Below are 42544 nucleotides of genomic sequence, written 5' to 3' on the forward strand. Positions count from 1 at the left end.
GCACATCCTCGGCTGGCAGGGTGCGCGAGCGCACTCTATCCCTCAGTTCCTTGCGCTCCCTCGGGGCCAATCCAAGCTCTCCATCAAGCATCCCTTACGATACACTAACCCGATACCAATGTCACTGTTACAGGCCACTAGGTCTCTGGGCCGACCTCGAGACCAGCGACGAATTTGCCCGCAAGATTCAGGCGCGCGAGCCGATCCGCAACATGAAAATAAGGCTTCGCGGCAAGGATGGTGAAGTGCGCTCATGCCTGGTGTCGGCCTCGGTGCTGAAGATCCATGGCAGGCTCTCGGTACTATCCAGCGCACGGGACATCACGGATCTCGAGCATTCGCAACAAAAGCTCGAAGAGAGCGAAGAAAAGTTCCGGCGCATTTTCGAATCGAGCCTCGACCTGATCGCGGTGAGCAATCTCGATCGCGAGACGATCGTCGAGGCCAATGATCAGTTCGTCGCCAGCACCGGGCGCTCGCGCGCGCAGTTGGTGGGGCATCGGTACGCGGAAATCGTGACTTGGGCGGACCCCGAGCTCAGAGATGCGTTGCAGCTCGAACTGCGGCAATGCGGCGTGCTCCACAATCGCGACGTGACGCTGCTCGGCCTCGGCAGCCAGCCGATGCGGGCGCTCTTTTCCGCCGCGACGGTGCAGATCGGCGGGCAGCGGTGCGCAATCTCGGTGATTCGCGACGTCACCGACCTCGAGAACGCGCGCCTGGCAGCGCTGGCCGCCTCCCAGGCGAAGTCGGAATTCCTCTCCAGCATGTCGCACGAGATTCGCACCCCGATGAATGTGATCCTCGGGATGGCCGACTTGCTCGGCGAGAGCGATCTCAATCCAGAGCAGCGCCGCTATCTCGATACCGTCGTCAGCAACGGCGACGCGCTGCTCGAACTGATCAACGGCATCCTCGATCTCGCGCGGGTCGAGAGCGGGCGCTTAAGCCTCGAAGCGACAGAATTCGATCTCATCGACCTGGTCGAGCGGGCCGCGGAGATGCTCGCCGTGCGAGCGCACGAGAAACAACTCGAGCTGGTGGTGCGGTTTGCTCCCAACCTTGACGCAATCGCGATCGGCGACACGCTCCGCCTGCGCCAGGTTCTCACCAACCTGATCGGCAACGCGATCAAGTTCACCGAGCACGGCGAAATTGTCGTGAGCGTCGAGCGCAACTTCGATCCATCGATTCCGGGCAACCTGCTTTTTTCGGTCCGCGATACCGGAATCGGAATTGCCCCGGACAAACTCGCAGCGGTCTTCTCGTCCTTTACCCAGGCCGATACCTCGACCACCCGCAAATACGGCGGCAGCGGACTCGGTCTCGCGATCGCCAAGCGGCTGGTTAAATTGATGGGTGGCGAGGTCTGGGTCGAAAGCAAAGTAGGGCAGGGCTCTGACTTCCACTTCACGGCGAATTTGCCAGCCCCCGAAACGCCGACCCTCGCCCTCGAACCGATGCCAGATCCAATGGCCCGCGGAATCCGCGTACTCATCGCCGACGATCATGCGTCCACGCGAAGTGTGATCGCCGAGATGCTCGATGCGGCGGGCGCGATTGTCGTCGAGGAGTCGTGCGGCGCGTCCGCGTTCGAGGCGCTTGATACCCACAGCAACGCGGGTTCGCGCCTGGACCTGATACTGATCGCGTCGCGCATGACCTCGATTGACAGCCTGAAACTGATTCGCCGCGCGCAAAGCCTCTATCCGGACGCCGCGATCGTGATGATGCTAAGTCTCCCCGGGCTCAGCGCAAGGATTGCTGAACTGCGCGCGATGAATCTGAGCCGCTTCATCGCCAAACCAATAAAATGCAGGGAACTCTATGCCGCTATCGCCGAAGCGCGTCATGTCGGCGCCCCGAATGAACCTCCGATCGAGGTGGCGACGGCGCCAGTTGCCGCGTCGAACGTGGTCGATCGGCCGCTGAGACTTCTGCTGGCTGACGACTCACAGGACAACCGGCTGCTGATAGGCGCCTACCTGAAGAAGAGTCCCTACCTGATCGATGAAGTGGAGAACGGGCAGATGGCGCTCGATCGCTTCATAAGCGAGCAATACGACGTCGTGCTGATGGACATTCAGATGCCCATCCTCGACGGCTACAGCGCGGTCCGAAAAATTCGGGCTTGGGAGCACGACCATTGGCGAGGTCGCACACCGATTATCGCGCTGACAGCGTCGGCCCTCGAAGAAGATGTCCGCCGCGCGAAGGAAGCCGGCTTCGATTTCCACGTCAGCAAGCCGGTCAAGAAATCGACTCTGCTCGATTCGATCGCGACTGCGATCAAGCTCGACGCGGGCGCCAGCACTCCCGCCAATCCCGCCGCGCCCAAGCCCGACCTGGCCGCCTAACGCACCCTGGGTTCTGGACCTATAGGAGGCTGGAGATCGAAAGGCGCAAGATTAAGGGTCGGGAGCGCCGAGTCCGGCCTCGTGCCGAATTCGGTGGGAATTTGGAGAACAAGCTCTTTGTGGAAGCCCTTTGAGCGGAGGCTTGTGCGACACGGTTTCGAGTGCAAACGTGACGGGTGGCCTGTCGAAAAACAATCGAGAGAGAAATTTGGTGCCAACTGACGTCGAGATTATTGTCGGCGACTCGCGAAAGGTATTGACTTCCTTTCCGGAGAGAACCTTTCAATGTTGCGTTACGAGCCCGCCGTACTGGGGCTTGCGTGACTACGGAATCGAGGGCCAAATCGGAGCGGAGCCGACGCTGGAACGATACTTGGGCGATTTGGTAGCGATTTTTCGCGAAGTCAGACGAGTGCTTCGCGACGACGGAACCCTCTGGCTCAACATTGGCGACTCTTACACCAGCGGGAACCGCGGCTGGCGCGATCCAGACAAGAAGAATCCCGCACGCGGGATGAATTACCGGCCGCCAAATCCGACTGGGTTAAAAGACAAAGAACTCATCGGAATCCCGTGGCGAATAGCGCTGGCTCTACAAGCCGATGGCTGGTATCTGCGGTCGGACGTCATCTGGTACAAGCCGAACTGCCAGCCGGAAAGTGTAAAGGATCGGCCGACACGATCGCACGAATATGTGTTTTTGCTTTCAAAGAACGAAGATTACTTTTACGACTCCGAGGGCAGCAAAGAACCGACGACGACGCGAGGCCAGCTAAGAAATCGGCGAACTGTTTGGTCAATCAATACCGAGGCTTCGAAGGAGGCTCATTTCGCGATGTTTCCACCGTCCCTGGTAAAACTGTGCATGGTGGCTGGGAGTGCAGAGGGAAGTAAGATCATTGATCCGTTCTTCGGTGCCGGCACGGTAGGTGTGGTGGCACGGGAACTGGGACGCGGCTGCGTCGGCATCGAACTTAAACCCGAGTACGCAGAGATTGCCAGGAAGAGAATCGCATCGGCTGCTGTCCAAACTACGTTGTTTTCTCGACGATCGTCGCTGGGATCCGCTTAATTCCCCAAGCTGCGTGCACGTGGCAATCTCGTTTGTCCAAGTGTCGAATCTGCAATTTTCTTTCGGTTCCCCCATCAAAGTACAGCTCGAATAAGCGGCGGTCATTCCCGGCGACCGTGCAGGTTCCCGGTTTGGGACGCTGAGTGCTGCTGTGCATCATCCGGAGAGTTCCTTCCTTGGCCTTGAGAAGCAAATCTTTGGGGATTTCGACGAGTTCATAGTTCTGAAGTGTCTCGGTGTCCGTGATCCGGCGGAGTTGAAGGATTCGGTCATAGCCATTCATGTGTTTAAAAAACTGATCTCGAAGGTCCAGCAAGTCCTTCTGAGCCTTATTCCATTGGCCTTTTCCCAACTCCATGAATTTCGAGATGTGCAAAAAATCCGCTTTAATGCTTCGATCGGCCTGCGTCTTCAGGCTGAACCGTTCGCCCGCAATGGTGATGTCATGCCCGGGGTTGCCCTTTGAAGCCAGTTGAGCTGGTACGCCGCAATGGTTGAGCACGCGCTCGAGCGCGTATTCGAAACGGTCCTTTGAAAGCGGCTCACGCGAAAAACAGTGGTGAATCTGCAGAACATCTCCGAACATCTCCGACACACAATCTGTTACAAGTTCTGACTTCGGATCGCGCCAAAGAGCTGGCTTCAGCTTGAACTGGTTAACAACGCCTTCGAGCCACTCGATCTGGTAAGTGCTAAGCCCACCGAGGGCGGCGGCAAGCTCCCGGATTCGCACCGCGCGATCTTTTGCATCCATCCTCCCCACTTGCCGTCGTTTAACTCGCGGCACTTGCCTACTGGCCCAATTGAGTAAGGACCCTAGATCAACAGGCGGCCGCCGTCGAGGTCAGCGTGATGCCCGTGACGAAGCCGTTCTTCATCAGGAATAGCACCGCATCCGCGATGTCTTCGGCACGCCCGATGCGCTTGACCGGCAGGCGCTCGGCTTCCTGCGCCATGAGCGCATGTACAAGCCGCGAGTTTAGAGTGATCGATGATGGGCGGGTAGGGAATTAGGCGTCACGGATCGTGCGCTGTCGCCGATCCGTGACGCCTTGCTTGTTTCGCTAGATTACGCGCTTACGCCGTGACGCAACACCTTGCCCGGATGCGCGCCTGTGAACTGATCGTTTTCCCACGTGACCGCGCCGTTCACGATTACGTATCGATAGCCTTCGGCGCGCTGGATTCGCCGCCACTCGTCGCCCGGCAAGTCGTGGACAATTTCAACCGGCTGCACCGCCAACTTCTGGAGATCGTAGATCACGATGTCGGCGGGAGCGCCTTCGCGCAGAAATCCGCGATCCTTGAAGCCCGCGCAGAACGCCGGCAGTCCCGACAGGCGCCAGTGGATATCCTCGAGCGAAATCCATTTCTGGTCGCGCGCAAAATTGATGATACCTTCGGTCGGGAAGCGGCCCGCGGTCAGGAACTTGGTGTGCGCGCCGCCGTCCGACACGCCAAACGTCAGGTAAGGATAATCGATCAATTCCTTCATGCCCGCCGAGTCGTGCGAGTTGGTGCCAGGCGCGAAAAATTCAGTCTTGAGATTCTCCGACACCGCGAGATCGAGCATCGTGTCGACCGCGTCTTTCTTCGTTTCGAGCATCGCGAGCCGCAGCGTCATGCCTTCGAACCGCTTGTTCTCGGGACGTTCGACCTGCGTGATGACGATCTCTTCGAAGAAGTTCACGATCAGGCTCTCACGCGGCATCTGCGCTTTCAGTGCGGCGCGACGGCGCGGATCGCCCAGCTTCTCCGTGCGGTCTGCAACCGAACCGGTGGTGGCTTCGCGCCATGCATCCGAATCGTCGAACAGGTTCCAGTCCTCGAAGGTAAACGTCAGGCCGGCATCGGTGGTCACGCCCTGTCCATAAACTGGCAGCCCGCGCTCACGGCATCGCTCGAGCCATCGGAGCGTGTTGCGATGCCGATGCGGGAAGCGATCGTTGGCGGCGACCGCCTCGAACATGATAGGACGTCCGCTGATTTCCGCGAGCTTCTCGAAATGCGCCGCGTCGGCCTTCGGATCCCAGCTCGCGAGCGTCAGTTCCTGGAAGCCTTCGCCGCGATCGCCGAGCACCTTGGCCATCTCGAAGCACGTCTCGTCGTGCATTACGTCGGTATTCATCGGCGCGCCATCGTAATCGCGCTGCACCGAGCTAGGACCATCGGGCTTCAACCGCTGCGCCGACCATCCGCACGCGCCGGCATCCATCGCTTCATTCAGGATCTGCCGCATCTGCTTATGTTCGTCGTCGGTCGGCATCCGGCCAGTCTTCGATTCGTCGATACCCATCACGTAGCCGAGCAGCGGATTCATCGGCACGTACGGCAGCAGGTTGATTCCCTTGGGGATGTTGTCGAGCTTGTCGAGGAACTGGGGATAGCTCTCCCAATCGAACGGCATCGCAGCCTGCATCGAGCGCAGGGGAATCGCTTCGGTGCGAACCATCGTTAGCATCGCTCGCTCAGCTTCCTTGGGATGCACCGGGGCGAAGCCGAAGCCGCAGTTTCCGATCACGACTGAAGTGATTCCGTGATAGCCGGAGATCGTGAGATAGGGATCCCAGAAAATCTGCGCATCGTAGTGAGTGTGCAGATCGATAAATCCAGGCGCGACGATCGAGCCGCTGGCATCGACGAGCCGCTTGCCTTCGTGGGGTTGGATACGTCCGATTTTGGCGACCCGGCCGTGCTTGATCCCGATATCGCCGCGAAAACGCGGGGCGCGGGTGCCGTCTATCACCATTCCATTTTTTATCACGATATCGAATTCTGCCATGCCATCCTCCGTTCCAGCTCGAGCCGTTAGATTATCACTGGACCGCGATCGGCCGTTACCATGCGCGCTGGGCTGGGGGTGCTAAATGCCCGCAGAATTGACGATGCGTCGGTAATGGCGAAAGCGCTCACCTGCGCATCTTGACGCTATTAATCGGACCTTCAAAATGTCAAGCGTAAGGCGGCTCGGCCACGTAAAATGAAAGACCAAAATCACCTAAACAGTCAGCCGGATTTCGGAGAATTGGCGCCATGAAGAATCTCTACCGCGCGGAAGTGATCGGCTCGATGCTGCGGCCGCAATATCTCAAAGATGCGCGCAAGCGATGGGAAGCCAAAAACATCAGCACGCGCGCGTTCAAGCAAATCGAGGATCGTGCGGTGGACGAAATGATCGCGCTGCAGGAGCGATGCGGCGTGGACGTCGTCACCGACGGCGAGATGCGCCGCACGCATTTCATCGCGCCGCTCACCGACGTGATCACCGGCGTCAAGGAAATCCCGGCGTTCACGCGCGTCTGGCGAAAGCCCCATGAAAAAAACGTAAAGGGCGAGGAGACCAACATCCAGGTTCAGTACGCGGTCGTCGAAAAAATCCATCGCACGCGCTCGCTCACCAACGAGGAATTTGCTTACGCGCGCGGTCGCGCCAAGAAACCGCTCAAGGTTACGCTGCCGAGTCCGCTGATGATGACGCTCCGATGGTCGCCGGATTATTCGCGCGACGCCTATCCCGATCCGTTCGGCCTGTTCATCGACGCCGCCGACATCATGCGCCAGGAAGCGCGCGAGTTGGCCGCGCTCGGATGCGAGTACATCCAGATCGACGCGCCCGAGCTTGGGATGCTCTGCGATCCCGATCGCCGCAAACAGGATTTCGCCGATCGCGGGATGGATCCCGAGCGGCTGCTAACCGAAGGCATCGACATCATAAATTCGGTCGCCGATGTTCCCGGCGTGAACTTCGCGCTGCATCTGTGCCGCGGCAACAACAAGGGCTACTACGTCGGCGAAGGCGGCTACGACTCGATCGCAAAGCAACTCTTCAAGCGTGCGCGCAATTTTTCGAGCCTGCTGCTCGAGTACGACGACTGGCGCTCGGGATCGTTCGAGCCGCTCGGCGAAGTACCGTCGGACATGGGCGTCGTGCTCGGACTAGTCTCGACGAAGCGCGCGCAACTGGAATCGGCGGACGAACTGATCGCGCGAATCAAGGAAGCGAGCCGCTACTGTCCGCTCGAGCGGATGGCGCTTTCGACGCAATGCGGTTTCGGCACGGTGTGGGAAGGCAATCCGATCGCCGAATCAGTGCAGGAATCAAAGCTGAAGCTGGTCGCGGAAGTGGCGCACCAAGTCTGGCGGTGACGAGGCTCAGGGCAGACAAATCCTCCGGAGGCCGAAACCTCCCGCAGGTGGAGTTTACCCTGAGGCTCTGTCGAAGGGGGGCTTCCCGTTGTGACGGGGATGCGCGCTCCGCGCCGTTAGAAGTAGAAAATTGTCGGTTCTGTGAACTTAGCGATGGATGGCCGGCGAGGTTGGAGGCTAGATCCAGCGAAGGTTTAAAAGCCTCGCAGTACTCTTCTTCCTGATTCCGCTTGCTTTTAGACGCCAACTCTTGTTCACTCACGGTGTCCTGGGTCCTGGCTGCTTACAGAAAAGGTTTTCCGGCACCTTCCTTTCGAACAGAGAGCTTTTGGGTGATCCAAATGAATCGTCGAATAGCAATATTTCTTGCGGCTCTAACGGCCTTGATGAATATCACGAGTTGCGCAGTCAGTAAGGAGTGGAGTTCGACTGGTGGAAGTCGCGGATGGCACAGTTGAACTTTCTTATGAGTACGGTGGGATGCAACGACCTACAGTCGACGAAGAGCAGGGGGTTAAACTCGCCAGTTCTACATGCTCTGAGTGGGGATACTCTGGATCCAAGCCGTTCGGATCTGGGCTTCAAACATGTACAGCAATAAGCGGCTATGGCTGTATGGCGTACAGAGTGACGCGCAAGTACCAGTGCTTGGGTTCCCCTACCGGAGCGCGTGCATCTTAACATCTTCGAAGGGCGCGTCTAAAAAGGCGTATCTCGCGTAAAAGTAATCTTTCGCTAGGTAAAGAACGGCTGCGCTGTGTGGTGAATTGGGGACCACTCAGCCAAGGCCGGCACAAGCTCTCTGGTCGTTCCCAGTTAGGTTGGCATTTTTTCCCGGACAAAGCGGCAGGAAAAACCATGCGGAGAACGTTCGCCAACATGGCTGGTTGCGTACTGAGCTGCACTCTCGCGATGTCATGCGCCGCACAACGTCCGCAATTTGCTCATCTCGACGAGACCCCAACCTCACCCGCGCATGATGAAGCAGTGTTACCACATGCAAAGGTTGATTTTTATCCGAACCGCACGAATCCACGGAGGATGATCATTTACACAGATTCCGGAGGGTCATCAGATCTGACCTGTATGGATTCCGATTGCCAAAATTTGACGGGACAAATCCTTGGTAGCACCGTTCTTCCGGACGGAACCTATCAGGTAATACGAACCGACGATGCTCGGCTTGCCTGGGTTCAGCAAGAAGGAATCACGCTAGGCTACATGGTCTCTCGAACCGGAACTGATTCAGCGTTTTTTAAGACTTTGCCCGAAGCGCAAGATTACGAACACAAGGGCGAAACAATCAAACTAGTTGGAAAGATTGTACTAATAACTTTGGTGGTGGGCATCATCGTATTCGCCGCGGCCGCAGGAGCTGCATCGGCAGCAAACTCAAGTTCGATAGTGACTCGGTGTACCACTTTTGGCGTTACCACCACCTGTACTTCAAGATGACAAGATAGCCTCTCGCGCAGGGCTGTCTCCGAGAGGGGAGTTTTATCGCCATTCTCCTACTAACAGCGCAGAGCGCGCATCCTATTGTCACTGCGGGAAGTCTGAAACCTCTTAGAGGTTTCAGGGGATCCTGTCTTTCTTACTTCTCTCCCCGATCACTCCGCCGCGAAGGCGGTGCGGGCGAGGCGTAGCTTGCGAGTTGCCTCTTGCGATTGCGCTAGCTCGGCGGCGCGGCGCGCGGAATCGGTCGCGTGATATAGCTCGAGATCGTCGGCGAACTCGTGATCGTTGACTGGCGTCAGCGCGAGATCGGTGTAGCTCTTCGACGCGGGATCTTTTTCGATCTTGCGGCGCAATCGTTCTAGCTGCCAGAAAAACATTAGCCCTGGTCCGTAGGTCGATAGCATCTCGCGCGTACGCCGTAGCGCAAAGCTGAAAACATTTTCACGCGGATAGCCGGGACGCCGCTGGGTGCGGCGTTTGCGCCGGATGATCCCGCCCTGCAGCGGATGCACGTGCTCGTATTTGTGACTCGCATAGAAGTAGAAAATCATCGACGCGATTCGGCTGGTGCGGATTCCGCTCGCGACGGCCCGCTTGATCAGCGTCACGATATGCTCGGGCGTATAGTAGAGATGCCACGCGCGCTGGTAGATGTCCTCCCATTCCGCCGCGGTCATCCGCGGATGGTCTGCGGTTGCGTGCTCGGCGTCGTACTTGTTGGTGTCGGTCTCCATCCGCTCGCCGCGCAGATACATATCCAGATGATCCTTCGAGCCGGGCAGCGGCGTCAGCATGAAAAATTCCATGATGTCGATCGGCAGCTCGCGCTGGATTATCTGGATGTCGCGCGCGATGCTCTCCGGCGTGTCGGACGGAAATCCCAGGATGTATCCGGCGTAGGTCAGCACCTTGGCTTTTTTCCACGCCTGCAGCATCTTGCGGTACTCGGTGATCTGATTTTGGCCCTTCGACGCGCCCTTCAGGCTCTCGGGATTGATATTTTCGAGCCCGATGAAAACTTTTTTGCATCCGGCGCGCGCGGCTTTCTCGATGAATTTCGGAATTTTGTGACACAGCGTATCCACCTGCATGATGATGTTGAGGCGCAGATGGTCGCGGCGGCGCAGCTCGATAATGCGATCGAGAATCGGCTCCCAGTTTTTGTTGCGCGCAAAATTATCGTCGGTGATGAAGAAGCTGCGAACGCCCTGCGCCGCGTGCGCGCGTATCAGATGCTCGATGTCGTCGGCGGTGCGGTAACGCGACTTGCGCCCCTGCACGTTGATGATAGTGCAGAAGCTGCAACTGAACGGGCATCCGCGGCCGGCGTCGAAGCATCCGATCGCGCCGGCATAGCGCTTGACGTATTTCAGCGGCAGGAACGGCAGCGGCGTGCCGCTGACCGCGGGCAGGTTTTTCATGAAATTGTAGAGCGGCAGCAGTCGCCGCTCGAACGCGGACTTCAGCAGATCGTCGAGGCGCTCTTCGGCTTCGCCCGCAAACAGCGTGATCCCGGCGGCCTGCGCGTCTTTCAGATCCTGCGGCAACTCGGGCAGCATCGCGAGGCATCCGCTGACGTGGAACCCGCCGATCGCGACGTCGAGGTTCGCCGCGCGAAGCTCGCGCGCAATATCCACCGCGCGCGCGAACTGATTAGTCTGCACGCCGACGATCAGCACCAGCCCGCGATTATCGTTGCGGGCGAAGCGGCGGATTATCTCGCGGACCGGGACTTTGGTGTTGGTTTCGTCGTGCGCCTGAATCTCGATATCGACGTCGTCGCCGAGCACGCGGCGATTGCGCGAATCGAGCGCAAGGCCGTAGATGCTCGACAAGGAGTTCGACGGGATGAAGCCGCGCCACCATTGGATGACGTAGCCGTCGTCGTCGTAGTGCGAGGGCTTGATCAGTTCGACCAGGAATTTTGTGCGCTTAGGCTGCTCAACCCGTTCCATGCCCGCTCCGTCGATCGCTCGATTGCGCCGCGCCTCATCGGAAATTCCAGCGCGCGTGAGGGTTCAGCCTAATAGTTATGCGCGCCCAAGGATAGGTGAAGACGCCCACCCATTGACGAGCACAGCCATTGTCGAACGATGGAATCATTGCGATAAGAAGGGCTATGTTGGTGTGGTTCAATCGAAGCGTGACTGAAAATGTCAGCCAGGGAGGAACCTGCGATGTCAACGGAATCAGGCAATGAAAGCGTCCGTGGCAAGCGCGTCGCGCCCGTAAAGTTTGCGCATGCGGTGCTGCGCACCAACAAGTTCAAGGAGATGGTCCATTTCTATACCACGGTGCTCGAGGCCGAGGTGGTGATGTCCACCGGCACGATCGCGTTCATGACCTACGACGACGAGCATCATCGGCTGGCGATTGCAGGCGTCCCGGGGCTGGTCGATCGCGATCGGCGCTCGGTGGGCCTCGATCATCTGGCGTACACGTATGCGAACCTCGGCGATCTGGTTTTCACCTACGAGCGGCTGAAAAAGGCTGGCATCACGCCGGTGGTAACGATCAATCACGGGCCTACGACCTCGATGTACTATCGCGACCCGGACGGCAATCGGGTCGAATTGCAGATCGACAATTTCGAGAGCGTCGAAAAGCTGAAGGGCTTCTTTCGCAGCGGCGATTTCAAAAAAAATCCGATCGGGGTGAATTTCGATGCGGATGAACTCGCGCGCAAGTATCACGAAGGCGTGCCCGAAGCCGAACTGATCAGGTACGACGCATCGAAGGGGCTCGACCCGGAAACGCTGCGGCGGCTGACCGGGATGACGCAGCAACCGTAGCCAGCAATTGAGGAACGATGAAACTCGCGACTTTCAAACAGGATAGATTCACGCGCATCGGCGTCGTGATCGACGATTCGATCGTGGACCTCGCAGCGGCAGCGCCCGAGTTGCCGCGCGAAATGATCGCGTTCCTGACCGCTGGCGCGCCGGCGCTCGATCGCGCGCGCAACGCTGCCAAGGATTCGGCCAAGCGGATTGCGCTCGCGAGCGTGAAGCTCGAGGCGCCCATCCAGCGGCCGCCGGAATTTCTGGCGATCGGGCTCAACTACGCGGATCACGTCGCCGAAACCAAAATGAAGAAGCCTGAGTTCCCGATGTTCTTCAACAAGCAATCGAGCTGCGTCACCGGCCCCGGCGATCCGATTCATCTGCCGCGCGTCTCGACCTGGCTCGACTACGAGGGCGAACTCGGTTTTGTGATCGGCCGGCGATGCCGCCACGTGCCGCGCGATCGCGCGCATGAAGTGATCGCGGGCTATTTCATCGTCAATGACGTCAGCGTGCGCGACTGGCAGCGCCGCGCGCAGACGATGACGCTCGGTAAATCGTTCGACACGCACGGGCCGATCGGTCCGTGGATCGTGACGCCCGACGAAATCGGCGATCCGCACAAGCTTGATCTGCGCACTTTCGTCAACGACGAAGAGCGTCAGCATTCGAATACGTCGAACCTGATTTTCGACTGCTTCGCGCAGGTCGAGACGCTTTCGACGGTGTTCACGCTGATGCCGGGGACGATCGTATCGACCGGCACGCCCGGCGGCGTCGCGGCGGTGATGAATCCGCCGAAGTGGTTGAAGGCCGGCGACGTGGTGCGAATCGAGATCGAGAAAATCGGCAAGCTCGAGAATCGCGTGATCGACGAACCGGCGAGTACCGACCTGATCTGAAGCTATTTGCGTTTCGGATTCAGTACGAAATCGAACTTGATCGAGTCAATTTTCGAGTCGCGATCATTGCTCATTCGGTCGTTGCCTTGGTCCAACTGGCTATAGCCAACGACTAGTGACTTTCTCGATCCGAAGACCGCATCCGAGTCGAGGTATTCGTCGCCGTCGATATACAGCGCAGTAGTCAATGTCTCATAGTCAGGCGCGGTAATTAGAAAATGGATATGAGCCGGGCGGAAGGGATGCCGGCCGACTGCATTCAGCATCTGGCCGACTGGACCGTCGGTCGGCACCGGGTAGCTCGCCGGCTTGATCGAGCGAAACCGGTACCTGCCCTCTGAATCGGTGCGAAAGCGCGCCCGCAGATTCATCTCCGGCTGATTCTCGTCCTGCAGATCGTACAAACCGTTTGGCGCCGCCTGCCATACGTCGAGCATCGCATCGGCCACCGGTTGTCCATAGATCGAGGTCACGCGTCCGTGCAGAACTACGCGTTTTCCCTCGACCGGACCGGCGATATCTGCGTCGAACGGCATCTCCGGCGCGCCCTCGCGGAAGAACGGACCCAGCAAACTCGATTCGGTAATCTGCTCGGGTTTGTCGCCATTTTGAAGAATATCGACCAGCGCACTGAGCCCCAACGTGTCGGACAGCAGGATAAATTCCTGGCGCTTTTCGTTTGTGATGTGTCCCGCGGCGGTGAGGAAATTGATGCCGGCCATCCATTCCTCGGGCGTGAGCCGTACCTCGCGTGCGAATTCATGCAGATGACGGATGAGGGAATCGAACAATTGATTCAGGCGCGGATCGGGGCACTCCGCGAATCGTTCCCGGACCGCATCTGAAATACTCTGTTCAGTCAGATTCCGCATAGTCACACCCTTTTTCTGGCAACGTATCAGGCGTTGCGCAAGTACATACCAATAGCTAGTGCTCCGATCCGATTAGCTTGTTCGCTGCTCCTTCGACGCGAGTGCCTTTGAAGAAATCGGGGTTTAGCGCCGTGAAGAAGTGGACCGGATTGCTGAATACGAAATCGCGGAAATCGTCGTCCGTGATCAGTTCTTTTTCCACCAATTCGTACGCCTCCGCGGCCGCATCTCTCATGTCAGGCAAGTCGAAGTGCCCGAGATCCGAGCTGTAGAGTACATTCAGGCGCGAGTGGAACGGCAGCTTCCGGCTGTCGAAGGCCAGCGACGTCAGACGATCGTCGCCTTCGCATCCGAAGTAGAATTTCGGCACGAACAAATCGCGGATGTCCTCCCGCTTCGTGATACCGCAGCGCGCCCACTCGTCACGATCCTCAGTTTTCTCTTCTGGCGATCCCCAGAGCAGGCCCGAACGCTCGGCTTCAGGATGGTTCTTCAACTCGCCATATCGCGCACCGTATTTCAGAAATAGCTCGCGCATCAGCTCGTGATCGATTTGCGCGGGGTCGAATTTGTCCAGCACGCTGGGGCTGTGCTTTTCCCAATGCGAAATCAGGTCGGCATAGAGGGTGGCGGCCCATGCGACTCCGCCCTCCTGAAATGAAAAGCGAAGTTCCGGAAAGCGGCGCGTGACGCCGCCCAGAAAAAGCGACTTGCAGATGGCGTCGGCCGATTGCGCGAAATGACCGATATGATTGAACACGAAATTCGAAATCGAGTTGCGGAATCCGATCCCGGCCGTCGGCGAATGAAAACTCGGGCAGACCTTCAGTTCGACGCACTTCGCCCACACCGGATCGTAATCGTAGTCGCTGTCCATCGCGAACGTGTCGAGCCAGTACGCATAGCGCGACATCTCGGGCGAGGTCCGCTCGACCGCCGGAATCGGGCGGCGCGCAAAGCTTGCCATCACGATCGCCTTCATTCCGAGTTTACCAACTGCATAGTCCAGTTCCTCGATTGCTTCGCGCGGACTATGCATCGGGATAATAGCTACTGGCGTCATCCGATCTGAGTATTCGCTGTATATATCGGCATTCAACTTGTTAAACGCGCGGCATAGCCCGAGGCGCAGTTCGTCGTCGCCGACATGCAGGCCGAATAGCCCCATGCTCGGGTAAATCACGGTGAAATCGAGGCCCATTTCGTCGAGGCGCTCGTGCAGCAGCCGCGGCAACGAGCTGGTCGCGCGATCGAGGGTGTTTTTCGTCGGATGCACCCACCAATGTGGCCGGGTGACGCGCTCGTCGCGGCGCTGATCCCATGACAGCCGATGCCATCGATACGAAAACGGCCCCGCCGGAAAGGTCTTGACGCGCTCCACCGCCTTGGGGCCGGCAATCTCGCGAAGATATTCGAAGACTGCGGGCTCAAACTCCGCGGTGTGACCGTCCGAATCAATGATGGGATGATTCAGCCGGCTTCGAATCTCGGCTGACCTGGTTCTCGCCGTGGCAACTGTACTCATTGCAGATAGTCACTCCCCTCGACGACGCGACATTTTCCAATACTCAGTCTCTTACGCAGTGACAGTCGGGCGGCGTCCATAATATGCGTCATCGAGCAGCCGCCGAATTCCCTCGCGCGTAACCGGGCGCGGATTGTAGTAAGGATTCTGAATAGCCAGTTCAGCCGCGCGATCGAGATCGGTTTCCTTGAGGCCGTAATCTTTGAGCGCCATCTTTGCGCCGACCGCGATCGCAAGATCGTAAAGTCCTTGCGCGGCGCTCGATGTCCCAATGGCCGTCGCGACTCTGCCAATCGCATCGGGCGCCGCGGACGCATTGTAGGCAACCGCGTGCGGCAGAATCGCGGTGTGAGTTTCAGCGTGCGGCAAATTGAAGGCGCCGCCGACGGTGTGACAAAGCTTGTGATGCAACGCCATTCCGACCGCGCCGAGCGACATGCCCGCCAGCCATGCCCCGTAAAGCGCCGCGCCGCGAGCGTCGAGATTGCGCGGCGCCTTGACCACTACCGGCAGGCTGGCCGCGAGTGCTCGAATGCCTTCCTCTGCCATCAGCGAGATGATCGGATTTGCATCTTCGGCGTAGAGCGCTTCCACGCAATGCGCGATCGCGTTCATGCCGCTGGCGCCGGAAAGCGACGGCGGCATCGTCAGCGTGAGCGTCGGATCGTAGATGACGGTGCGCGGCAGGACGCGCAGATCGCGGCCGGTCTTTTTGATTCCGCCTTGGGTGAGTCCCCAAATCGGAGTCATCTCCGAGCCGGCATAGGTCGTCGGGATCGCGATGATCGGTAGTTCCGAGACCAGCGCGATCGCCTTGGCGAGGCCGGTCGTCGAGCCGCCGCCGACTGCGACGCAGCAATCGGCGCCGAGGCGCTTCGCTTCGTCGCGCGCCGATTCGGCGGTTTCGATCGGCACGTGCATGGCGGCCTTCGCGAAAACTCCGGTTGATTTTTCTCCGAGCCGTTCCGCGATCGAGCGCGCTTCGCCGGATTGCTCCGGCGTCGAGAGCACCAGCGCGCGCCGCGCATGAATCCGCTCGACTTCCTCTGGCAGACGCTCGAGACTGCCGACGCCGAAAATCACCCTGCACGGCAGCGCCTCGTATAAAAACTTCGGCATCATCGGCGCCGCCTAGCGCGCGTAGAACGGCGGAATCTTCGCATCGACGTTGACCCACACCGATTTTGGCGTCGTGTATTCCGTCATGGCTTCGAAGCCCATGTCGCGCCCGTAGCCCGAGCCGCGCACGCCGCCGAACGGCGAACCCGGATTAAATCGCTTGTAGCAGTTGATCCAGACCATGCCGGTGATCATGTGACGCGCAATCAGATGCGCGCGCTGCAGATTGCTGGTCCACAGTCCGCCGCCGAGTCCGTAGCTGGTGCCGTTGGCGATCTCGATCACTTCGGCGTCGTCCCTGAAAGTGCTCACCGCGACGAACGGGCCGAAGACTTCCTCCTGGCAGACGCGATCGGTTGGACGCGCGCGCACCACGGTCGGCATCACATAGCATCCGGGCGCAAGTGCGGAATCAGCCGGCGCTTTTCCGCCGAGAATAATCTCGCCGCCTTGCTCTTGCGCAATTTTGCAGTAGCCGAGCACGCGATCGCGATGCTGCGTCGAAGTGAGCGGACCCATCTCGGTCGCGGGATCGAGCGGATTACCCAATTTGATCGAAGCTGCGAGTTTCAGAAATCCGTCGAGGAATTGATCGGCGATTTTTTCATGCAGCAGCAGCCGCGAGCCCGCGATACAGGCCTGACCCTGATTGTGGAAAATCGCAAACGCGCTGCCGTTAATCGCGGCATTCAGATCCGCGTCGTCGAAAACGATATTCGCGCCTTTGCCGCCGAGTTCGAGCTGCACGCGCTTCAGATTCCCCGCCGATGCCTCGACGATTTTGCGCCCCGTCATGGTCGAACCGGTGAACGCGATCTTATGCACCTGTGGATGCGCCGCGAGGTACTGTCCCGCGACGTTGCCGTAACCGGGAATGATATTCACCACGCCGGCTGGAAATCCGACCTCGCGGACCAGCTCGGCAATTTTCAGCGAGCTTAGCGGCGTCAATTCGGCGGGCTTCAGCACCACGCAATTGCCCGCGGCGAGCGCCGGTCCCATCTTCCAGCTCGTGAACATCACCGGAAAATTCCACGGCACAATCTGGCCGACCACGCCAAGCGGCTCGCGCACCACGTAGTTCAGCAAGCCCTGCTCGACCGGGATGACGCTGCCCTGGAGCTTGTCGGCCATGCCGCCGAAGTAGCGAAACACGGCGACTGTGCGCGGCAGATCGAGATTGCGCGTGTCGCGAATCGGATGGCCGGTGTCGAGCGATTCGACTTCGGCGAGCTCGTCGCGATGCGCTTCGATCGCGTCGGCCAGCTTTGCGATCAGCCGGCCGCGATCGGCCGCCGCGGTATCGCGCCACGCCGGGAATGCCTTGCTCGCGGCGGATACCGCGTCGTCAACGTCGGGCTCGGTCGCCTCTGCGACCGCGGCCAGTTTCGAGTTGTCGTGCGGGTTCAGCGTTTCGATCGTGCCGCCGCGCCGCGCCTCGACGAATTCACCGCCAATGAAAAGCCTCGTCTGTAATTTCATCGCCAAATGCTTCGCGCGTTTAAATCGATCACCGCAGGATCAGAAATCGACCGGATTCGGCTTCAGCTTTTTCTGCGCATAGAGGTCCGGCAGCGTGCTGTCGGCATTTTCCCACACCAGCAGCATCGCGCGCTTCGGCGAGAATCCCTGGTGGCGGATGTCAGCCGGCATCGCGGCGACGTCGCCCGGCTTCATGACGGCGCGGGCGCGCGGCGCACCGGTCTCGCGATCCTGGATGTCCCAGTGAATCTCGTCGCTCAACTGCACGAACCATTCGACGCGATCGTTGCCGTGGATAATCGGCAGCATGAATTCTTCGGTGGTCGGGCAGAGCAGACTGTCCTTCACCGCCGCCGTAACCGACGGATTCCACGTCACGTCCGAGCGCGACAGATATCCAAAAAAGTTGAAAGCGTGCACTTCGTTCTCGAAGCCCGGCTCGGCGTGAATTTCGGGCTCGCTTTGATCGACATCCCGGAACTGGCGATTGACTGGACAACCGTTGTCATCACTGCGGAGCGGGGTATCGTCCTTGAGACCGACCATGCGCTTTGCGACGACGCGCTGGCGTCGCACGGCCTTCATATTGTCGCCATTTTTGGCGCCGAATGGAGTGCCGGTTTCTTCAGGCGCCGCGAATGGATCGAAGCGGGCGTTGGTCCAGTCCTCGAGCATCGCCTGGAACAGCGCGCGCGTATGATCGCCCTTGAAAGTCTCGACGTGATGCTTGTTCTGTGCGCGATAGCCGGCGTTGTACAGACCCGCGTACACGTCGACGGTGCCGTAATGATTGGTGGTGCCGAAGACCTCGTCGAAGTTGACCGTGCCATAGAAAAAATTCCACGCGACATCGCGCATCAGCGCGCGCAGGAATTTATCGACCGGGACGATGTGGCCGCCGCCGGGCCAGTTGATTTGCGCGAAATATTCATCGCGCTCGAAGCGAAATCCGCCGAGCGAAAACGACTGGTAGCCGTACTGATTGGTTTTGCTTTGCACATTCGTCGTTTCAGCCATGTTGGAAATCTCCGCGGCCAGCCGGCCTCGATTCAAATGTCTCAGCGGCAATTATTTTTGGCAGATGTCGTTCCATCGCTCGACGGTGAGATCGCCCTGAATTGTTTGCAGCAGGATCACGCCGGGCTTCGCGGCGTGAAATTGGTAGGCGGCGCCCTTGGGCAACAGCGCCATATGCCCTCGACGCGCGACGATATGTCCCATCCTGCGGCCCTTGGGATTGCCTTCGAGCATCGTGGTGCCTTCGTGATCGTCGGCGACAAGCTGGGTCTCGAGTTTGACGAGACGAATCTCGACTTCGCCGTCCATCACTATCGCGGCTTCATCATGCGATGCGGCGTACCACGGCGAAGTGCCTTCGGCGCGAATCGCTTCCAGCACGTATTTCAGATTTTTCCCGACCGCGATTTTCTCGTACGGCTCGGCCTTGGCCGCGACTTCATAAACATTGGAGAAGACGTAATTCTTCGGATCGTCGTTGATTACCTGGATGCCGCCCTTCTCGAAATGCTCCAGCGATCCGAATCGCGTCTGATGCTGCGTCATCGAAACCTCCGTTCGAGTGCGATGAAACTATAGTTCCTTTAATACTGCGCGCACGCGGGCGAACGCATCGCGTAGCGCCGCATTAATGATGGCCGGCGGCGCGGACCACGGTCTTACCCCACTTCGGAATTTGCGGCGCGCGCTTACGAGCCATCGCCTTGTTGACGATGCGATCGCGGAGCGCGGCCCTTTCACTGGCGCGCTTCTGATCGCGCTCCTTAACTTCGGGCAGCACTGTTTTGCCGAAAAGTTCGATCGACGATGCAAGCATCTCGCTCGGGATGTTGCCGGCCTGCGAGAGAAAGATCACCTGGTCAACGCCGGACTCTTCGAAACTTAAGAGCGACGCGCGCACGTCGTCAGGCGTGCCGACGCAGCTCTGCGAGCGTCCCGCGTTCGCCAGCGGATCGTCCACCGTCACTTTCGCCGGCTGATTTTTGTAGTCGTTCCAGAGGTTGGTTTTGCCCGGCTCGTGATTGCCGAAAAACGCGTAATGCCCGAGCCCGTACATGAAGAAGCCGTGGTGCTCGGCGGACATTTCGCGCACGCGTCCGCCGTCGCGATCGCAGAGGAACGGGCACGTGATCGCGATCGCAGGATTTACGTCGTAGCCGATCGGATCGCATTCGTTTTCGATGGTCTGGTAGTAGTCGCGAACCCATTGGCGCGACTCCTCGGGCGAAACGAATGCGAACGTCAGCGCGCCCAATCCGAGCTTCGCCGCGAGCAGGATCGTTTCGCGGCGCGAGCACGCGAGCCAGAGCGGCGGATGAGGCCGTTGCAGCGGCTTCGGCACGATGTTGCGGACCGGCGCGGTCAGATATTTTCCCTCGAAGCCCGCGAACGGCTCCTCGACCATCATGCGCGTGACGCAGGTGAGGCCCTCGAGCCACATCGCGCGTTTCTCGCTCTGCGGGATGCGGAATCCGTCCAGCTCGACTTCCGCGGCGCCCTCGCCCGTGCCGAAATCGAGCCGCCCGTCGCTGACGAGATCGAGCGTGGCGATCCGTTCGGCGACGCGCGCCGGATGATTGATCAGCGGCGCCATCTGCACGATGCCGTGGCCGATGCGGATATTTTTGGTGCGCTGGCTCACCGCCGCGAGAAAAATTTCGGGCGCCGACGAATGCGCATACTCTTCGAGAAAATGATGCTCGGTGGCCCACACGTAGTCGTAGCCGAGCCGGTCGGCGAGTTCGATATGATCGAGCGCGTCTTTGAACAGTCGATGCTCCGAATCGCGGGTCCAGGGACGTGGCAGTTGATGCTCGTAAAATCCGCCAATCTTCATCGTGGGCTCCTCGCTCTTACGGGCCGGCTCCGTTTATAGATCGTTATCACTGGTCGAAGCCCTGCGTCTTGCGCACGTTGTCGTTTAGCTCCAGCCATGGCACCCGATCTGGCCAGAAGGCATGGCGCAGGGTTTCTGCCGGATGACCGGTGTCCGCGGTCGGCTCGATAGAGGCGCGGCTGACCGCGATCAGGTCCGGCATTGCATCGAGATTGATCGTGAGCGGCGAGCCGCAATTCTTGCATCGATTGCGATGTACCTTGTCCGAGCTGCTGAAGCTCTGAAGATCGCCGCCCTTGGTCCAACGAAACCCGGCTTTTGGAAAGATCGACAGGGTCACGAAGGCAGCGCCCTGGAGCCGCCGGCACACCGAGCAATGGCAATGATGGGTATCGACCGCCGGTTGGGCGATGGCGAACTGGTTTGCGCCGCAGAAGCATGAACCTTTGATTTCATCAAATTTAGGCATCGACGTTATCCTCACAGAGTCTCAAAAGATTTCCTTCCTAATAATCATCACGTCATCGGGTGATTGCCGAAAAATTCCGCGAGGCCTTCAGCGACCGCGGTTGGATTCTCCATCTGGAGCATATGACCAGCGCCGGGGATGTCGATCGGTTCCGACTGCACGATCGTCGCGAGCACTTTGTCGTGAATCTGCGTGAAGATAGGCGCAGTGTGGCGACCGACCATCGCGAGCACCGGTATCTTGATCATGCGGAGGTTCTCGGCCGACATGGTTTGCGCATACTCCATCAGCGCCGGCAGCTCGATCTGAAAGAAGGTGTCAGCATCGGCGACCGCCCTTTGGTATGCGCCCGGCAAAGCGAAATCCATCTTGGCGCGATAATCCGCGCCGCCAACGCCCGCCATGAAATTGTCGATCGCGCCGGCCTTGTCACCCGCGTGATAGAGCTGCATCGCAGATGCCAGTCCGGCCTGCATTTCCGGCCCTTGCGGGACCATCCAGATCAATGCGGGCTCCAGCAACGACAAAGTATGCACGACTGACGCATCCTCGAAGAAAAGTTGCGTCGCCGTGACGCCGCCATATGAATGTCCGACGACGTGCGCCCGGGCGAGGCCGAGATGGCGAATCAAGCCAAGGCAATCGCGCGCCTGATCCTGGATGCGCACCGGCGGCGGCGTATGCGAACTGCCGTCGAAGCCGCGGCGGCGATAGCGGATGAGCTGATACTCGGCGAGCGCCCGTTCGGGCATCATCGGCAGATAGGCGTCCGAGACGATGCTGCCGTGGATCAATACGACGGCTTCGCCGCGCCCCTGCGATTCGAATTCGAGCTTGATGCCGTTGACGTTCGCAGTATTCATTCGATCTCCTGTGGTTCAGCTCGCATCGCCTGCCGGAGCGGGATTCATGATCATCCAACTGACCGATATTGGCAAATCAGCGGTGAGGGGTTGCCTTCCGGATTCGATCGATCCTGCTCTCCTCCAAGCTGACGCCGTTCACGCCGGTATGGCGCCGCTCCGCGCCGGTAATACGCCATTGCCGGATATTCGCGCGGTCGAGGCGTTAGCGCAGTAGTAGAATGTCGCACACGCGGGTTGCGTCACGGGGTGCAAGCGACAATGCAAAAGCATCGGCGTCGGTCACGTTACATATCCAGCTTACTTGTTTGTGTGGTCGCCACCACCTTCTGCGCGTGCGCGGCACTGCTAGCCGGCCGCGAGGCGCAGGAAAAAAAACACGAGATGATGGTCAAGCGGATGGACACCGCCCACATCTTCATAACTCCGGGCGATATCCCGGCCGGCAAACCCTACAAGGTGCTGGGGGAATTAAGATACAGCGAGCCCTTTTCCCTCGACGTGATCGATTCGGCCAAGATCGAAGTGAGGCTGAAGGCTATGGCGCTGGAGAAATATCACGGCGACGCCGACGCGGTGATCAAGGCCAACGTCGACGTTGACGCTTCCGGTGAGACGGTAACAGTCACCGGCGTAGCCATCCAGTTCGAGTCGTCGGCAGATCGCGAGATGATGCATAAGATGTGGGAAGGAATGATCGTGTCGCCGAAGTGAGGACGCGATCCGCGTTTGTCTTTGGCCGCGTCGTGTCGCAGAATTAACCGATCGTTCAGGAACGAAATTGAACCACGAATCGAGACAGGCGATGCGAAACGATATCGATCGGATTGTTGCGGAAGTCGAACAGAACGGCATAGCCGTCGTGGCAAATTTCATCCCGGCGGATCTATTGCGGCGTATCCACGGTGAAGTGGATCGCCTGAACCGGCTCGAGCGGCAGCACGGCGTCGCGTTCCTCGAATCGGAAGGCGCCAACCAGCGCGTGTTCAACCTCGTCAATAAGGGCGAAGTCTTCGAGGAGATCGTACAGCATCCAGACGTGATGGCGGTGATGGGGAAACTGCTCGGCGGCGATTTCATCCTGTCGGGATTTTCGTCGAACACGACCGGGCCGGGCGGCGAGGAGATGATGCTGCATTCCGATTCGGGCTACGTGCCGCCGCCGCATCCCGAGTACCTGCTGTCGGCCAACGCAGTCTGGATGATCGACGATTTCACCGAAGAGAACGGCGGCACCCGGTACGTGCCCGGATCGCACAAGCTGCGGACGAATCCAGATCCGCGCGAGAATTACGAAACGGTGCCGCTGATCGGCAAAGCCGGCTCGATCGCGATCCTGCACGGATACACGTGGCATAAGACCGGGAACAATGTGTCGCGCGATAGCAGGCGGCGCGCGCTGTTCGCCTACTATGTGCGGCCGTTCCTGCGCGTGCAGGAGAATCATATCGTCTCGGTGCGCGAGGAGGTTTGGCATCGCGCGACGCCAACGCTGCGGCATCTGCTCGGCGGCGATCTGTGGGTGAACTCGATCGGTTTCTTCGATGGACCGCCGAAGGCGTACCGCGAAGCTGCGTTCCCGCGGCGATCGGGTCTAGGCACTCCGCCGAAACAGGAATCGCAAGGCAAGTAGCTTGACTTAGGCTACTTACCAAGTCTGTGTGAACAATCGTTCAAAAGGATAGCTATACCTATGAAGCTCGGACTGTTGTACGAAATCCAAATTCCGAAACCGTGGACGCCGGGGATCGAAGCGCGGGCCTACGGCGAAGTGCTCGATCAGGTTGTGCTCGCCGACAAGCTCGGATGGGGCTACGTGTGGGCCGTCGAGCATCATCTGCTGCCGCAATGGTCGCATTGCCCGGCGCCCGAGGTGCTATTCGGCGCGATCACGCAACTCACTTCGCAGATTCGGATCGGGCACGGAATCGCGTTGCTGCCGCGCAACTTCAATCACGCTATAAGAGTGGCGGAGCGAGCGGCCGTGCTCGACATCCTAAGCGGCGGGCGAGTCGAGCTCGGCACCGGCCGCGCGGTCACGCTGCAGGAACTCGACGGCTTCGAAGTCAATCCCGACGACACGCAAGCGATGTGGGCCGAGGCGATCGAGATCCTGGTGCGAGCGTGGCGCGATGAGCCGGTCGAGTACTCAGGCAAGTTCTACAACATCCCGCCGAGTTATGTAGTGCCGAAGCCGGTGCAGAAGCCGCATCCGCCGCTATGGCTCGCGGGCACCAATCCCGACACCTTCACGCTAGCGGGCCGCAAGGGTCTCGGGATGCTGGGCTTCGTAACCGGCACTCCAGAGCAGCTAGCGCCGCGGATCGCCGCTTATAAGGAAGCAGTAAAGAATGCCGAGCCGGTCGGCGCATTCGTCAACGATCAGTCCGCAGTTCTTATCCAGACTTACTGCGCCGAGAGTCACGATCAGGCAGTTCGCGACGTAACACAGCCACTCGAAATCGTCGCGCAGTTGGCCGCCGAGCTATTCCTGCCGTGGGCCGAGAAAGGCCGCGAGCGAAAAGCTGAGACCTATAAGTACCTGGCCGAGCAGCAACAGGCAGCTATTCGCGCGGGCGCTAACACGTCCGACGTCGAGCAAAGGACTCGCGATGGAGTTATAGCTGTCGGCACGCCCGACGAACTGGTGAAGCTATTTCGCACGTATCGCGACATGGGCGTCGATCAGATGCTGACGTGGGTGCAATTCGGCGGGCTGGAGCATCGCAAGATCATGCAGAGCATGGAGCTGATCGGAAAGTACGTGATTCCGGAACTGAATCGCTGATGCACTTTGGGTGGGCGTCGCTCATTTTGAGCAAGGTACCAGATGAGCATCTACCGTCAGAAAGCCTGGAAGAATTTCCTAACCGCGCGACGGTAGCTTCACAATACCGTTCGCGAGCACTGACAGTTCGCCATCCTGATTGATTGCCTTCTGACTGATCTCGGCGTAGTGCTCGCCTCCGTCGTCAAAAGTGCGAACCACTTCGCCGCTGATGTAGAGCGTATCGCCAACCGGATTGTGCCGCCGTATCTTTACTTCAAGATGACGCAGAAACCCGCTGTCGCCCATCCAGTTGGTAAGATGGTGCGACATCCACGAGCATCTTTCAGGACCGTAGTCATAGGCAGCCGGAGTACCGACCAGCGTCGCGAGATCGTCCTCCCAATGGACGCGCTCGGGCACGTCTGGTATTCCGAATTTGTTTGGAATGCCTAGCCCCGGATGCTTCTTCAATTGCTTCCAAGCCAGCTTATTCGCTCGAATGTACAATCCACCCCAGCCTTGCGCGAAAGCAATGAAGCCGGTGACGGTCATAGGTCCTTTGACGATGGTCTGCAACTTATCGCCGACCTTCACATCTTCGATGAAGCGCGGAATCGATCCCCGAATCTCCTCTGACTCGTAGTAGGAAAAAATCTTTGCGAGATCCTCGCGCTCGTAACGCACTGGAGCCTTCTTCTTTACCTCTTCGTACTTGGTGCCACGTTCTCGCGCCGTGTCGCGCTCCGTTCGAAAGCACCAGCTATCGCCTGCCGCGACTAGCTCGCTCTTCTGATTGTAAAATTCACAGCGATAGATCTGCTGGATCGACCGTCCAGCGAAACGGGTCTGATGCTCTACGAGGTCCTTGAGCCACACCTTCGTGGTGAACTGATCTCCCAGCATCATGGGCTGGTGCCACGTAACGTCGATGCCGGCAAACATCGCGTGCACGCCGGCCATTCCTCCGACGTAGCCGCTGAATGATCGGTTCAAGGCAAAGATGAACGACGGCGGCGCCAATATACGGCCATAGGAAGTATCGGCGGCGTACTGCGGATCACTCCACAAAGGATTGTCGTCGCCGATACCGTGCGCCCAATGCCGAACATTGTCGCGGCTCGCTTCATAGCACCACGGCTCGAGCGAGTCCTCGATCGGGACGCCGATCAGCTTCCGCAGATCGACAAGGCTCTTCTCTCCGATTAGCGAGAAGCGTTGCTGCGTACCAGGCATCGATGCTCGACCTCCAATCTCAGGCTATAAGTGCGGCTAGCTATCTTCGGTATCTAACCATAGGTGTCGGCGGACAATAGCTGCCCCCTAGATGCGCTCGATGATCGTCGAGATTCCCATGCCGCCGCCGATACACATCGTGATCAGCGCGGTGGTCTTGTTGATTCGCTCGAGTTCGTCGAGCGCCGTCCCGAGCAGCATCGCACCAGTCGCACCCAGCGGATGCCCCAACGCGATCGCGCCGCCATTGACGTTCACCTTGTCGTGCGGGATGCCGAGGTCCTTCATCACTTTGAGCGGCACCGCGGCGAACGCCTCGTTGATTTCGAACAGGTCGATATCATTCACCGTCATGCCGGCCTTCTTGAGGCATCGCTTGCTCGCGGGCACCGGCGCGGTGAGCATGATAACGGGATCGTCGCCGTAGGTGGCAGTCGCGATGATCCGCGCGCGCGGCTTCCATCCGCGGCTCTTCGCGTAGTCGGGCGCCGCCAGCAGCACCACGCTCGCGCCATCGACGATACCGCTCGAGTTGCCCGCAGTATGCACGTGATTCACGAACTCGATTTGCGGGTAGCGATTCTTGGCCTTCTCATCGAAGGTCAGCGGTCCGTCCTTCATTCTATAGGCGCCCATCCCGAGGAACGACGGCTCGAGCTTGCCGAGGCCTTCGAGCGTGGTCTCGGGACGCGGGTATTCGTCCTCGGCGAGCACGATCTTGCCGTCGAGGTCCTTGACTGGCTCCATGCTCTTTTTGAAGTAGCCGTTTTTGACCGCGTGATTGCATCGGCGCTGCGATTCAAGCGCAAATCGATCGCAATCCGCGCGCGAGAATCCTTCGAGCGTCGCGATCAGATCGGCGGAAACTCCCTGCGGCACCAGCGCGTGAAGCTCGCGCAGATGGCGATTGTGGCCGTCGAGGCCGGATTTGTCCGAGCCGAGCGGCACCCGCGACATGCTCTCGACGCCGCCGCCGACGACGAGATCCTGCTGGCCCGACATCACGCCCATCGCGGCGAAGTTCACCGCCTGCAATCCCGAGCCGCAGAAGCGATTGAGCGAGACGCCGGTCGCCTCGGACGGCCATCCCGCGGCCAGCACCGCCATCCGCGCGATACAACCGCCCTGGTCCTCGATCTCGCTGACGGTGCCGACCACGACGTCCTCGACGTCGCGCGGGTCGAGGCCGTCGCGCCTGATCAAGGCGTTGAGCGTTTGTGCGAACAGTTCCTGCGGATGGATGTTGTAGAGCGCGCCGGTTTCTTTCTTGCCTTTGCCGCGCGGCGTGCGAACGTGGTCGATTACCCATGCTTCCGACATGTGAGTTCCTGCCTTTTATCGACGATCGGGATTTGCTCTCGGCGATCGGAAATTTGGCGTCAGCTTGGCACAATCGAGCCGCGGTTGTCACCGCCCCGCTCGATGCCGCATTCTGCTCTGCCATATCGAACGAAACCGCCCATCCCGGTACTGAGTGCGTATTGAGTGCGCTCACTTTTAGACGTTAAATACCTGTGGCTGTGTTGACGAATGGCTGTACAACAGCACATACTGAGTGAAACGAAGCGGATGAGACCCTGAATGCACGTAGAAGGATTCGATTGGGATGAGGGTAATCGGATCAAATGCGAGGAGCATGGCGTTTCGACGGTGACGATCGAGTCTCTTTTTGCGGGGGAGATCGCAGTTCTACCTGACCCGCTGCATTCGAAATTCGAGGAACGGTTCAAAGCTATCGGCAAAACGGACAAAGGGCGTGAAATTTTTGTTGTGTTCACCTTGCGACGGCGTCGGGGCAGGACACTAATTCGGCCGATCAGCGCGCGATACATGCGCAGTAAGGAAATGGAGCACTATGAGAAAGAAACTGCCACGCTTGCGGAGCGATAAAGAAGCCGAGGAGTTCGTCGAAAAGGCCGACTTGACCGAATTCGACTTGTCGGAGATGCGACCGATCCGCTTTGAGTTTCAACCCAAGAGCGAGCGAGTCAACATGCGCCTGCCCCGGCAACTGCTCGATGCAGTGCGGGCCTCTGCGGCTAAGGCGGGAGTCCCCTACCAGCGCTTTATCCGCCAAGCCCTTGAGCTTGCGGTCAGACGTCGCGAGACGCGCTGATTACTTGTCGGAACAGATACGGCGCATTCGGTCAGCCGGAGGGAGCGCGGCGCGGAATGCTCGCGCGTCGCGATTGAGCTTGGTCGATGCCGCGCGAGAGCGTAAAGTTTCTGGCTTGGGCGCCCCCTTAGCTCAGATGGATAGAGCACAGGATTCCTAATCCTGGGGCCGTGGGTTCGAATCCCGCAGGGGGCACCAAAGTACCTTAGCGATTGGGATAGATACGAACAGATTTTGGAGCGCGATCGCGAGCGCATCAGGAAGATGAAGCGGGGGCGGCGATTATCGCCGCCCCCGCTCTGTATTCACTGACTCGCGCGACTAACGATAGTCGCGCTGATTGCTCGCAGTCGCGAGCGATCAGGCGTGGCCGTGGCGCAGCAGCTTGCCCGGCGTCGCCTCCGTGCACTTGTCGTAGGCGAACGTCTCGACGCCGTTTACGATGATCGAGCGATAGCCCTTCGCGCGCTGCACGCGGCGCCATTCGCCGCCCGGCAGATCATGCGTCACTTCGCCTATCCATTCGGGCTCGACGCCCAGGTTCTTCAGGTCGTACACGACGACGTCGGCCCACGCGCCTTCGCGCAGGATGCCCCGATCTTTGAATCCCGCCGCATGGGCCGGCAGCGCCGACAGCCGGTAGTGCGCCTCTTCGAGCGTTACTCGCTTCTCGTCGCGCACCATCCAGCGCAGGAAGTCAGTCGTGAACGAGCCGCCGGTGAAAAACTTCGTATGCGCGCCGCCGTCCGAAACGCCCGGGAAGGTGTACATCGAGTTGTTGATGATCTCGGCGTTGAACTCGGCGTTGAATTCCGGTTCAGGCTGCAGGAACTCGGCCTTGAGATCGGTCGCGAGCGACAGATCGATCATCACGTCCGCCAGATGCTTGCCTTCTTCCGACGCAATCTGCCCGAGCGACTTGCCGACGTACTTTTCGAGCTCCGGCTTGTTCTCGACCCATGACACGATCAGTTTCGCCGGCCGCCCGCCGATTCCCGCCGCGTTGGTGTCGATCGCATGCATCGCGCGGTCGCTCTTGACCGCGTTGCGCATTGCCGGGTCGTTCATCTTCGCGATTTTTTCTTCCTTGGTGCCGGTCGTCATGTCGCGCCACGCGCTCGACATGTCGTACAGGTTCCAATGCTCGAGCGTGAACGCAAAGCCGCTGCGCACGGTGCCGCCCTGGCCAAAGATCGGCAGTCCCTTGGCGCGCGCGTTATGCAGCCAGTTCAGGCTCTTCCGATGGATATCGGGATTGCGCGTGCTCGCGGTGATCGCCTGGAACAGAATCGGGCGATTCGCCTCGGCCGCGAGTTTCTCGACGAACGCGAGGTCATCCTTTATATGGCCGGTCGCCTGCGTGATTTCGATGAAGCCTTCGTCACGCTCGCGGAGCACGCGCGCGAGATTCAGGATGTCTTCATCGCACATCGTGTCGGTGACCATCGGCGAGCCGTCGAAATCCGCCTGCGCCGAATGCTTGCCGAGCCGCTGAATCGAAAAGCCGCAAAGTCCCGCGTCCATGCCTTCGTTCAGCAGGCGGCGCATCTCGGCGCGCTCCGCTTCGGTTGCGACCCGAGTCTTCGCCGCGTCGAGACCCATCACGTAGGTCATCAGCGAGGCGGTCGGCATGTACTGGATGCAATTCACGCCCTTGGGCGCGCGGTCGAGCGAATCAAGGTACTGCGGAATGGTTTCCCAATCCCACTGCATCCCGATTTTCATCGATTCGTAGGGAATCGCTTCGGTGCGCGTCATGGTGAGCATCGAGCGATCGCGAAAGTCCGGCTTCACAGGGGCAAAGCCGAAGCCGCAATTGCCGAGCACGACCGAGGTCACGCCGTGATAGCCGGAAATCGTGCACCAGGGATCCCACCTGATCTGCGCGTCGTAATGCGTGTGCAGATCGACGAATCCCGGCGCGACGATCAATCCGTCGGCGTCGATGACGTTTTTCGCGGTACCCGACGCACGCCCGCCGATCTGCGCAATCTTGCCATCCTTGATCCAGACGTCGCCGCGAAAACGCGGGACGCGCGTACCGTCGACGACGGTTCCGCCTTTGATTTGAATGTCGTATTCGGCCATTGTGAGTTCCCTCCTCGAGCGGTAAGGACTTTTCGCGATCAGTTTGCGATATGGCGACGCGATGGCGCCGCCTAATGTTCGGCTGCGACGATACTTATACAAAACGCGCCAAATGCCAACCCGATCGATGACTCCGCGCTTGACCATCGCCTTCGCGAGTGCGTTCGATGGGGCCTGAACCGACCAAAAAGTGCTCGGGCGTCTGACGCCAATGATATTTCGGCCAAAATAGGCTAGAGAGTTAGTTGTGATGGTGCGCGGGATGGCGCGCGTCATGAGAATTTGGAGTGAGCACTTGCGCGTGTGACGGGAGGGCTTAGATGAAACCTGCATCGACATCCAATGGCAATGGCAATCATCGGCTGAGTAATGAGGCGCTGCGTGGGTTGGTCGATGATAAAGCCGGCCGGCTCGATCCGCGCATCTACGAGGATCAAGCTATCTACGAGCTGGAACTCGAGCGCGTGTTCGATCGTTCATGGCTGTACCTTTGCCATGAAAGCCAGCTCAAGAAGCCGGGAGATTTTTTCGCGACTTACATGGCCGAGGATCCAGTGTTGGTGGTGCGGCAGAAAGACAATTCGATCCGCGCTTTTGTAAATCAATGCCGTCATCGCGGGATGCGTATCTGCCGCGCCGACGGCGGCAATGCGCGGGCCTTTACCTGCTCCTATCACGGCTGGAGCTATGACATAGCTGGTAAGCTGGTGTCGGTCCCGCATGAAGAAGATGGCTATCGCTGCGAACTGGATAAGAGCCAATGGAGTCCGCAGCAGGTGCCACGCATCGAGAGCTATCACGGCCTTGTCTTCGGCACCTGGAACGAGAGCGCACCTTCGTTCCGCGATTACCTGGGCGACATGCTGTGGTATATGGACGGCTACTTCGATCGAAGCGCGGGCGGCACCGAGGTCATCGGCGGGATGCATCGATGGGTGCTGAAGTGCAACTGGAAATTCGCCGCGGAGCAGTTCTGCTCGGACATGTATCATGCCGACTTCAGCCATCTGTCGGCGCTGATTGCACAACTGCCGGAGGGAATCGATCCGGCCTTGGGCCGCTTACCGATCATAGGCAAGCAATTCAGTTCGAGCGGCGGCCACGGCACCGGGTTCTTCACCGAGACCATGGGAACTGGCCAGAATATCAATGGGCCGATAGCGTCTGCATGGTTCGAAGGACCCGGCCGCGCGGAAGCAATCCAGCGTCTCGGCGAAACGCGAGGGTCAGAGATCTTTGGCGGACACATGACGGTGTTCCCGACCTTCTCATATTTGCCGGGAATCCAGACACTGCGCGTGTGGCATCCGCGAGGACCCGGTGAAATCGAGGTGTGGGCGTGGGCGCTGGTCGAACGCGACTCACCGCCCGAGGTCAAGGAGGCGGTTCGCCTGGGCGTGCTTCGCACCTTTAGCGCGGGCGGAATATTCGAACAGGACGACGGCGAGAATTGGCTCGAAATCCAGAAGGTGCTGCGCGGCTACAAGGCGCGCCAGTCAAAGCTGAACTTAGGGATGGGACTTGGCCACGCACGAACCGACGATCCCAAGTTCCCTGGAAAGATCAACAACGTCTATGGCGAAGAGGCGGCGCGCGGCTTCTATCGCCGCTGGGCTGAAATGATCTCGACGGGGGTAAGCGCGTGAGCGCCGGAGTAGCTACTCAGCCTAAGTCGCAAGCTGCCAGTGCGGAGAAGGTTACGCCGGAGTTGCAACAGGAGATCGAGCAGTTCCTGTATCATGAGTCACGCATTCTTGATGATAGGCGCTATGAAGAATGGTTCGAGCTACTAGCTAGCGACCTTCACTACTTCATGCCGACGCGCTACAACCGGCTGCGCCGCGAATCCGACAAGGAATTCTCCGCCGCCAACGAAGCCGCGTTTTTCGATGAGGATAGGGCGTCGATCGCGATGCGCATCCGCCGCCTCAACACCGGGATGGCGTGGGCGGAGGATCCACCGTCGCGCACGCGCCACATGGTGAGCAACGTGGTGATAAAGCCGCGCGGCAACGATGAGTACGAGGTCGATTGCTACTACCTGCTGTATCGATCGCGGCTGGAGCGCGAGGTCGAGACCTTCGTCGGGATGCGCCACGACGTGCTCCGCCGCGCCAACAACTCCGCGGGATTTGAGCTCGCGCGCCGCACGATCATCCTCGATCAAACGATCCTGCTGGCGCGCAATCTGAGCTTCTTCTTTTAGCTGCACGACGTAAGCGGAGTAGCGAACTATGGGATGGCTCGAAGGCAAAGTCGCGCTGGTGACGGGCGGCGCGTCGGGACTTGGACGCGCGATCGTCGAGCGCTTTCTCGAGGAGGGCGCGCGCGTCGCGATTCTCGACAAATCGCGCGAGCGGAGCGAGGAATTGGTGGCGCGGCTCGGCAAGGATGCGGCCGCGATCGTCGGCGACGTCACGATTCTCGCCGACAACGATCGCGCGGTCGCGGAGACCGTCAAGCGATTCGGGCGTCTCGATTGTTTCGTCGGCAACGCCGGCATCTGGGATTTTTCGATCTCGCTCGCGGACCTGCCCGAGGACCGAATCGGGGCGGCGTTCGATGAACTATTCGGCGTGAACGTGAAGGGCTATCTGCTCGGCGCCAAGGCCAGCTATCGCGAACTCGCGAAGTCGCGCGGCTCGATCATCTATACGGTGTCGAACGCCGGCTTTTATCCGTGCGGCGGCGGTCCTTTATATACCGCGTCGAAGCACGCCGTGGTCGGGCTGATTCGCCAACTCGCTTACGAACTCGCGCCCAAGATTCGCGTCAATGGCGTCGCACCCGGCGCAATCCCGACCGATCTGCGCGGTCCGCGCTCGCTCGAGATGGCTGAGCGATCGATCGCCGCGATGCCGCTCAAGGATTTCGTCGAGGCTGGATTGCCGCTCGGCAAATTGCCCGCGCCGCGCGACTACACCGGTTCGTACGTGCTGCTCGCGTCATCGGAAAATTCCTCGACCGCGACCGGCGGCGTGATCATTTGCGAAGGCGGGATGGGAATCCGCGGCTTCGGCGACGCGGCGGGCGGCCGCAATCTGTAACTGAAATCGATCGCTGATCGAAACAACTCGGGAGGTGGTTATGCCGCTCACACACGAAGCAACCAGCAAGTTCGTCCAGGCCGGGCCGCTCAAACTGCACTATCATGAGGCCGGACGCGGACCGGTGGTGATCATGATTCACGGCGGCGGACCGGGCGCCGGCGGATGGAGCAACTATCGGCGCAACGTCGACGCGTTCGCGGAGCACTTCCGCGTGATCCTGCCCGACCTGCCGGGCTTCGCGCAGAGCGACAAGCCGAAGATCGAGGGCGGCATCTTCGCATTTTTGTCGAAGGCGATCCGCGACTTGATGGACGCGCTCGATATCCCGCGCGCAAGTTTCGTCGGCAATTCGCTCGGCGGCGGCACCACGCTGCAGTTCGCGCTCGACAATCCCGATCGCGCGGAACGGCTGGTACTGATGGGCGCGGCCGGCGGCCTGCCAATCTTCACGCCGCAGCCGACCGAAGGAATCAAGCATCTGCTCAGCTACTACGAGCCGCCCGGACCTTCGCTCGAGAAGCTGCGCGCGTTTCTCAACGTGATGGTTTACGACGGCTCGCAGTTGACCGACGAACTGATCAAGGAACGATTCGCCGCGAGCACGCAGCCCGATCTGCTGGCCAATCCGATCCTGTCGCGGAGCCGGCCGGTGGCGATCGAACCGCTCTGGCAGAAGCTCGCGAGCGTCAAACACAAGACATTGATCATCTGGGGCCGCGACGATCGCACCGTCACGCTCGACGGCGCGTTTATCATGCTGAATCAGATGCAGGATGTGCGGCTGCACGTGTTCGGCAAATGCGGGCATTGGGCGCAGTGGGAAAAGGCGCCCGAGTTTAACCGGCTCGTGATCGATTTTCTGTCGGCGAAGGAGTGAATTGCGCAAGAGTTTCAACAGACTGACTTGCAAAGGACTGACATGGACGATTCCAGGCTGAATCAAATCGCGGAGCGGCTCCGCGTCGCCGAGCGCGAACGCAAAGCGATCGATCCGCCCGCGGCGCAAACCGGAATGTCGGCGGCCGACGCATATCGAATCCAGATGATCAACGTCGCGCGGCGCGTCGCGTCGGGGCGGCGAATCGTGGGGCGCAAGGTCGGGCTTACGAGTATCGCGATGCAGAAAATGTTCGGCGTCAACGAGCCCGATTTTGGGCATCTGTTCGACGACATGATGCTCGCGAGCGGCGATGAATGCCGCGTCAGCGCGCTGATGCTCCCGCGAATCGAGCCTGAGATCGCGTTTGTGCTGTCGCGCGAACTGCGCGGACCAGGCATCACGCGCGAGGACGTGCTCGCGGCGACGGAATACGTGACGCCGGCGCTCGAGATAATCGACACGCGGCTCCGCGACTGGAAAATCACGCTTGCGGATACGATCGCCGACAACGCGTCGTCGGCGCGCGTCGTGCTGGGCGGTGAAAAATCGAAGCCGTCAAAATGCGATCTCGCCAGCGTCGCGATGAAGCTCGAAAAGAACGGCGCCGTCGTCGAAGAGGGCGTCGGCTCGGCCGTGCTGGGGCATCCCGCGCAACCGGTCGCGTGGCTCGCCAACAAACTCGCCGAATTCGGACAAACGCTCGCAGCCGGCAGCGTCGTGATACCGGGCGCATTATGCCGCGCAGTTGAGGTCGCGGCGGGCGATTCGATCACCGCGCGCTATGACCATCTTGGCACGGTCAGCGTGAGATTCGTCTGATGAAATCCATCGAGACTGACACGAAGTCGAACCAGCCGCGGGTCCGATGCGCGATCGTCGGTACTGAAGTCCTGGAGGACATGATCATCGAATTTGCGCGCGAGCTTTCGAACCACCACCCCCCGCCCGCTGCACAAAGCCCCAGGTAACCCGCCCCGCCAATCCTCGCACTCGCTGGGCGATGTCCAAGTCGCCCGCGCCTTCGATCAATCCGCAGCACTTTCCGAAACCTCACGCAGGTTTCGGACTTCCTGTTGTGAAGGAGATGCGGCCTTCCGGCCTGTGAATAGTTACGAAAGAAGAATGGGACTTAAAAGCCGCGCGGACTTTCTCGTATCTGGCTAGGGGCCGATACAAACGATCATAGAGCCTGCCCGATTGCGACGTTACGGGGCAAAGCGGGCAAGGTGGTGGCGGCGGGGCTCCGGCGCGCTTGATTTTCCAGCGTCTTGTATAATGCAACAGCAGGAGCTAACTCCGCTCGGACACGTTCACTAGTCGCTGCTACGATCGCGCCTTGATGGCCAGCAGCTCCGGGCTCGATAACGCCCTGGCGCCAAGTAGTCGCGCGACCGGCAGAGCTCTTCCAGACGGGAGCTCTATTGTTTCGCCGTGAAACCCGCCCTCTCGCTGCTTGAAGTAGCGCAACACGACACCGCGACGATCCTCGAACACCAACCGAAACGGATTCGGTCCGAGTTGTACAACCCAGACGAGGTCCCCTTGGCGAGTCGCAATCTCAGGTCCACCTGCGGTGCCGGCGACGACTTGCATTCCGCTCTCGAGACCCGCAAAAAGCTGTATCCGTGCCTCAAGAGAATACTGGTTCCAATCGCACGCGACGGCATGCGCTGGAGCTTCGATATCCGCTGCGCGGACTATCGGGTCCGAGTTCGCATATACATAGCGGTTCAGCTCCTCGCCTTTGTAGATGAACCGCTTGATCGCATCAAACTCCGGCTCAAATCCAGTAAAATTCGGATAGAAATGCAGAAAAGCATGAAAGCCTATTTTCGCGATAGCCCTGAAGTAGGTCGGTGTGAGCTGGAACGCTGAACGCGCGCGTATGACTTGCCCCGGTTCGCCGGTCCGAAATTCAGTGGGCCTTCTGCCGAATATCTCTGTACATAACGCGTGCATCAGTCGGAGATCCCCGTCGGAATCGCCGAAGAACCGCTCCACTTTGAATCCCAGCTCCTGCTTCTGTTTAAGCAGTTCCCTCACCTGCGGAGGAAATTTGCCAGTCTCTCCGCCAAGGCGGATGTGCTCGACTTCGCCTTGCGGTCCGATGATCACGAGCTGACGCTGTGGCTTAGCCTCGCTGTTGGACCCGACTTCCCACATGATGACGTGTTTTGCATCGGGGTCCTCGCCAAGCACTTGAACGGGCGGATGCTTGTTGGATCCTCGCGCGAAGATGTTGCGCTTTTCGTGCGATTCGCTGCCTAGGTCTCCGCCTGCGATCTCGCGAAAGAGCGCTTCGGGACCGCAATGCAGAAATACATCCTCTAGCTCTCGCCCGAATCGGTTGTTGCAAGCTTTGCAGACTTTCCCCTTGAGTTCCCGAAAACCGCGGAACCTTCCTAAGCCCCGCGAGAACCAGTGTTCTCCGCGGCGCTCGAACGGAGCGCTACCGTCGCAAAGGCCGTCCGGTCGAGTGTAAATGCAAAGCGCGATGTTTGACTTGCAGAAAATGCTATCTCGAACGCGCTGGGGCCGGCAACGCCGCGACTGAAGTGCTCGCTGCGGTGCTCGATCGAATCGGGCTGAATCCCGGCCTCGATGTGTTCAAGCTGATGGACGTGGCCGAGGAACTGGTGCCGCCGGTGATGCTTAAGCCGGCGACGATCGATCGCGCGGCGCTGACGCTTGGTTACTGCGGCGTCTATTCAAGCTTCCTCCGGCATGCCGAGCGCGCCGCCGAGCGGTTCGGTGTCGATGCGCGCGAAATCCTGGTCGAAGTTGGCCGGCGCAAAGCGGTTGGCGGCCAGGAGGACATGATCATCGAGGTCGCGCACGAACTCTCCCAACGCCGCTAGAATCACACTTTTCCTTGTCACCCTGAGCGCAGCGAAGAATCACGGATCCGGGATTCTTCGCCTGCGGCTCAGAATGACAGGGTGCGCCGCGATTCGCCGCACCTGGCGCGATGCTCGCGACCAGCTTCAGCTTTGAATTCCTGCACGCGGCAGCGAAGCCCAGGTCAGGACGGGGCCGCGCTAAAGCAGTCGGCACCCGAAGAACGTGATCATCGCCCCGATTCTCATAACGCTGCCCAATGCCTGTATCGAATCGGCTTAATATGCGACGAAAGCGCAGGGTAGCTTAAGATGTCAGTTGGATGCAGCCGAATCACAAAGTAGGCCGAGGCGTTTGACACTGCGGCGAAGCGCCGTCTATAAGCCGACAGCAGGGCTTTTACTGTCGAGCCCGCAGGAAACACGCATCGAGGCTGGAACGTCTTATAACGCGAATGAACGTACGGTCGCGTGCGACCGCTCACTCGCATTTTTACTGCTGGTTGTGGCATTTACACTTTCATCGTCACGCATACCGGCCTTCGAGCGTCTGCTCACCAGCAATATCGGACGAATCGCCGCAATCGCGATAGACCTGATCGGCTCCAGCGCTTCGGCACAAGCTTCAGATGCGACCGAGGCGATGCCGAATCGCTTCGAGCTTCGGCCCGGTGTGATGATCGACGCGGCGGCGGGAGCGGCTTATCTGATGAACCCGGGGGGCGGGATCGATGCGATCGATTTGTCGTCCGGCAAGTTGCTCTGGAGCACGACTGCGGCAGCCAAACCGATCGCGCTGTTCGACGATCGTCTGGCGGCACAGGCTGAAACCCACGGCGACGCGCGAGTGTTACCGATCGTGGTGCTCGATACGAAGAATGGCGGCAAGGTCGTGTTGACCGCATCGATACCGATGCCGGACGGCACATGGGCGTCGGTGGACGAAGGCCTCGGCACGTCCTTCCAGATAAGCGCGCGCGTTGAGCACGAACGTCTGCTCGTATCATGGAGCGCGTCGCAGCGCACGATCAGCGGGATCGCTAGTCCCGGTCCGCCGCCCGAGCGGAAAGACCGCGGCGACGCATCGATCGACCTCAAAACGGGCCACGTCGAGACGCTTACGGCCGAGCAAGGGGCGCGGATGCGCGCGGGCGAACGTCCGGCGAAGAATCCGCGGATGAGCGGGGCTGAACGTCTGCAATCGCCGCCCCGACTCGTTGGAAATTTCTTTATCGCGACGGAAGTATCGAGCTCCGGGGACCGCGCGACGCTTAAGCGATGGAGCGCCGACACGGGTGAGCCGCTGCCTGACGTCGAACTGGGTGCCGGATTTGTCACGGCGACTCCTGCTGCCGACGGCTTGCTGGTGGCGGCGGCCAAGGCTGTCGGCGCGGGGCCGATTGGACTGCAGGAATACCTCTGGTCGATTTATTCGCTCACCAGCGGAAAGCGGGTGGCGGAGATTCAGATGTTCCCGTCGTCGGCGCCGTTCTTTATCTGGCGCTCGAACCTAATCTACGTATCGCCTCAATACGCGCGACGCGTAAAAGGGACGTTGCTCCAGGAGCCGCTGGAGCTTAGAGCGCTGAACCTCAAACCGGGGACCGAAGTCTGGAAGAGAGAGCTGCGCGATACGGCGTACCGCGGACCATCGCCGCCATCACCCTAGAGGGGTGCGATCGCGAGTGGGGAGGGAGGAATCATGATCGACTTACGCCGCGTGCGTATATCCGCGCTCTGGCGACGGATCATGCGGAGCGGATACTTGTCGCGCCGCGTGATCGGATTGCTGGTCCCGACGATCGCGCTTGGGGCTCTGCTGTTCACCACCGGCGCTTCCACCAGTTCGACGCCCGTGGCGGAATCAGACGCGCCAATCGCGGCTCCCACCAGCGATGAGCAGGATTCATCGCAAAACGTTCTGGACGAGGCGGAGGCGGATCAGAGTGTCGGACCTCCCGCACTGCTGCCGCGTACTCCCGGTAGCTGGTCGGCCAAAGGCCCCGCGCCAATTCAGCAAGGGCAGGTGGTCGCCGCCCCTAACAACGAGGTCTCCGGCTGCGCCAAGGCAATCGCGGCTCATCCGAGCAATCCGGGTGTGATCTATGTCGGCGCAGTCAACGGTGGCGTCTGGAAGACTACTAACGGGACCGCAGCCAGCCCGACCTGGCTTCCCTTGACCGATACCGAGCGATCGCTTTCGATCAGTTCTCTGAAATTCGATCCGACTGACGGCGCCAGCAACACGCTGATCGCCGGAACCGGCAGATACAGCTCGCTTGCTTCCGTCGGAGGTCCTCGTAGCGGCTTGCTGCTCACCACTGACGGCGGCAGCAACTGGAGCCAACTAAACGGCGGCGGCACGCTTACCGGGAAGAATATTTCGGCGGTGGCAGCACGCGGCAAGATCCTGCTGGCGGCAGCCGACACGGCGGACGCCTTCACCTGCAACAATATCGGGATTTTCCGCAGCAAGGATACGGGAGCGACCTTCACGCGAATTTCCGGTGCGGCGAGCAGTGGCCTGCCGCTCGGCAGCGTGCTCGACCTGGCGGAGGAGCCGACCGGCGTCATCCCTCACGGCGTGGTGATGGTCTCGGACGGCTTTGGCCGAGTCCAGGAATGGGGCAACAACGGAACCTTCATCAAGACTCTGAATACGGGCGCTTCTCAAGACGCGGGCTCGACCTTCGACGCGGCTGGGAAGTTTTATGTCAGCCTTTTCAGCGGCCAATCGGTGGCTGCATATGATCCTAAGGGGACCTTTACCGGCTTCGTCGGGCCGGCCCCGGGACTATACAACCTGCCCGAGTCGATTGTGCAGGACAATGCCGGGAACTTCTATGTCGGCAACGCGGGATTCGGCTACACGGATCCAATGACCATGGTTCATACCAGTCAGTGCGTGCAAGGTGCGGCCAACGAAGACCCGACTCATTTTCCACCCTGTCCGCTGCTGAAATTCGATCCCACTTTCAGCACCCTGCTCAGTACTTTTTTTCCCGCCACGGAACCCGCACCCGCGATGCACCCGACGCAGAGCGGGCGCGGCACGGACTGGAACGATCTCGTTCCCGTCCCGTCGACCGTTCCTCTCACCCCTCAATGTGTCAATCGTTACACTTCCGAAGGTCTTTTGGTTAAGCAATTCAACGTCTGCACCGGCACTCAGCTGGCCGATTTCGCTTCGGGATTGCCCGGCAGCAACGCCTACGAGCTGCGTATCCTGCCTAATGGCGAAACATTCGTTGCCGACACCGAGGTGGTGGTGCGCCTCAATCCGGCGGGGAGCGTAATCCAGACGTACCTGTCCGGCGCCGGCGCCAGTGTCAGCAACCCGCTGTTCGCGGTTAACTTCGATCCGGATAGTACCTCGTTCTGGACCGGAGCTATTAATTCGGGCGACGTGTTAAAGCTGGACATCGCTAGCGGCAATGTCCTGACTAATTTTAATACCGGCAGCTTCGCGACCGGTATCACCGTAAAGAGCAGCCCGCTCTATGCGGCGTTAATCAATGGGCCTGCCTGCGGCGCCGGCACCAACGGCGTTTACAAGTCGGTCGATTCCGGCGCCACCTGGAATTTGGTCAGCAATGCCGCGATGAACGCGCTCTTTATCGACGGCACCACGGTCAACGCCAAAATTGCGCTTGGAACCGCGGGCAACGTCTATGTCGGTATCGAAAACCAAAAGGTCACCGCTCCCACCCACGGCGGCCGCCTGGTCGGACTGTTCCGCTCGGGCGACGGCGGAGTGACTTGGGCGGCGATGGATATTCCGACGACTGTCGAAGGTTGCGCGACGTTCGGCATCAACCCCGGCAATCAGGGGAACATCCATTTCTCACTTGTTGCCGACCCGAACAACGATAAAGTCGTCTATGTCGGCGGCGATCGGCAGCCCCGGCTGAACGAGGGTTGCGGTGTCGCCAGCTTTCCGAATTCAGAAGGAGCGAAGGATTTCACCGGACGATTGTTCCGCGTTGACGCGAGCCTGCCGTTGGGCAGCCAGGCCTCGTTCATTACCGATTCGAACACGACCGGCGGCACCGCGCCGCACGCCGATTCGCGTGGGATGGTGTTCGACGCGAGCGGCAACCTGGTCGAGGTGGATGACGGCGGGGTCTTTAAGCGGACCACCCCGCAGGGGAATGCCGGCGATTGGACCTCGATCAACGGCAACCTGCAAATCAACGAGTTGCACGATCTGGCCTACGATCGGAGATCGGGCGTCATCTTCGGCGGTACACAGGATACCGGGGCGGCTGGCGAAATCGCCACGGGGGGACTGCCGTGGCTCGAGTTCCTAAAGGGTGACGGCGGCAATGTCGCGGTGGATGTGACCACCGGCGCCCCGAACTCGATTCGCTACGCGGCCCGCAACGGGCTGGGCGGTTTCTCGGCCCGCACCTACAACGCGGCCAACGTGCTGCAGGGCACAATCTCGCCGGCGCTCACTACGGGAACGCCCTTTGTGGCCCAGTTCTACACACCGATGAAGATCAACGCGATCAATCCGCGCCGCCTGTTGTTTGGGTTCAGCAACGCGCTGTACGAATCGATCGATCAGGGCACCAACATCACGCCGCTGACGCCCGCCTTCACCACCAACGACAGTTTAGGGCATATCGCGCTGGTGTATGGCGGCAGTTCCGGCGGCACCGCTAACGGCAACGTGATCTACGCGGGCGCGGGCGCACAAATATTCCGCCGACTCGCAGCGGCGCCCACCGCGCTAACGCAACTCGCAGCGTATCCCGGCGCGTCGCCGGTCAACGGCATCACGGTCGATCCAACTAATGTCCTCGATGTGTACGCGATTGACCGGACGCATGTGTTCCATAGCCCAGACGCCGGAGCCAGTTGGACGGACATCACGGGCAACCTTGGGGCGTCCAGCCCGGGAGATTTCGATTCGATCGATTTCTTCACGAATTTGGGCGCTAAATCCATCGTAGTCGGAACCACCCATGGCGTGTTCGAGGCGCTCACCAGCAACCTGACGAGTTGGAGTCTGATGGGAACCGGCCTGCCAAATACGAGGGTTTATAGGCTGACCTTCGATCCGACGGCGGGAGTACTGGTCGCGGGTCTCCTCGGTCGCGGGGCTTGGCAGTTTACCGTCGCGACACCTACCGCGACGCCTACCCGGACTGCGACTAAAACTCCGACCAAGACTCCAACCAAGACTCCGACCAAGACCGCGACCAAAACGCCGACGAAGACGCCCACTACTACTCCTACGGCGACGGCCACTCCCAGCGCGACGGCGACCTCGACCGCGGTGCTCCCGAGTCCCACTCCGACCGCGGTCAAGACGGCGACGAAGACTGCGACAAAGACAGCTACGCGCACTGCGACCAGGACGGCCACGCGCACTGCGACCAGGACGGCCACGCGCACTGCGACCAGGACGGCGACGCGCACTGCGACCCGAACCGCAACCCGCACGGCAACTGCTGAGGCCACATCGACGAGGACCGCGACGCGCACTGCGACGCGAACTGCAACCAGAACGCCGACTAGAACCGCGACGCGCACCGCAACGCGGACCGCGACCCGGACTGCAACCAGAACGCCGACTAGAACGGCGACGCGCACTGCGACGAGAACGGCAACCAGAACGCCGACTAGAACCGCGACGCGCACTGCGACGAGAACGGCAACG

General features: G+C 59.9%; 37 protein-coding genes, 1 tRNA gene and 1 pseudogene. 22 read left to right on the forward strand and 17 right to left on the reverse strand.

The features are described from left to right. Window positions 1-20 precede the first annotated feature (20 nt). Both Q7S58_RS20185 and Q7S58_RS20190 read left to right on the forward strand, forming a co-directional pair. Window positions 21-2357: a PAS domain-containing hybrid sensor histidine kinase/response regulator gene (locus Q7S58_RS20185; protein WP_304830405.1), complete on the forward strand. Its 2337-nt coding sequence runs from the start codon at window positions 21-23 to the stop codon at window positions 2355-2357. A 211-nt stretch (window positions 2358-2568) separates the two neighbouring features. Next, a complete protein-coding gene (locus tag Q7S58_RS20190) occupies window positions 2569-3429 on the forward strand; it encodes a site-specific DNA-methyltransferase (protein WP_304830333.1) in 861 nt (286 codons plus the stop codon). On the opposite strand, the gene Q7S58_RS20195 is transcribed toward Q7S58_RS20190, so the two are convergent. The 3 genes from Q7S58_RS20195 to Q7S58_RS20205 all read right to left on the reverse strand — a co-directional run bounded on the left by Q7S58_RS20195 (window position 3389) and on the right by Q7S58_RS20205 (window position 6211). Further along, window positions 3389-4183: a hypothetical protein gene (locus Q7S58_RS20195; RefSeq protein WP_304830335.1), complete on the reverse strand. Its 795-nt coding sequence runs from the start codon at window positions 4181-4183 to the stop codon at window positions 3389-3391. The genes Q7S58_RS20190 and Q7S58_RS20195 overlap by 41 nt on opposite strands. Window positions 4184-4250: 67 nt before the next feature. Beyond that, window positions 4251-4385, reverse strand: a complete 135-nt coding sequence (locus tag Q7S58_RS20200; RefSeq protein ID WP_304830337.1) for a hypothetical protein — start codon at window positions 4383-4385, stop codon at window positions 4251-4253. A 113-nt stretch (window positions 4386-4498) separates the two neighbouring features. Then, a complete protein-coding gene (locus Q7S58_RS20205; protein ID WP_304830339.1) occupies window positions 4499-6211 on the reverse strand; it encodes an amidohydrolase family protein in 1713 nt (570 codons plus the stop codon). A gap of 251 nt (window positions 6212-6462) precedes the next feature. Between Q7S58_RS20205 and Q7S58_RS20210 the strand changes: the two genes are divergently transcribed. From Q7S58_RS20210 to Q7S58_RS20215, 3 genes are all read left to right on the forward strand, one after another. Next, a complete protein-coding gene (locus Q7S58_RS20210) occupies window positions 6463-7575 on the forward strand; it encodes a cobalamin-independent methionine synthase II family protein (protein ID WP_304830341.1) in 1113 nt (370 codons plus the stop codon). Between the two features lie 480 nt (window positions 7576-8055). Next, window positions 8056-8256, forward strand: a complete 201-nt coding sequence (yecR, locus tag Q7S58_RS22355) for a YecR family lipoprotein (RefSeq protein ID WP_370655563.1) — start codon at window positions 8056-8058, stop codon at window positions 8254-8256. Window positions 8257-8454: 198 nt separating this feature from the next. Beyond that, entirely contained in the window at window positions 8455-9030 is a 576-nt protein-coding gene (locus tag Q7S58_RS20215; protein ID WP_304830343.1) for a hypothetical protein, read from the forward strand. A 155-nt stretch (window positions 9031-9185) separates the two neighbouring features. On the opposite strand, the gene Q7S58_RS20220 is transcribed toward Q7S58_RS20215, so the two are convergent. Beyond that, window positions 9186-10988, reverse strand: coding sequence for a radical SAM protein (locus Q7S58_RS20220; RefSeq protein WP_304830345.1), 1803 nt, complete (start codon window positions 10986-10988; stop codon window positions 9186-9188). Between the two features lie 222 nt (window positions 10989-11210). On the opposite strand from Q7S58_RS20220, the gene Q7S58_RS20225 reads away from it, so the two are divergent. Together Q7S58_RS20225 and Q7S58_RS20230 are read left to right on the forward strand one after the other, a co-directional pair. Continuing rightward, window positions 11211-11825: a VOC family protein gene (locus Q7S58_RS20225; RefSeq protein ID WP_304830347.1), complete on the forward strand. Its 615-nt coding sequence runs from the start codon at window positions 11211-11213 to the stop codon at window positions 11823-11825. Between the two features lie 17 nt (window positions 11826-11842). After that, a complete protein-coding gene (locus Q7S58_RS20230; RefSeq protein WP_304830350.1) occupies window positions 11843-12718 on the forward strand; it encodes a fumarylacetoacetate hydrolase family protein in 876 nt (291 codons plus the stop codon). Window positions 12719-12720: 2 nt separating this feature from the next. Here Q7S58_RS20230 and Q7S58_RS20235 read toward each other — a convergent pair whose 3' ends face one another. From Q7S58_RS20235 to Q7S58_RS20275, 9 genes are all read right to left on the reverse strand, one after another. Next, window positions 12721-13590, reverse strand: a complete 870-nt coding sequence (locus tag Q7S58_RS20235; protein WP_304830352.1) for an intradiol ring-cleavage dioxygenase — start codon at window positions 13588-13590, stop codon at window positions 12721-12723. A gap of 55 nt (window positions 13591-13645) precedes the next feature. Then, a complete protein-coding gene (locus Q7S58_RS20240; RefSeq protein WP_304830354.1) occupies window positions 13646-15115 on the reverse strand; it encodes an amidohydrolase family protein in 1470 nt (489 codons plus the stop codon). A gap of 51 nt (window positions 15116-15166) precedes the next feature. Continuing rightward, window positions 15167-16234: a maleylacetate reductase gene (locus tag Q7S58_RS20245; RefSeq protein ID WP_370655564.1), complete on the reverse strand. Its 1068-nt coding sequence runs from the start codon at window positions 16232-16234 to the stop codon at window positions 15167-15169. Between the two features lie 12 nt (window positions 16235-16246). After that, window positions 16247-17716, reverse strand: a complete 1470-nt coding sequence (locus tag Q7S58_RS20250; RefSeq protein ID WP_304830358.1) for an aldehyde dehydrogenase family protein — start codon at window positions 17714-17716, stop codon at window positions 16247-16249. Between the two features lie 39 nt (window positions 17717-17755). Then, entirely contained in the window at window positions 17756-18733 is a 978-nt protein-coding gene (locus Q7S58_RS20255; protein ID WP_304830360.1) for a hypothetical protein, read from the reverse strand. Window positions 18734-18784: 51 nt separating this feature from the next. Beyond that, complete coding sequence (locus Q7S58_RS20260; protein WP_304830362.1) at window positions 18785-19279, reverse strand: hypothetical protein; 495 nt, start codon at window positions 19277-19279, stop codon at window positions 18785-18787. Between the two features lie 82 nt (window positions 19280-19361). Next, on the reverse strand, window positions 19362-20570 hold the full coding sequence (locus Q7S58_RS20265) for an LLM class flavin-dependent oxidoreductase (protein WP_304830364.1): 1209 nt from the start codon (window positions 20568-20570) through the stop codon (window positions 19362-19364). A gap of 46 nt (window positions 20571-20616) precedes the next feature. Next, window positions 20617-21039 carry a GFA family protein gene (locus Q7S58_RS20270; protein WP_304830367.1) on the reverse strand — a complete coding sequence of 141 codons (423 nt, stop codon included), beginning with the start codon at window positions 21037-21039 and terminating at the stop codon, window positions 20617-20619. 47 nt (window positions 21040-21086) lie between these two features. Next, complete coding sequence (locus Q7S58_RS20275; RefSeq protein WP_304830369.1) at window positions 21087-21902, reverse strand: alpha/beta fold hydrolase; 816 nt, start codon at window positions 21900-21902, stop codon at window positions 21087-21089. Window positions 21903-21948: 46 nt separating this feature from the next. On the opposite strand from Q7S58_RS20275, the gene Q7S58_RS20280 reads away from it, so the two are divergent. From Q7S58_RS20280 to Q7S58_RS20295, 4 genes are all read left to right on the forward strand, one after another. Then, on the forward strand, window positions 21949-22119 hold the full coding sequence (locus Q7S58_RS20280) for a hypothetical protein (protein ID WP_304830371.1): 171 nt from the start codon (window positions 21949-21951) through the stop codon (window positions 22117-22119). A 95-nt stretch (window positions 22120-22214) separates the two neighbouring features. Further along, a complete protein-coding gene (locus tag Q7S58_RS20285; protein ID WP_304830373.1) occupies window positions 22215-22616 on the forward strand; it encodes a hypothetical protein in 402 nt (133 codons plus the stop codon). A gap of 91 nt (window positions 22617-22707) precedes the next feature. Then, entirely contained in the window at window positions 22708-23535 is an 828-nt protein-coding gene (locus Q7S58_RS20290) for a phytanoyl-CoA dioxygenase family protein (RefSeq protein WP_304830375.1), read from the forward strand. Window positions 23536-23595: 60 nt separating this feature from the next. After that, window positions 23596-24690: an LLM class flavin-dependent oxidoreductase gene (locus Q7S58_RS20295; protein ID WP_304830377.1), complete on the forward strand. Its 1095-nt coding sequence runs from the start codon at window positions 23596-23598 to the stop codon at window positions 24688-24690. Window positions 24691-24768: 78 nt separating this feature from the next. Here the strand turns inward: Q7S58_RS20295 and Q7S58_RS20300 are convergent, their stop codons facing one another. Together Q7S58_RS20300 and Q7S58_RS20305 are read right to left on the reverse strand one after the other, a co-directional pair. Beyond that, window positions 24769-25905, reverse strand: coding sequence for a MaoC family dehydratase N-terminal domain-containing protein (locus tag Q7S58_RS20300; RefSeq protein WP_304830379.1), 1137 nt, complete (start codon window positions 25903-25905; stop codon window positions 24769-24771). Between the two features lie 87 nt (window positions 25906-25992). Next, a complete protein-coding gene (locus Q7S58_RS20305) occupies window positions 25993-27225 on the reverse strand; it encodes an acetyl-CoA C-acetyltransferase (RefSeq protein ID WP_304830381.1) in 1233 nt (410 codons plus the stop codon). Between the two features lie 261 nt (window positions 27226-27486). On the opposite strand from Q7S58_RS20305, the gene Q7S58_RS22360 reads away from it, so the two are divergent. The 3 genes from Q7S58_RS22360 to Q7S58_RS20315 all read left to right on the forward strand — a co-directional run bounded on the left by Q7S58_RS22360 (window position 27487) and on the right by Q7S58_RS20315 (window position 28219). Beyond that, on the forward strand, window positions 27487-27795 hold the full coding sequence (locus Q7S58_RS22360; RefSeq protein ID WP_370655562.1) for a BrnT family toxin: 309 nt from the start codon (window positions 27487-27489) through the stop codon (window positions 27793-27795). Next, window positions 27761-28021 (forward strand): BrnA antitoxin family protein, encoded by a 261-nt coding sequence (locus Q7S58_RS20310; protein WP_304830383.1) that lies wholly within the window; start codon window positions 27761-27763, stop codon window positions 28019-28021. Before Q7S58_RS22360 ends, Q7S58_RS20310 begins: the two co-directional genes overlap by 35 nt. Before the next feature lie 121 nt (window positions 28022-28142). Next, a tRNA-Arg gene (locus tag Q7S58_RS20315) sits at window positions 28143-28219 on the forward strand. A gap of 162 nt (window positions 28220-28381) precedes the next feature. Here the strand turns inward: Q7S58_RS20315 and Q7S58_RS20320 are convergent. Beyond that, window positions 28382-30109 (reverse strand): amidohydrolase family protein, encoded by a 1728-nt coding sequence (locus Q7S58_RS20320; protein WP_304830385.1) that lies wholly within the window; start codon window positions 30107-30109, stop codon window positions 28382-28384. 320 nt (window positions 30110-30429) lie between these two features. Here Q7S58_RS20320 and Q7S58_RS20325 point away from each other — a divergent pair, with 320 nt between their 5' ends. From Q7S58_RS20325 to Q7S58_RS20345, 5 genes are read left to right on the forward strand one after another with little or no spacing between them, the layout of a single operon-like run. After that, entirely contained in the window at window positions 30430-31755 is a 1326-nt protein-coding gene (locus tag Q7S58_RS20325; protein ID WP_304830387.1) for an aromatic ring-hydroxylating dioxygenase subunit alpha, read from the forward strand. Next, entirely contained in the window at window positions 31752-32315 is a 564-nt protein-coding gene (locus tag Q7S58_RS20330) for a 3-phenylpropionate/cinnamic acid dioxygenase subunit beta (protein ID WP_304830389.1), read from the forward strand. The genes Q7S58_RS20325 and Q7S58_RS20330 overlap by 4 nt, the downstream gene beginning before the upstream one ends. Window positions 32316-32343: 28 nt before the next feature. Then, the gene (gene hcaB, locus Q7S58_RS20335; RefSeq protein WP_304830391.1) at window positions 32344-33156 is read left to right on the forward strand and encodes a 3-(cis-5,6-dihydroxycyclohexa-1,3-dien-1-yl)propanoate dehydrogenase; all 813 of its coding nucleotides are present in this window, start codon (window positions 32344-32346) and stop codon (window positions 33154-33156) included. Window positions 33157-33196: 40 nt separating this feature from the next. Next, complete coding sequence (locus Q7S58_RS20340; protein ID WP_304830393.1) at window positions 33197-34036, forward strand: alpha/beta fold hydrolase; 840 nt, start codon at window positions 33197-33199, stop codon at window positions 34034-34036. A gap of 42 nt (window positions 34037-34078) precedes the next feature. Continuing rightward, window positions 34079-34858 (forward strand): 2-keto-4-pentenoate hydratase, encoded by a 780-nt coding sequence (locus Q7S58_RS20345; RefSeq protein ID WP_304830395.1) that lies wholly within the window; start codon window positions 34079-34081, stop codon window positions 34856-34858. Window positions 34859-35362: 504 nt separating this feature from the next. On the opposite strand, the gene Q7S58_RS20350 is transcribed toward Q7S58_RS20345, so the two are convergent. Continuing rightward, window positions 35363-36238: a hypothetical protein gene (locus tag Q7S58_RS20350; protein ID WP_304830397.1), complete on the reverse strand. Its 876-nt coding sequence runs from the start codon at window positions 36236-36238 to the stop codon at window positions 35363-35365. Window positions 36239-36567: 329 nt separating this feature from the next. Here Q7S58_RS20350 and Q7S58_RS20355 point away from each other — a divergent pair. The 3 genes and pseudogenes from Q7S58_RS20355 to Q7S58_RS20365 all read left to right on the forward strand — a co-directional run. Beyond that, a pseudogene (locus tag Q7S58_RS20355) lies at window positions 36568-36897 on the forward strand (4-hydroxy-2-oxovalerate aldolase); the annotation flags it as partial. A 484-nt stretch (window positions 36898-37381) separates the two neighbouring features. Beyond that, on the forward strand, window positions 37382-38545 hold the full coding sequence (locus Q7S58_RS20360; RefSeq protein ID WP_304830401.1) for a hypothetical protein: 1164 nt from the start codon (window positions 37382-37384) through the stop codon (window positions 38543-38545). Window positions 38546-38578: 33 nt separating this feature from the next. Then, window positions 38579-42544, forward strand: a 3966-nt coding sequence (locus Q7S58_RS20365) for a hypothetical protein (RefSeq protein WP_304830403.1), incomplete at its 3' end; no start/stop codon positions are given.

It is taken from the genome of Candidatus Binatus sp., assembly GCF_030646925.1.
GTDB lineage: Bacteria > Desulfobacterota > Binatia > Binatales > Binataceae > Binatus.

Coding starts and splice junctions, on each gene's coding strand:
- Q7S58_RS20200 (WP_304830337.1), bottom strand. CDS start 4,385: ATGGCGCAGGAAGCCGAGCGCCTGCCGGTCAAGCGCATCGGGCGTGCC.
- Q7S58_RS22360 (WP_370655562.1), top strand. CDS start 27,487: ATGCACGTAGAAGGATTCGATTGGGATGAGGGTAATCGGATCAAATGC.
- Q7S58_RS20275 (WP_304830369.1), bottom strand. CDS start 21,902: ATGAATACTGCGAACGTCAACGGCATCAAGCTCGAATTCGAATCGCAG.
- Q7S58_RS20255 (WP_304830360.1), bottom strand. CDS start 18,733: ATGGCTGAAACGACGAATGTGCAAAGCAAAACCAATCAGTACGGCTAC.
- Q7S58_RS20235 (WP_304830352.1), bottom strand. CDS start 13,590: ATGCGGAATCTGACTGAACAGAGTATTTCAGATGCGGTCCGGGAACGA.
- Q7S58_RS20205 (WP_304830339.1), bottom strand. CDS start 6,211: ATGGCAGAATTCGATATCGTGATAAAAAATGGAATGGTGATAGACGGC.
- Q7S58_RS20270 (WP_304830367.1), bottom strand. CDS start 21,039: ATGCCTAAATTTGATGAAATCAAAGGTTCATGCTTCTGCGGCGCAAAC.
- Q7S58_RS20280 (WP_304830371.1), top strand. CDS start 21,949: ATGATCATCCAACTGACCGATATTGGCAAATCAGCGGTGAGGGGTTGC.
- Q7S58_RS20245 (WP_370655564.1), bottom strand. CDS start 16,234: ATGCCGAAGTTTTTATACGAGGCGCTGCCGTGCAGGGTGATTTTCGGC.
- Q7S58_RS20260 (WP_304830362.1), bottom strand. CDS start 19,279: ATGACGCAGCATCAGACGCGATTCGGATCGCTGGAGCATTTCGAGAAG.
- Q7S58_RS20265 (WP_304830364.1), bottom strand. CDS start 20,570: ATGAAGATTGGCGGATTTTACGAGCATCAACTGCCACGTCCCTGGACC.
- Q7S58_RS20230 (WP_304830350.1), top strand. CDS start 11,843: ATGAAACTCGCGACTTTCAAACAGGATAGATTCACGCGCATCGGCGTC.
- Q7S58_RS20225 (WP_304830347.1), top strand. CDS start 11,211: ATGTCAACGGAATCAGGCAATGAAAGCGTCCGTGGCAAGCGCGTCGCG.
- Q7S58_RS20340 (WP_304830393.1), top strand. CDS start 33,197: ATGCCGCTCACACACGAAGCAACCAGCAAGTTCGTCCAGGCCGGGCCG.
- yecR (WP_370655563.1), top strand. CDS start 8,056: ATGCAACGACCTACAGTCGACGAAGAGCAGGGGGTTAAACTCGCCAGT.
- Q7S58_RS20215 (WP_304830343.1), top strand. CDS start 8,455: ATGGCTGGTTGCGTACTGAGCTGCACTCTCGCGATGTCATGCGCCGCA.
- Q7S58_RS20195 (WP_304830335.1), bottom strand. CDS start 4,183: ATGGATGCAAAAGATCGCGCGGTGCGAATCCGGGAGCTTGCCGCCGCC.
- Q7S58_RS20250 (WP_304830358.1), bottom strand. CDS start 17,716: ATGAAATTACAGACGAGGCTTTTCATTGGCGGTGAATTCGTCGAGGCG.
- Q7S58_RS20320 (WP_304830385.1), bottom strand. CDS start 30,109: ATGGCCGAATACGACATTCAAATCAAAGGCGGAACCGTCGTCGACGGT.
- Q7S58_RS20240 (WP_304830354.1), bottom strand. CDS start 15,115: ATGAGTACAGTTGCCACGGCGAGAACCAGGTCAGCCGAGATTCGAAGC.
- Q7S58_RS20210 (WP_304830341.1), top strand. CDS start 6,463: ATGAAGAATCTCTACCGCGCGGAAGTGATCGGCTCGATGCTGCGGCCG.
- Q7S58_RS20345 (WP_304830395.1), top strand. CDS start 34,079: ATGGACGATTCCAGGCTGAATCAAATCGCGGAGCGGCTCCGCGTCGCC.
- Q7S58_RS20220 (WP_304830345.1), bottom strand. CDS start 10,988: ATGGAACGGGTTGAGCAGCCTAAGCGCACAAAATTCCTGGTCGAACTG.
- Q7S58_RS20310 (WP_304830383.1), top strand. CDS start 27,761: ATGAGAAAGAAACTGCCACGCTTGCGGAGCGATAAAGAAGCCGAGGAG.
- hcaB (WP_304830391.1), top strand. CDS start 32,344: ATGGGATGGCTCGAAGGCAAAGTCGCGCTGGTGACGGGCGGCGCGTCG.
- Q7S58_RS20325 (WP_304830387.1), top strand. CDS start 30,430: ATGAAACCTGCATCGACATCCAATGGCAATGGCAATCATCGGCTGAGT.
- Q7S58_RS20300 (WP_304830379.1), bottom strand. CDS start 25,905: ATGCCTGGTACGCAGCAACGCTTCTCGCTAATCGGAGAGAAGAGCCTT.
- Q7S58_RS20290 (WP_304830375.1), top strand. CDS start 22,708: ATGCGAAACGATATCGATCGGATTGTTGCGGAAGTCGAACAGAACGGC.
- Q7S58_RS20295 (WP_304830377.1), top strand. CDS start 23,596: ATGAAGCTCGGACTGTTGTACGAAATCCAAATTCCGAAACCGTGGACG.
- Q7S58_RS20305 (WP_304830381.1), bottom strand. CDS start 27,225: ATGTCGGAAGCATGGGTAATCGACCACGTTCGCACGCCGCGCGGCAAA.